Source organism: Paraburkholderia phenoliruptrix (genome assembly GCF_902859825.1).
In the GTDB taxonomy this organism is placed as follows: domain Bacteria; phylum Pseudomonadota; class Gammaproteobacteria; order Burkholderiales; family Burkholderiaceae; genus Paraburkholderia; species Paraburkholderia phenoliruptrix.
In genome coordinates this window covers 112884-168917 of sequence record NZ_CADIKB010000009.1, presented here as the reverse complement: position 1 = coordinate 168917, position 56034 = coordinate 112884, and the positions used below count along the sequence as shown (strand labels likewise).

Genomic DNA, 56034 nt, shown 5'->3' with positions numbered 1-56034 from the left:
CCTCGATGCGCACACTACAAGCAGGAAAAAACACATTGGGCGCAGCAATTTTTTTGGATCGATCATGAAGACGTTTTCCGCAAAAGCCCATGAGGTGGCGCGCGAATGGTACGTGATTGACGCGACGGATAAGGTTCTCGGGCGTGTCGCCAGCGAAGTGGCACACCGTCTTCGCGGCAAGCACAAGCCTGAATTCACTCCCCACGTCGACACCGGTGATTTCATCATCGTTATCAACGCCGGCAAGCTGAAGGTCACGGGCAACAAGACCACGGACAAGAAGTACTACCGTCACTCGGGCTACCCGGGCGGTATCTATGAAACGACGTTCGGCAAGATGCAGGAACGCTTCCCGGGCCGCGCGCTCGAGAAGGCGGTCAAGGGCATGCTGCCGAAGGGCCCGCTCGGCTACGCGATGATCAAGAAGCTGAAGGTCTACGCTGACGCAACGCATCCGCATTCGGCACAACAGCCGAAGGCGCTCGAGATCTAAGGGGAGCCCACATGATCGGTAACTGGAATTACGGCACGGGCCGCCGCAAGAGCGCCGTCGCACGCGTGTTCATCAAGGCAGGCAAGGGCGACATCGTTGTGAACGGCAAGCCTATCGCCGACTACTTCTCGCGCGAAACGTCGCTGATGATCGTGCGTCAGCCGCTGGAACTCACGAACCACGCTGCCACGTTCGACATCAAGGTCAACGTGACGGGCGGCGGTGAAACGGGTCAAGCCGGTGCGGTTCGCCACGGCATCACCCGCGCGCTGATGGACTACGATGCAACGCTGAAGCCGGAACTGTCGAAGGCCGGCTTCGTGACGCGTGACGCTCGTGAAGTGGAACGTAAGAAGGTCGGTTTCCACAAGGCACGTCGCCGCAAGCAATTCTCGAAGCGTTAATCGTTTCGGGCGCGAACCGGTTTTTCGCCGGAACGCTGCAAAAGCCGCCAACGCTGTCGCGAAGGCGGCTTTTTTTATACCTTCGCCGCGACCGGTGGATGTGGGCGCAGCTCATTCAACGCCTGCACGCCGGTGCGCCTCGATGCCTCGACCCCGCGCCACCGCCGCCGTGCCTCGCCGTGGCGGCCGCCCAGCGCCAATTCGTCGCCCGCTGCCGCTGCTGCGGGCGAATCCTGTAAGAACCCATTGATTTTGTGGGCATCAGCACGATATTGAGATCGGCCCTACAATAGCGGTTAGAGATTTCTGGAGAGTTCGAATGAACGCAGTCACCGACACACCCGTGACCGAGATGCCCGCCCCCTTCGTTTTTACCGACGCAGCGGCTGACAAGGTCAAGCAACTGATCGAAGAAGAAGGCAATGCGGACCTGAAGCTGCGCGTTTTCGTGCAGGGCGGCGGCTGCTCGGGCTTTCAATATGGCTTTACGTTCGACGAAGCCGTCAACGAAGACGACACCGTCATGAACAAGAGCGGCGTGCAATTGTTGATCGACTCGATGAGCTACCAGTACCTGGTGGGCGCCGAGATCGACTACAAGGACGACATCAACGGCGCGCAGTTCGTCATCAAAAATCCGAACGCCACCACGACTTGTGGCTGCGGTTCGTCGTTCTCAGTCTGAACGCCAGCCGGGCAACAGCACATCCGCATCAAGGAACGGGGCTTCGGCCCCGTTTTTCGTTGCCGGCAGGGCGCAACGACCGGGTGCGGAAGCCCACCCGGCTTGCCAGGTGGGCCCGGCATTAACGCGGATAAATCGCCCCCAGCACCCGCTCGGCGCTCGCCCCTGTCACGGCCGGCAAACTGCCCGGCAGTCTCGCGATGCAGCGCATCGCCAGCCACGCAAACGCCAGCGGCTCCACCTGGCTTGGCGGCACACCGAGCGCGTCCGTCGTCATGACCGGCACGCCGCTCACGCCGCTGTCTTCCAGCGCCCGTTGCAATGCCTTAAGAATCTCCGGATTGCGCGCGCCCCCGCCGCAGACATAGACCGCTCTCGCGTCGGATGCATGCCGTTCGATTTCTCGCGCGACCGTCACCGAGGTCAGCGCGACGAGCGTCGCCTGCACGTCGGCGGGCGCGAGCGCTGCGAACGGCTGCAGTTTCGCGTCCAGCCACTCGGCGTTGAAGAGATCGCGGCCGGTGCTCTTGGGCGGCTGTTGGACGAAATACGGCTCGTCGAGCAACGCATTCAGCAGAGAGCGGTCCACCTGGCCGCTCGCCGCGAACTGGCCGTTCTCGTCGAATGGCTTGTCGAGATGACGTTGCGCCCACTCGTCGAGCAGCGCGTTCGCCGGACCGCAATCGAAGCCGCGCACGCCGCCGGTCGCGTTCAGAATGGTGATATTGCTGATGCCGCCTAGGTTGCACACCACGCGCGTCTCGTTTTTGGCGCCGAACACCGTCGCGTGAAAAGCCGGTACCAGTGGCGCGCCCTGGCCGCCCGCGGCGACATCGCGGCTGCGGAAATCGGCGACCACGTCGATATGCATCATCTCGGCGAGCAGCGCCGGATTGTTGATCTGCCGCGTATAACCCTTTTCCGGCCGATGCCGCACCGTTTGCCCATGCACGCCGATGGCGCGGACTTCAGCCGCGGACACGTGGCAGCCGCGCAGCAGTTCATGGCAGCACACGGTATAGCGCGTGGCGAGCGCGTTGGCCGCGAGCGCCTCGCGCTCGATTTCGTTGGCGCCCGGCTGTTGCAGCGCGAACAGCGCCTCGCGCAAGCCGGCGGCGAAACCCACGAACGCCTCTGCCAGCACGACGGGCGGCTTGCCTTCGGCGAAGCGGACGGCCACGCCGTCCACGCCGTCCATGCTCGTGCCGGACATGAGACCAAAATAGACGCCGTCTGCGGAGTCTTGGGTCACGTTACTGCTTCTGTCGATGATTCGTTGCGGATTCACGGCTCGTTCCTGATCGCTCGTTTGCGAAGGTTGTAGCAGATTATCGACGCAAGCGCGCTCGAATATGAAGCGGCCGCGTGGCCTCGAACCCGGACGCGGCGTGCCAATCGCCGCGTAGAGGCGCGGCCGCCACGGCTTTGGTGGGCGCGGCGGCGCGCATCTATGGGACAATCTGTTTTTTTCGCGACTTCACGTTTCCAGCATGAGCACCGAGTCCAACAAGCCGAACCCCGCCCCTGCCTTCCCGATCACCGACGAAGTCCGTCACGCGCTCGCCGTTACGAAGCGCGGCGTCGACGAATTGCTGATCGAAGACGAATTCGCGCAAAAACTCGCGAAAAGCCAGGCGACCGGCACGCCGCTGCGCATCAAGCTTGGGCTCGATCCGACCGCGCCCGACATCCACATCGGCCACACGGTCGTGCTGAACAAGATGCGCCAGTTGCAGGACCTCGGTCACACGGTCATTTTTCTGATCGGCGATTTCACCTCGCTAATCGGCGATCCGTCGGGCCGCAACGCCACGCGCCCGCCGCTCACGCGCGAACAGATCGAGTCGAACGCAAAGACTTACTTCGAGCAGGCCGCGCTCGTGCTCGATCGCGAAAAGACCGAGATTCGCTACAACAGCGAATGGTCGATGCCGCTCGGCGCCGACGGCATGATCAAGCTCGCGTCGCGCTACACGGTCGCGCGAATTCTCGAGCGTGAGGATTTCACCAAGCGTTTTCAGAGCGGCGTGCCGATTTCGATTCACGAATTCCTGTATCCGCTCATGCAGGGCTACGACTCGGTGGCCCTGAACGCCGACCTCGAACTCGGCGGCACGGATCAGAAGTTCAACCTGCTGGTCGGTCGCGAATTGCAGAAGCAGTACGGCCAGGAGCAGCAATGCATTCTGACGATGCCGCTGCTCGAAGGGCTCGACGGCGTCGAAAAAATGTCGAAGTCGAAGAACAATTACATCGGCATCAGCGAAAAACCGACAGATATGTTCGGCAAGCTGATGAGTATTTCCGACACGCTGATGTGGCGTTACTTCGAACTGCTGTCGTTCCGTCCGATGGACGAGATTGCCGCGTTCAGGAAAGAAGCCGAGGCCGGCCGCAATCCGCGCGACTTCAAGGTGATGCTCGGGCAGGAAATCGTCGCGCGGTTTCATTCGCAAGCCGACGCGGAGCGTGCGCTCGAAGACTTCAATCACCGCGCGAAGGGCGGCGTGCCGGACGACATTCCGGCGGTCGCGCTCGCCGGGGCGCCGCTTGCCATCGGCCAGTTGCTCAAGCAGGCGAACCTCGTGCCGTCGACAAGCGAAGCGCTGCGTAATATCGAGCAGGGCGGCGTGAAGATCGACGGCGCGACGGTGTCTGACAAGGGCCTGAAAGTCGAGGCCGGCGAATACGTGGTCCAGGTCGGCAAGCGCCGCTTCGCGCGCGTCACGCTGACGGCGTGAGCCTGCAGGCCATGATCACGATCCGAACGTCGAAGCCGGAAGCAGTCCGATGATCGCGTTAATCCAGCGCGTGCGGCGCGCCGAAGTGCGCGTCGCAGACGGTGAAAACGAGCGCGTGACAGGTGCGATCGACGCCGGCCTGCTCGCGCTCGTCTGCGCCGAGCGTGGCGACACCGAGGCGGCGGCCGACCGGCTGCTGGCGAAGGTGCTCGGCTACCGCGTGTTCAGCGACGCGGCGGGCAAGATGAACCTGTCGGTACAGAATCTTGACGGCGCGGGCCGCGCGGGCGGCTTGCTGCTGGTTTCGCAATTCACGCTGGCGGCGGACACCAACAGCGGCCTGCGTCCGAGCTTCACGCCGGCCGCGCCACCGGACGAAGGCAAGCGCCTCTTTGACTATTTTGTTGCGGCGGCGCGCGCGAAGCATCCCATCGTCGAGACGGGGGAGTTCGGCGCGGACATGCAAGTTTCGCTCGTCAACGACGGGCCCGTCACATTCTGGCTGCAGACCAACGCCTGAGTTCCGCGCGGTTCTTGCGACCGTAGCGGCTCGGCACAACCGGCGAAGAGCGCCCACCCACGATCTCATGACCACGCAGATTCTGTTTATCCGGCACGGCGAGACCGACTGGAACCGCATCAAGCGTATTCAAGGGCATATCGACATTCCGCTTGCCGCGGCGGGTCTTGCCCAGGCGCAACACCTCGGGCGCCGCATCGCCGCTGAAGTGCGGAACGGCGCGCGGCTCGATGCGATCTATTCGAGCGACCTGCAGCGCGCGCGGCAAACCGCTCAGCCGATCGCCGACGCGCTCGGCTTGCCGGTGCAGCTGCGCGAAGGCTTGCGCGAGCGCTCCTATGGCGCGTTTCAGGGCCACGACAGCGATGAAATCGCCGAGCGGTTCCCCGACCAATATGCCCATTGGCAAACTCGCGACCCCGGCTTCGCACCGCCGGAGGGCGAGTCGCAGCGCGCGTTCTACCATCGCGTACTGCATGCCGTCGAGCTGCTCGTCGCTGCGCATCCCGGCGGCCGGATCGCCTGCGTTGCGCACGGGGGCGTGCTGGATTGCGTGCGGCGCTTCGCGTGCAGTTTGGCGCTCGATGCCCCGCGTGACTACCCGCTGCTGAACACGAGCGTGAACGTGGTGGACTTCGCCGACGGCCGCGCGACGATCATGTCGTGGGGCGATGTATCGCATCTCGACGCGCCCAGTGCCGACGACAGTTTCAAGAAGGTTCCGGAGCCGGGGCGCTAATCACGCAACGCCAGCGACGGACGCCAGCGCTACGCACGCGCCCCACGGCGCAGCGCAAGTTCAGCTCAACGTGAGCCGCCCTCAGGCTTAACCGCAACGCGGCGGCGCGCCCGCTTCGACACGCCGTTCACCAGCGCCCATCTGATAACAGGCGCGACGGCGCGTACGCCAGGTCGCGCCACCGCGCGGCGCATCAGCGCATGGCGCTCTAATCCCAGCATCGCCTGAGCCCAATCGGGCAGAAGGTCGACGCCCGCATTGAACATCAACACGCCGGCGGGACGCATCGCGGCGCTCGGGGCCGGCGCATGCTTCAGCATCCGGACGACCTCGCGCGTGCGTTCACTTGCGAGCAGTTCGGATCGCATGGCCAGCAGATAAGCGTCGATCGCGGCGCGCGAGCGCGGAACGTCCGACGCGCCGAGCATCTGCGCGATGCGCGCGGTTTCCGCGAAATACTGGTCCTGCGCGGCAACGGGAAGTGCGGCGTTCACATAGCGAAGGTGCGCGGTCATGAAGCTCGACACTTCGGCGACGTGAACCCACGTCAGCAGCGCAGGCTCGCTTGCGCGATAAGGCCGGCCGTCGGGCGCAATACCGCTCACAGCGAGGTGGATGCGCTTCACGCGTTCTATCAGCGCAAGCGCATCGTTCCGGCTTCCGTACGTCGTGCCGGCAATAAACGTCGCCGTGCGGCGCAGACGGCCCAGAATGTCAATGCGAAAGGTGGAGTGGTCCCAGACGCCCGCCAGCGCGAGCGGATGCAGGGCTTGCAACAGCAACGCGCTGATGCCGCCCGTCATCATCGAGGTGAAGTCGGCGTGCACTTTCCAGCACACGGAGTCCGGGCCGAAGAGGCCAGGGTCGCCGGGCGGCGATGAATAGTCGAGCGTTGGGCCGCTGCCGGTAGTCAGATGCGTGACGCCCGCCGCGAGTCTTGCGCGAAGGCGCCCGGTCAGCAACTGCGCGAGCATACCGGGAGATCGGGGTTGTCTCGTCTCGTCGGACATGCTTGTTCCGCCTCCCTGCGCCGTGCCGCTCGTGCTTATGCCGCGGCTAGGTTGCAGCCGAGTCCCACAGACCGGGCAGCGCGCTCGACGCGTCGGGCGCCGCGAGTCCGAAGTGCCGGTAAGTGAGCAGCGTGGCGACGCGGCCGCGCGGCGTGCGCTGCAGGAAGCCTTGCTGGATCAGATACGGCTCGAGCACGTCTTCAATCGTGTCGCGCTCTTCGCCGATGGCGGCCGCCAGATTGTCGACGCCGACCGGGCCGCCGTCGAACTTGTGCAGGATCGCTTCCAGCAGCTTGCGGTCCATCAGGTCGAAGCCGACCGCGTCGACGTCGAGCATACGGAGCGCCGCGTCCGCTACTTGCGCGGTGATGTTGCCGTCAGCCTTGACCTCCGCGTAGTCGCGCACGCGCCGCAGCAGGCGGTTGGCGATACGCGGCGTGCCGCGCGCGCGCCTGGCGATTTCGAACGCGCCGTCCGGATGAATCTGCGCGTTCAGCAGCGAAGCCGAACGCGTGACGATACGCGCGAGTTCCTCGGCGTTGTAAAACTCGAGCCGCGCGACAATGCCGAAGCGGTCGCGCAGCGGATTGGTCAGCATGCCGGCGCGCGTGGTCGCACCGACCAGCGTGAACGGCTGCAAGTCCAGCTTCACACTGCGCGCGGCGGGGCCTTCGCCGATCATGATGTCGATCTGATAATCCTCGAGCGCGGGGTACAGAATTTCCTCGACGACTGGCGAAAGCCGGTGAATCTCGTCGATGAACAACACGTCGTTTGCTTCGAGATTGGTGAGGAGCGCGGCGAGGTCGCCCGCGCGCTCAAGCACCGGCCCGGACGTTTGCCGCAGATTCACACCCATTTCGCGCGCGATGATGTGCGCAAGCGTGGTTTTGCCGAGACCCGGCGGCCCGAACAGCAACACGTGGTCGAGCGATTCCGAGCGGCGCTTGGCGGCCTCGATAAAAATTTCGAGCTGGCCGCGCACCTTTTCCTGCCCGACATATTCTTCCAGCTGGCGCGGGCGCAACGCGCGTTCGAACGCTTCCTCGTTCGGCGAGACGGGCGTGGCCGCGATGATGCGCTCGGCGGCGAGTTTGTCGGTTTCGATCATCCGGTCATTGTACCGCGCGAGGCGCGTTGCGAAACCCGGCCGAACGGCCAGGGTGCGCCGCTCGCCGGGCTGTGCGAAGCTTGTTTTATCGCGCGTGCCGCCGGCGCCCGGCATCAGCCTTCGGCTGCAAGCCTCAGGCCTTGGACAAGGCCTTCAGCGCGAGCTTGATGCCCTCGGACACGCCCGTGCCGGCCGGCACGTTCTTGATCGCCGCCAACGCTTCCTTCTCCGAATAGCCGAGCGCGAGCAGCGCGTTGAGAATGTCGGAAGCGTGGTCGGATGCCGACACCGCGCCGGCCATGGCGCCCAGGTCCGCGCCGAGCTTGCCCTTGAGTTCGAGCAGCAGCCGCTCGGCGGTTTTCTTGCCAATGCCCGGCACCCGCGTGAGGCGTGCGGCGTCCTGCAGCGTGACCGTCTGCGAAAGTTCGTGGACGCTCATGCCCGACAGCACGGCGAGCGCCATGCGCGCGCCGATGCCGGAAATTTTGAGCAGCTCGCGGAAGGTGGAGCGTTCCTCGGCGGTGCCGAAGCCGTACAGCAGATGCGCGTCTTCGCGCACGATCATCTGCGTGAGCAGCACGACCCGCTCGCCGGTGGAAGGCAGGTTGTAGAAAGTGCTCATCGGCACATCGACTTCGTAACCGACGCCGTTGCAGTCGACGAGCAGATGCGGCGGGTTTTTTTCCAGCAGAACGCCGGCAATGCGACCGATCATGGCGAGTTCAGACGTGTGAGAAAGGGCGAGTGTAGCGCAGCGACGATGCGCCGCCGACGGCGGGCGGCGGCGGCGCGCGAAAAAAGCCTGTTGGCTGTGCGGCGCCTAGCCGACGAGACGCCCGCGCCGCACTCGCAAGCCCTTTTTGGCGAGCGAGGGCGCGATGCCGCCGAGCGTGCTGAGCGTCGTGCCGCCATGCGCGTGACAGATCGCCATGCCGAGCGCGTCGGCGGCATCGGTGCTCGGCACGCCGGACAGGCTGAGCAGGCGGACCACCATCTGCTGCATCTGCTCCTTGGTCGCGCGGCCATAGCCGACCACCGCCTGCTTCAACTGCAGCGCAGTGTATTCGGCGACCGGCACGCCGCCCGCGACCAGGCCGCAGATCGCCGCGCCGCGCGCCTGGCCGAGCAGCAAGGTGGACTGCGGATTGACGTTGACGAACACCTTTTCGATCGCCGATTGGTCCGGCGCATGCTGGCGGATCAGCGTGGAAATACCGTCGAAAATGGTGCCGAGGCGCGACGGCAGGTCGGCGTCGGCGGTCTTGATCACGCCGCTCGCCACGTAGCTGAGCGCGTGTCCGCTTTGATCGATCACGCCGAAGCCGGTGACGCGCAAGCCGGGGTCGATGCCAAGAATTCTCATGAAGTGCCGCACATGCGGTTAAGGCCAGGTGCCTGCGATACTACAACAGACACGCGGCGCGGCGGCCCGCAAAGGGTCGCGCGAGAGGAATAAAAGCTGCTGCGTCCGTCGGAAGGAGGCGATCAGCTATGCAGCGCTATGGAAACAGGAGTGGGATATCCGGCGTCGTCGCGTATGAAATCGGCGAGGATTTTGTTCGCGCGCAGTTCGATGGCGGCGAAACGTACCGGTACTCGAAAAAGGGCGTGGGCGCGCGACATCTCGCCGAGTTGAAGCGGCTCGCCAAGCTGGGCGAGGGCCTGAGCACTTATATCAGCCAGCATCCGGAAGTGAGGCACGGCTACGACCGCGACGATCCGCCCGGCTGACGACCGACACAGTGTCAGGTGCCGGGCACCGGGCGCCGGCCAAAGCAAAAAAAACGGCCCGGCAGAAATTTCCACCAGGCCGCTAAATCCTCACCTACAGCGGCGGCGACAACATCTCTCCGCCGCGCGAGCCGAACTCAATGCCGGAAGTGACGCACGCCGGTCAGCACCATCGCGATATTGTGCTCGTCGGCGGCGCTTACCACTTCGTCGTCGCGCATCGAGCCGCCGGGCTGGATGACGCAGGTCGCGCCCGCGGCCACGACCACGTCGAGGCCGTCGCGGAACGGGAAGAACGCGTCCGACGCCACCGCCGAGCCGGCCAGCGTCAAGCCGGCGTTCTGCGCCTTGATGCTCGCGATGCGCGCCGAGTCCACGCGGCTCATCTGGCCCGCGCCGACGCCGAGCGTCATGCCGTTGCCGCAGAACACGATCGCGTTCGACTTCACGTACTTCGCCACGCGCCAGGCGAAGAGCAGGTCGTCCATTTCCTTCGGCGTGGGATGACGCTTTGTGACCACGCGCAATTCGCGCGGCTGGACGTTCTTCGAATCGAGCGATTGGACCAGCAGGCCGCCGCCCACGCGCTTCAGGTCGAATGCGTTATGGCCTTCGCCCAACGCGATTTCCAGAAGACGCACGTTCTGCTTCGCCGCGAACACCTGGCGCGCCGCCTCGCTGAACGACGGGGCGATCAGCACTTCGACGAACTGCTTGGCCACCGCTTGCGCCGCGGCTTCGTCCACTTCGCGGTTGAAGGCGATGATGCCGCCGAACGCCGAGGTCGGATCGGTCTGGAATGCCTTCGAATAGGCTTCGTTCGCGTCCGCGCCCACCGCCACGCCGCACGGATTAGCGTGCTTGACGATCACGCAGGCCGGCACGTCGAAGGTCTTCACGCATTCCCACGCAGCGTCGGAATCGGCGATGTTGTTGTACGACAGTTCCTTACCCTGCAACTGGTTGTAGTTCGCCAGCGCGCCGGCCGGGACCGACAGATCGCGGTAGAACGCGGCGCTCTGATGCGGGTTTTCGCCGTAGCGCAGATCCTGCACCTTGTTGAACGCGAGGTTGAAGGTGGCCGGATAAACGTTGCGCGACGCGTGTTGCAGCTCGTCGGTCAGGCTCGTCAGGTAGTTCGTGATCGCGCCGTCGTACTGCGCGGTATGCGCGAAAACCTTGGTTGCAAGGCGGAAGTTCGTTTTATACGAGACCGCGTTGCTGTTCGCGCGCATTTCCTCGAGCACGACCGCGTAGTCGGCCGGGTCGACCACCACTGTCACGTCGCGATGATTTTTCGCGGCCGAGCGCAGCATGGTCGGCCCGCCAATGTCGATGTTCTCGATCGCGTCTTCCAGCGAGCACTCTTCTTTCGACACCGTCTGCACGAACGGGTAGAGGTTCACGACGAGCAGGTCGATGGTCGGAATGTCGTGCTTTTCGAGCGCAGCCATGTGTTCCGGCAGGTCGCGGCGCGCGAGGATGCCGCCGTGCACCTTCGGATGCAGCGTTTTCACGCGCCCGTCCAGCATTTCCGGGAAGCCCGTGTAGTCGGCGACCTCGGTGACGGAGAGGCCTGCGTCCGCGAGCAGTTTCGCGGTGCCGCCGGTCGACAGGATCTTGACGCCGAGGTCCGACAGCGACTTGGCGAAGTCGACAATGCCGGACTTGTCGGAAACGGAGATGAGCGCTTGCTTGATCATGATGAAGACGAAAAGCCGAAGGGAAACGTGGCAGGGCGCGTGAAGGCTACAACAAGCCGTGCTGTTGCAGTTTCTTGCGCAGCGTATTGCGGTTGATGCCGAGATACTCGGCGGCCAGCGACTGATTGCCGCCGGCCTGCTCGAGCACCACTTCGAGCAGGGGTTTTTCCACGCACGAAATCACCATGTCATAGACGTCGTGCGGATTGGAGCCGTCGAGGTCCTGGAAATACATGCCCAGGCTGTCGCGGACAGATTGTTCGATATTGTTCTTGCTCATGCTGCTAGTTTGTCGGTGTGGTCCTCGCCCTTGTGCCCGGGCGTCTCGTCGACGTTTTCGTCGACGTAGACGAGGCGGTCGGAGAGCGCCTTCTGTGCGTCGAAAAATTCGTTGACGGCGAGGAGTTGTTCGCGCGTGGTGTCGAGCGTATTCATGCGATGCCGGAACACGTTGGCGCCAGAAAGGCCGCGAGTGTACCAGCCGATGTGCTTGCGCGCAGTGCGAACGCCCGTAAATTCCCCGTAGAACGCGTAGTGATCTTCCAGGTGCTCGTTCATGACCTGCTGGATTTCGTCGATGCGCGGCGGCGGCAGTAATTCGCCCGTCTGCAGGAAATGCTCGATCTCGCGAAAGAGCCACGGGCGACCCTGCGCCGCGCGGCCGATCATGACGGCGTCCGCGCCGGTCACGGCGAGCACGTGGCGCGCTTTTTCCGGCGACGTAATGTCGCCGTTGGCGACGACCGGAATGCGCACGACGGCCTTCACGGCGGCGATGGTGTCGTATTCGGCCTCGCCGTGATACAGGTCGGCGCGGGTGCGGCCATGCACCGTCAGCATGGCAATGCCGGCGGCTTCGGCAAGCCGCGCGACGTTCAACGCGTTCTTGTTCTCGCGATTCCAGCCGGTGCGGATTTTCAACGTGACCGGCACGGCGTCCGGACCGACGCCGACCGCGCCCACCACCGCCTCGACGATGCGCTGCACGAGCGGCTCGTTCTGCAGCAACGCCGAGCCCGCGGCCACGTTGCACACCTTCTTGGCCGGGCAACCCATGTTGATGTCGATGATCTGCGCGCCGTTCGCCACGTTGTAGCGGGCGGCTTCGGCCATCATGGCGGGATCGGCGCCGGCGATCTGCACGGCGATCGGCTCGACTTCGCCCGTGTGGTTCGCGCGGCGCATGGTCTTCTCGCTCTTCCACAACTGGGCATTCGACGCGACCATTTCCGACACGGCATAGCCTGCACCCAGCCGTTTGCACAATTGCCGGAACGGACGGTCGGTGACGCCGGCCATGGGCGCGACGAACAGGTTATTGCGCAGATTGTGCGAGCCGATGGTGGGCATGACGTGGACGCGCGCGCGGCCCCGATTGTCGATTGGTCGATTAGTCGATTGCTCGATGCACTCAATCGGAGCGTTCGCGAAATGCGAGGGAAAACCGCTATTTTAGCGTTAACAGATAGCCCGCACTTCAGTTGCGGGCGTCGTAACTCATTAAATCTTCTATGAAAGTGGCCCGCGCCATAGAGTTCGGTCCGCCCGCGCGACGGCTGCCGGTCCGGCTTGGAATGCTGCGCCGACCACGCCGTGCAGCATCGCAGCGGCGCGGGGCACGCTCAGCGGCGCTGCCCGAACATCATCTGCCGCGCGAGCGCGGTCTTCACCGGCGGCGCGAATTCGAGCGCGGTGAGCGCGAGGCCGCGCAGCACCGCGAGCGGCGCGAAGTCGACGGTGAAAAGGCGCGCGAGCGTGTCCGTGGCGCCGATCGTCATGCGCCGGTCGAGGGCGCGGCGTTGCGCGAAGGCGGCCAGCGCGAGCGGCGTAGGGCCTTGCGCGCACAACGCGTCGACGAGCGCGTGCGCGTCGCGCAGGCCGAGGTTCAGGCCCTGTCCTGCGACCGGATGCAGCGTCTGCGCCGCATTGCCGATAGCGACGATGCGGCCCCGCACGAGCGTGTCCACCGCGTTGAGCCCGAGCGGGAAAGACGCGCGCCCCTTGATCTGCGTAAAGCGCCCCATGCGGCCGCCGAATGCCTCGCCGAGTTCGCGCAGGAATGCGTCGTCGGAGAGTTGAGCGCGGCGCGCGGCTTCTTCCGGCGCGCAGCACCAGACGAGCGCGTAGTCGGCGCCGCGCACACCGCCCATCGGCAGCAGGGCGATGGGGCCTTCCGGCGTGAAGCGTTCCCACGCGACGTGCGGCTGCGGCGCCGACACACTGACGGTACCGACCAGCGCGGTCTGGCCGTAGTCGCGCGAGCTGGCCTTGTCGCGGCGCGCGGTGCTCTGCTGGTGCGCGTGGTTGGCGTGGTTGGCATGGTGGGCGGCCCCGCTGGGTGCCTCGCTGCGTCCATCGTTCGCATCGTGCCCGTCGTGCCCATCGCGTGCGGCGAGGTGCGCGTGCGCTGTCTCGTCGTCCGCCGGTTCGACGCGGGCGACGGGTTCCGCAGCGTGCAGCGCGCTTTCGCCGCCAGGCACACGCTCGCCGCCGTGCCTTTCTGCATGCCGCTCGCGGTGCTTTGCCGCCTTCTGATCGCCGAACAGGCCGCCTTCGGCGCTCACCAGAATGCGCGTGCGCAGCCGGCGCGTCACGCCCGCGGTTTCGATCGGCAGCGTGACGCCGTCTTCTTCCTCTACGGGCGCCGCGGCGGACGTCGAGCGGAACCAGTGGACCGGCGTGGCGTGCACGGCTTCGGCGAGGCCATGCACGATGGAGCCGTAGCGCAGCACGTAGCCGAGCGCCGGTAATCCGTGCTCGCCATGGTCGATCAGCGTGCGGCCGAAATGTCCGCGCTGCGAGACGTGGATGCGCTGGATCGCGGTGGCATCGGCGGGCCAGCGCAGCGGTTCGAGGATCATGCGGCTGCCGTGCGAGACCGCAATCGCGCGCGGATCGGCAATCGAATCTTCCGGCTCGCGCGCGTCGATCAACGCGATCTTCAGCTCGCGCGTGACGCTGCGGCGCGCGAGCCAGCCGGCCAGCGCGAGCCCGACCGGCCCGGCGCCGACGATCGTCACGTCGAAGTCGAATGCCTGCTGCGGCGCGCCGGGCTTCAGAATGACCGTCGACGGGGAAACATCGTTCATTGCGGGCTACTTCCTTGTTTCGTGGGCCGCGCGGGCTTCCTGCATCAGCGCCTCGATTTCCTCGGCGGCGACCGGCACGTCGCGCGTGATCAGCTCGCAGCCGTCCGGCGTGACGATTGCGTCGTCCTCGATGCGGATGCCGATGTTCCAGTAGCGTTCGGGCACGCCTTCAGCCGGCCGCACGTAGAGACCCGGCTCGATGGTCAGTGTCATGGAAGCCTGCAGCGTGCGCCACGGCAGCACGCCCGCTTCGTCACGCGGCGCGCCGCGTTCGCGGTAGTCGCCGACGTCGTGCACGTCCATGCCGAGCCAGTGGCCGGTGCGATGCATATAGAAGGGCGCGTAGGCGCGCTCGGCGATCACGTCGTCAACGGACGCGAACTTCGCGCGGTCGACGATGCCCGTGTCGAGCAGGCCTTGCGACAGCACGCGCACGGCGGCCTGATGCGGCTCGTCGAAAGTGACGCCGGCGCGCGTCGCGGCAATCGCGGCTTGCTGCGCGGCCAGCACGATCTCGTAGAGTTCGCGCTGCGGCGCCGTGAAGCGGCCGCTCGCGGGAAACGTGCGCGTGATGTCCGACGCGTAGCCGTCCAGCTCGCACGCCGCGTCGATCAGGATCAGGTCGCCTTCCTGCGCGATCGCATTGCCGGCCGGGTAGTGCAGCACGCACGCGTTTGCGCCCGCCGCGACGATCGACGTGTAAGCGGGCGCCTGCGCGCCAAACTTGCGGAACGTGTAAAGCAATTCCGCTTCGAGCTCGTACTCGCGCACGCCCGGGCGGCAGGCCGCCATTGCCCGGCGGTGCGCCTGCGCGGAAATCTGGCCGGCGCGGCGCATGATGGCGAGTTCGTGGTCGTCCTTGACGAGCCGCATTTCGTCGAGCAAGGGCAGCAGATCGCGCGCGGCCGTGGGCGCAGCCACGCCGCTGCGGCCCTGCATGCGCACGGCCTCGAGCCAGCCGCGTACCTGGCCGTCGAGCTTTTCCGACGTGCCCAGCGCGTAGTGCAGCGACGGCTTGTCGGCGAGAATGTGAGGCAGTTTCGCGTCGACTTCGCCGAATGCGAACGCGGCGTCGAAGCCGAACGCGACGCGCGCGCCGTCGGGCCCGAAACGAAAGCCTTCCCAGATCTCGCGTTCGACGTTTTTCTCGCGGCAGAACAGGATCGACGCGGGCTCGCCAGCCGCGGCGCTGGCGTCGAGCACGAGCAGCGCCTCGGGCTCCGTGAAGCCCGTCAGGTAATAGAAGTAGCTGTCGTGCCGGTACGGATAATCGGCGTCGCGGTTGCGCAGCGCTTCGGGCGCGGTCGGGACGATAGCGACGCCGCCGCCCGCTGCGCGCAGCGCGGCGAGTACGCGCTCGCGGCGCGCGCGGTAGACGTCGATGGCGATGATGGGTTCGGTCGGCTGGTTCATCGTGCGATTGTAGCGCCCAATGCGCAGACGGATTTTGCGCGGTCGCGCGCGCTTAAGGCCGCCGCTGACCGCACGTGCCGGTCGGAGCGCGACGCTCGCACCGGTTTATTTAACCGCCGCCGCGTCCCTTGGCCATTCGGCTGGCTAGACGCGGCGCGCGCGGCAGGGCAATGTTGCAATCCATCCACAGCGATCGCGCGGGCGGCTCGCCAGGCGCGCGCGGGGCGCTCGCGCACGCCGCCAAGCACTTATACTTGCGCCGGATTCAGAAAAAGGCAGATGGCAATGATGAAACTCATCGGTTCGCTCGCCAGCCCGTTCGTGCGCAAGGCGCGCATCGTGCTGGCCGACAAGAAGATCGACTACGAGCTGGTGCCCGAGAACGTCTGGGCGCCCGATACGCGCATTCACACGTTCAATCCGCTCGGCAAGGTGCCGTGTCTCGTGATGGAAGACGGCGAAGCGGTGTTCGACTCACGCGTGATCTGCGAGTACGTGGATACGCTGTCGCCGGTCGGCAAGCTGATCCCGCAATCGGGGCGCGAGCGCATCGAGGTGCGGTGCTGGGAAGCGCTCGCCGACGGTCTGCTCGACGCCGCCGTGCTGATTCGTCTGGAGAGCACGCAGCGCACGCCGGAGCAGCGCGTCGACGCGTGGGTGGCGCGCCAGCAGCGCAAGATCGACGAGGCGCTCGTCGCCATGTCGCAGGGGCTCGGCGGCAAGGCGTGGTGCGCGGGCAATCACTACTCGCTCGCCGATATCGCCGTGGGCTGCGCGCTCGGTTACCTCGACTTCCGCATGCCCGACCTGAACTGGCGCGATTCGTATCCGAACCTCGACAAGCATTTTCAGAAGCTTTCGCTGCGCCAGTCATTTATCGATACGGTGCCGGCAGGCTGAACGGCTAAAAGCGAATCTGCTGACATTTACAGCGAGTTTGCAAAATTGCGTTAATCGTACTTTCAAAGTCATGAATTAACGCTTTCAGATGTGGTAAAAAAGCGCCTCCCGCCAGGCGCTTTTTTTCGTCTGCCATGTGGGGCAATGGTGATGCAGTTCACTTATCCGGCGAGATTTTGTGCTGAATGCGGCCATTGCAAACGGACGGCGAGTTGATCGCGCCGTCAAACGAATAACACCACAAAGAGACTTTCACGATGAAACCGTATCGCCTCGTTATTGCCGCTTCCGTGTGCGCGCTGTTTGCCGCGTGCTCCAATGTCAACAGCCTCGATCCGTCCGCGCTGATCCAGTCCGGCCAGCTCGCCACGCAGGCGGCCACGCTGTCGGACGCCGACGTGCGCGCGCTCACCGACAAGTCCTGCGCGCAGCTCGACAGCGAAAACACCATCGCGCCCGCCAACAGCAAGTATCAGAAGCGCCTCGCCAAGATCGCCGCGCAACTGGGCGACAACATCAACGGCACGCCGGTGAATTACAAAGTGTATGTGACGAAGGACGTCAATGCGTGGGCCATGGCGAACGGCTGCGTGCGCGTCTACAGCGGCCTGATGGACATGATGAACGACAACGAAGTGCGCGGCGTGGTCGGCCATGAAATGGGCCACGTGGCGCTCGGCCATACCAGGAAGGCGATGCAGGTGGCGTATGCGACGTCGGCGGTGCGCTCGGTGGCGTCGTCGGCGGGTGGCATTGCGGGCGCGCTGTCCGGTTCGCAATTGGGCGAATTCTCGGAGAAGCTGATTAACGCGCAGTTCTCCCAAACTCAGGAAACCGCCGCGGACGATTATTCGTTCGATTTGCAGAAAAAGAAGAATCTCGACCCGTCGGGTCTCGTCACGGCTTTCAATAAACTCGCGCAAATGGATGGCGGCAAATCGAGTATGTTGAGTTCGCATCCGGCGTCGCCGGCACGGGCGCAGCATATTCAGCAGCGCATCGCGTCGAATCAATAACTTTGTCGGGCGAATAAAAAACGCGCGCTGCCGGTCATGCCGCAGCGCGCGTTTTCTATTGCCGTCTCAATTGTTTATTGCGCGCCGTTTCCGGCCTGACCGTTTTTGCGTCGCGCCATGCCCGGACCGAATGCAAAGCCGAATGCGAGCAGCAGGAGCGACACGGCGAGCACCGTATTATTGCCGCTCGTCACATACGGCGTGCGGCCGGTCGTGCCTTGCACCGTGACGTCGAGTGAGCCGATGGTGTAGGGCGTGAGCTTGCCGAGCACCTTGCCGTTTGCGTCGATTGCCGCCGTCATGCCGGTGTTGGTCGCGCGCAGCATCGGGCGGCCGGTTTCGAGCGAGCGCATGCGCGCAATCTGCAGATGCTGGTCGAGCGCGATCGTGTCGCCGAACCACGCGAGGTTGGTCGAGTTGACCAGCACGCCGGCCGGCGTCTCGCTCTCGCGGATGGTTCGCGCAATCTCCTCGCCGAAAATGTCTTCGTAGCAGATATCGACCGCGACCGGCTGGTTGTGCACGACGAACGGCTTTTGCACGGGGCCGCCGCGCGCGAAATCGCCGAGCGGAATATTCATCAGATTGACGAACCAGCGGAAGCCCCACGGCACGAACTCGCCAAACGGCACGAGGTGGTGCTTGTCGTACCGGTAGATGTCGCGTGTGCCCGGGGTGACGCCGAAGAGGCTGTTCGTGTAGTCGACCACGCGCCCTTCGGGCGTGACCGAGCCGCCGATCGCGCCGAACAGCACGGCGCTGCCCGTGGAGTCCGCGAAGCTGCGCACCGCCGACGCAAACGGCACCGGCAACTGTTGGGCGAGAACCGGAATGGCGGTTTCGGGCGTGACGATCAGGTCGGCGGGCTTCGACGTGATCATCTGCTGATACTGGTCGATGGCGGCGCGCACGCCTGCTTCCTCGAACTTCATGTCCTGCTTGACGTCGCCTTGCAAGAGACGCACGCTCAGCGGCGCGTTCGCCGGCACGGTCCAGCTCGCGAGGGGCAGCAGCAGACCCGCCGCGATCAATACGAGCGCGATGCCGCCCGGCAGCGCAAAGCTCGCTGCGCGGCCGCGCACGCTTGGGCGATCCGCAGCGGCGTCCGAGGAGGCGTCGCCCGGACCGCGCGAGCGGCGCAGCGCCGGCAGCGCGGCCATGAGCGCCTGCGCGATCAGCGCGGCCGCCAACGCGAGCACCCAGCCGGCGCCATACGCGCCGACGAGCGGCGCGAATCCGCCGAACGGCCCGTCCACTTGCGCATAGCCGCTTGCGAGCCACGGAAAGCCCGTGAACACCGTGCCGCGCAACCATTCGCCGATGGCCCACGCGCTCGCAAAAGCCAATGCGCCGTGCCATGTGGGGGCGAACGGTGCGTCCATGCTCGATGCGCCGTTGCGCGCGTGTCCGGCGCAAAACGACCAGACGCCCGCAGCCAGAGCGGGATACAGCGCGAGATACAGCGAAAACAGCACGAGCGCCGTGCCGGCGAGCGGCGCGGGCATGCCGCCGTAAAAATGCATGCTGACGTAGAGCCACCAGACGCCGGTCACGAAGTTGCCGAAGCCGAAGGCGCCGCCCGTCAGTGCGGCGCTTTTCCAGCCGGTGCTGCGCGTGAGCCACGCGAACAGGAACACGAAGAGCGCGACTTCGAGCCAGCCGCCGTGCGGCGTGGGCGCGAACGACAACGTATTGACGGCGCCTGCCGCCAGCGCGACGAGATAATGCCAGCGGGGAAGCGTGCGCGCGCGCGCGGAGTGCGCGGCGGACGCGCTCCCGCCGCGGCGCGAGGAGGAAGTGATCGGGTCGGCCATTGTTGCGCGGTCGGCGTGGGAAGTGGCGGGTTGAAAGACTCCGGCGAGGGCGGAGGCGAAAAGCGTGCCAGAAGCGTGCCAGAAGCGTGCGAGGAGCGGACGAGAGCGGGGGCGACAGCGAAAGCCGCACGCTCAGGTCTGCACGTGCTGCGCTTCGCGCTCGCGCTGACCGGCCAGCGGATCGCGCCGCACGAGCAGCATGTGAATCTGGCGCGCGTCGCCGCGCAGAATCTCGAAGATCAGATCGTCGAGCCGAACCTTCTCGCCCCGGTGCGGCACGCGCCCGAAATGATGCGTGACGAGTCCGCCGATGGTATCCACTTCTTCGTCTGAATAATGCGTGCCGAAGGTTTCGTTGAACTGCTCGATCTCGGTCAGCGCGCGCACGCGGAAGCGCCCGTCCGGCGAGGCGATGATGTTGCCGCTCTCCTCGTCGAAATCGTACTCGTCTTCGATATCGCCGACGATCTGCTCCAGCACGTCCTCGATCGTGATCAGACCGGCCACGCCGCCGTATTCGTCGACGACCACCGCGAGGTGGTTGCGGTTCACGCGAAAGTCGTGCAGCAGCACATTCAGCCGCTTCGACTCAGGGATGAACACCGCGGGCCGCAGCATGCCGCGCACGTCGAACTCTTCCTCGGCGTAGTAGCGCAGCAGGTCTTTCGCGAGCAGCACGCCGATCACGTTGTCGCGGTTGCCTTCGTAGACCGGATAGCGCGAATGCGCTTTTTCCAGCACATAAGGGATGAATTCGGCGGGATTGTCCGCGATGTTGATCGCGTCCATCTGCGCGCGCGGCACCATGATGTCGCGTGCGCTGAGTTCCGAGACCTGGAACACGCCTTCGATCATCGACAGCGAGTCCGCGTCGATCAGGTTGCGCTCGTGCGCGTCCTGCAGAATTTCCAGAAGTTCGGCGCGCGAGTCGGGCTCGGGCGAGATGAAATCGGTCAGACGCTCGAGCAGCGAGCGCTTTTCGTGAGGTTTGTCGGTGTGGCGTCGACTGGGATACGTGTCGTTCATGTTAGTGCGCCCGGCAAGACTGGGCGCGCTGTTGCAGAGCATTAAGGATACACCAGGCACATGGCAGGACCGTGTCCCGCCGGGCCGGGCGATGAATGAAACCGGCTGACACCGGAGCGCCGCAAGGCGCGGGCCATGGGTCAATCCTAACTGATTCCACCGTGACACGCGCTTTGGAGAAAAAAGCGGCGGCGCTCGGGCGGCGGCACGTTGTTACCTGGCGCAGCGCATACGCCAGGCTCGTTGTCGCGCGGGTTCGCGCGCCGCACCGTTTCCGGCACGCTTTTGCCCATGCACCCGGCGACCGGGTTCGCCGCGCGCGAAACCTTCTATGGCTCGGATCTGGGCGCGGCGCGCAAGTCTTCCCGAGCGGGGCCCGGTTGGCCGTGCCCCTCGCGGCAGCGTTCCAGCAGCGCTTCCAGCGCGCGGTCGGGCATGCCGCTTTCGCGCAGCGCGTGAACCGTGCGGCTAACGTAATCGAGCGTGGTGCCGTAGCGACCGCGCGCGCAGCCGAACACCGTTCTTACGACGTCGTCGTCGAGCTTGCCGGTGTAGCTCGGCACGTCGCGGCGCATCACGAATGCCAGCGCGTCGACGCGCCGGCCGTCGGCGAGCACGCACGGCAGCCACGCGGGCCGGTACGACCCCATCGCCATTTCGCGGCGCCAAAGCGCTTCCAGATGCAGCATGGCGCCTTCTGCCGCGAGACGAAACGCGATGCCCGTGCACGAGCCGCCGCGGTCGAGCGCGAGCACGAGGCCCGGCTGCTCGGGCGTGCCGCGGTTCACGCGCGACCACAAATACAGACCGCGGTGATAGCCGTGCACCTTCGAGCGCGTGGCTTCGACGGTAGGCAGCCCCGGATTCCAGATCAGCGAGCCATAGCCGAAGAGCCACAAGTCGCGCCGGCGGTCCCAGTCGCGCAGCGTGCATTCGAGCGATGCGCGCAGTTCCTCGTCCGTCAGAAGCCGCGACTCGCCGAGCGCGGGCGGATAGTCCGGGCAGGGCGGCCGGGCGGCGGCGTCATCGGAAGGAAAGGAGCTCACGGTCGGTGCGGACGGCGGTTAGCGGTACGGGTCGGGAAAGCCCAGCTTGCTGAGAATTTCGGTTTCGAGCGCTTCCATTTCCTCGGCTTCTTCCTCGACCTCGTGGTCGTAGCCCTGCGCGTGCAGCGTGCCGTGCACGAGCAGATGCGCGTAATGCGCGACGAGCGGCTTGCCCTGCTCGGCGGCTTCTTTCTCCACCACTGGGCAGCACAGAATCAGGTCGCCCGTCACCGGATCGTCTTCCGATTCCGCGTACGCGAAGGTCAGCACGTTGGTCGAATAATCCTTGCCGCGATAGGTGCGGTTCAGCGTCCGCCCTTCTTCGGCGTCGACAAAACGCACGGTCAGTTCGCCGTCGGCGAAAAGCGCGGCCTTGATCCAGCCGGCTACCGTGGCGCGCGGCAGCAGCGCCTTGTGTTCGGGCCACGCCTTGGCGGCCGGGAATTGCAGATTCAGCGTCAGTTTCGGGGCGCGGCTCATGCTGGTTCGAGGTGGGTGACGAGATTGCGCGCCGTGGCGTGTACTCCTGCGCGAAGGGTGGCCGGCCGCATCAACGCGAGTCCGCCGGACTGGCGGTTTTCTGCGAATGCGCGTCGTAGGCCTCGACGATGCGCGCGACGAGCGGATGCCGCACCACGTCGGCGCTGGTAAAGCGCGTGAGCGCAATGCCGCGCACGTCCGAGAGCACCTGCTGCGCTTCGATCAGACCGCTCTTGTGGCCGCGCGGCAGGTCGACCTGAGTCGTGTCGCCGGTCACCACGGCTTTCGAGCCGAAGCCGATGCGCGTGAGGAACATTTTCATCTGCTCGGGCGTGGTGTTCTGCGCCTCGTCCAGAATGATGAACGCGTGATTCAGCGTGCGGCCGCGCATGTACGCGAGCGGCGCGATTTCGATCATCTGCCGCTCGAACATCTTCGCCGTCTTGTCGAAGCCGAGCAGGTCGTACAGCGCGTCGTACAGCGGACGCAGGTACGGGTCGACCTTCTGCGCGAGATCGCCCGGCAGGAAGCCTAAGCGCTCGCCGGCTTCGACGGCCGGCCGCGTCAGCACGATGCGCTTCACCTGGTCGCGCTCCAGCGCGTCCACCGCGCAGGCGACCGCGAGATAGGTCTTGCCCGTGCCGGCCGGGCCGACGCCGAAAGTGACGTCGTGCGAGACGATCTGCTTCAGATACTCGCGCTGCGCCGGCGTCCGGCCGCGCAGATCGGCGCGCCGCGTGTACAGCTTCGGGCCGAGTTCTTCGAGGTCGTCGTCGCCGCTGTCGGCCGGCTGGTCGAACGGATGGTCGGGATTGCCCGGAAAGCGCGGGTCGCCCGCTTCGTCGCCATTGCCGTTGCCGTTCGCGCGATGCCGCGCCGGGTGGCGCACTTCGACGAGCGCGAGCTGGATGTCGTCGACCGACAGCGGATCGCGCGCGTTGTTGTAGAAGTTTTCGAGCGCGGTGAGCGCGAGCTTCGCGCCGCGCCCGCGGATCGTGATGCGGTGGCCGCGGCGTTGCAGCGTCACGTCGAGCGCCTGCTCGATTTGCCGCAGATTTTCGTCAAGCGGTCCGCAGAGGTTGGCAAGCCGCGCGTTGTCGTCGCGCGGAGCGGTGAATTCCAGATGCGGCTGAGTGGTTTTCAAGGCGATGGGTCGATCCTGTCGGTTTCAGTACGCAGGCGGCGCGGGCGCAGTGACGGTGGCGGCGCGCCGCGCGTCGGCGTCAATGGTCGGTCAGTGAGTGGCGGCGCTCGCCTCGTCCGCTGCAGGGTCGTGCAGCAGCACGAGCTCGCCACGCAACGAATGTGGGTACGCCTTGACGATTTTCACGTCGACCATCTGACCGATCAGCCGGGCATGCGACGCCACCGGCGCCGGGAAATTCACCACGCGGTTGTTCTCCGTGCGGCCCGCGAGCTCGTTCGGGTCCTTGCGCGCGGGGCGCTCGACCAGAATGCGCTCGACCTTGCCGACCATGGAATCGCTGATGCGCTGCACGTTTTCTTCGATGGTGGCCTGCAGGTGCTGCAGGCGCTTCAGCTTCACTTCGCGCGGGGTGTCGTCGTGCAGATTCGCAGCCGGCGTGCCCGGGCGCGGGCTGTAGATAAACGAGAAGCTCGTGTCGTATTTCATCTCGTGCACGAGCGCCATCATCTTGTCGAAATCTTCTTCCGTCTCGCCGGGAAATCCGACAATCATGTCAGTGGAAAGCGACAGTTCGGGGCGGATCGCCCGCAGCTTGCGGATGACCGACTTGTATTCGAGCACGGTGTAGCCGCGCTTCATCGCCATCAGAATGCGGTCGGAACCGTGCTGCACCGGCAGATGCAGGTGGCTGACGAGCTTCGGCACCTTGGCATAGGTGTCGATCAGACGCTGCGTGAATTCCTTCGGATGCGACGTGGTGTAGCGAATGCGTTCGATACCGGGAATGTCGGCAACGTATTCGATCAGCGTCGCGAAGTCGGCAATTTCCGACGAGCCGAGCGTCAGCGCGCCGCGATAGGCATTGACGTTCTGGCCCAGCAGCGTCACTTCGCGCACACCCTGATCGGCGAGACCGGCGATTTCCGTCAGCACGTCGTCAAGAGGACGTGAGACTTCTTCGCCGCGCGTGTAGGGCACGACGCAATAGCTGCAGTACTTGCTGCAACCTTCCATGATCGATACGAACGCGCTCGGGCCTTCCACGCGCGCGGGCGGCAGATGGTCGAACTTTTCGATTTCCGGAAACGTGATGTCGACCTGGGCGCGGCCGCTTTCGCGGCGCTTGTCGATCATTTGCGGCAGACGGTGCAGCGTTTGCGGGCCGAACACGAGGTCGACGTACGGCGCGCGTGCGACGATCGACGCGCCTTCCTGGCTTGCCACGCAGCCGCCCACGCCGATGATCAGATCGGGGTTCGCTTCCTTCAGCTCGCGCACGCGGCCGAGGTCGGAGAACACTTTTTCCTGCGCTTTCTCGCGCACCGAGCAGGTGTTGAAGAGAATCACGTCCGCATCTTCGGGCGTGTCGGTCTTGACGAGGCCTTCAGCCGCGCCGAGTACGTCGACCATCTTGTCGGAGTCGTACTCGTTCATCTGGCAGCCAAAGGTCTTTACATAAACTTTCTTGGTCATCGAATTTCGCCGGTCGCAGTGGTTAACCTGGGGGCGCTGTATAAAAGGTCAAGGAGAGCCGAAAACGTGCGGACCGTCCGTGGGAGGGCGCTTGGGGTCGCTTTCGGTTGCGGTTTTCGGCTGCGCTTTCAGCCGCGCTGTCAGCCGCGTTTTCAGGTGCGCTTTCATGGCGCACTGCCGGCCGGTCTGCGCGGTCGGAGGGGGCCATGCATGGCTGCTTGGCGCAACTGCCGCCGCTGTCTGCCACTTAGGCCGCCGAGGCCGCCGAGGCCGCCGCCGTTTGCCGCTTAGCGCACTATTATAGCCCTTCGGCGAATAGGGGCTCGTGGCCCGGTCCCGCGTGGGGGCGCAGCGGTGCAGCGCGCGCAGCCCGCCGCCTTACATGCCGTCCGGTGCAGCGCGCGGCGCCCCGTCCTGTCCCGCCGGCGGCAAGCCCAGCAGGCTTTCCAGTTCGTCCGACACCTGCGCGAAGCGCTCGCTCAGAAAATCCAGCAGCACCCGCACGCGCGGCGCCATGAAGCGGTTGCGGTGGTAAAGCGCGTGCAGCGGCGCATCCGGATAGCGCCATTCGGGCAGCAGGATTTTCAGGCCGTCCGCGCGCAGATCCGCTTCGACGTCCCACATCGACTTGATCGCGATGCCGTAGCCGCGCAGCGCCCATTCGCGGGCGACGGCGCCGTCGTTGGTTTCGCGCGCGCTGTCGAGCGGCACCGTGTAATGCTGCACTTCGTCGCCGCGCGTGAAGCGCCATTCGTTGACCGGTCCGGAGCCGGTGCTGAGCACGATGCAGTCGAAGTTCGCAAGGTCGTGCGGATCTTTCGGCTCGCCTTTACGCGCAATATATTCCGGCGACGCGCACAGCACGCGGCGGTTGCGCGCCAGCTTGCGCGCGACGAGCGAGCTGTCCTGCGGCACGCCGAAGCGAATCGCGAGGTCGATGTCCTCCTGCACGAGGTTCGACAGCGAGTCCGACAGCGTCAGCGCGAACGTCACGTCGGGGTAGAGCGCGTTGAATTCGTCAAGCCAGTGCATCAGCAGATTGCGCCCGAAGTCCGAGGTCGCGGACACGCGCACCTTGCCGCGCACCACGCCTTGCCCGGCCTGCAGCGCGGCTTTCGCGTCGTCGAGCGATTGCAGCGCCTGCCGGCAGCAGTTCAGATAGAGGCGGCCTTCGTCGGTGAGCCGCAGCTGGCGCGTGGTGCGCTCGAAAAGCCGCGCCTTCAGGCCGGCCTCGAGCTTTGCGAGGCGCGCGCTCGCGGCGGCAGGCGTGAGCCCCATCTTGCGGCCGGCCGCGGACAGGCTGCCGTGCTGCGCGGCCTCCACGAAGAGGCGAATGTCGCCGAGGTTATCCATGACTGGTTTCAAATGGCATTTGAAAATGCTTCAAATGCTACGCCAATTATCAAATCGGCGCCGCGCGCCCACAATTCACCTTTCCGACAACCCCTGCGCGCTTGCCGCCGCCGGACATCATGCAGCTCGATCACGCGACCATTGTGACAGCCGATCTCGCCGCCGCACGCCGTTTCTTCGTCGAGGTCGCCGGTCTGACGGAGGGCGCGCGTCCGCCGTTTTCCGTCGACGGCTACTGGCTTTACGCCGACGGCAGCCAGGTCGTGCATCTCGTTCAGGCGAGCGCGCCGGACCCGTCGGTTCGCGCCGCGCCGCGCATCGACCATATCGCCTTTCGTCTGGAAAGCGCTCGCGAATGGCAGGCGCTGCTCGCGCGTCTGCACGCATCGGGCGTCGGTTATCAGATCGCTCAAGTCCCGCCGATGGGTCCGCAGCAAGCCGCCATGCAGATCTTCGTGGCGCTGGCGCCTTGCGTCGTCGTCGAATTCGTGACGGCGCTCGAGCACGCTCAACCGTAAAACCTGGAGAAAAACAATGCCGATTCCCTTACTCGCGCTCGCTATCAGCGCGTTCGCGATCGGAACGACCGAGTTCGTCATCATGGGATTGCTGCCCGAGGTCGCGCGCGATCTCGCGGTGTCGATTCCGTCGGCGGGATTGCTGGTGAGCGGCTACGCGCTCGGCGTCGCCGTGGGCGCGCCGCTGCTCGCAGTCGTGACGAGCAGGATGCCGCGCAAGCTCGCGCTGCAGCTGCTGATGGGCGTGTTTATCGTCGGCAATACGCTGTGTGCAATGGCGTCGAGCTATGCGGTGCTGATGGTCGCGCGCGTGGTGACGTCGTTCGCGCACGGCTCCTTTTTCGGCATCGGTGCGGTGGTGGCGGCGTCGCTCGTGCCCGCCGAAAAGCGCGCGAGCGCGATTGCGCTCATGTTCACCGGCCTCACGCTCGCCAATGTGCTCGGCGTGCCGTTCGGCACGTTTGTCGGCCAGGAGTTCGGCTGGCGCGTCGCGTTCTGGATTGTGAGCGCGTTCGGCGTGCTCTCGCTGGCCGGGGTGACGGCGCTCGTGCCGAACCGCCACGACAGTGGTCCCGCCGGTCTTGGCCATGAAGTGCGGGTGCTGAAGGACCCGCAGGTCTGGACCGCGCTCGCGATGACCGTGCTCGGCTTCGGCGGCGTGTTCGTCGTGTTCACCTATATCGCGCCGATTCTCGAGCAGGTAAGCGGCTTCTCGCCGCGCGCGGTCACGCTGATTCTCGTCTTGTTCGGCGTCGGGCTGACCATCGGCAACACGGTCGGCGGCAAGCTCGCGGACCGCGCGCTGATGCCTTCGCTGATGGGCATTCTCGCGGCGCTCGCCGTCGTCATGGCGCTGTTCGCACGCACCAGCCATTCGCAGGTGGCCGCGGCAATCACCGTGTTCGTGTGGGGCATTGCCGCGTTCGCCACGGTGCCGCCTTTGCAGATGCGCGTCGTCGAGAAGGCCGCCAAGGCCCCGAACCTCGCGTCGACGCTCAACATCGGCGCGTTCAATGTCGGCAATGCGGGCGGCGCGTGGCTCGGCGGTCTCGTGATCGATCACGGCCATTCGCTCGATACCTTGCCGTGGGTCGCCGCGGCGGTGAGCGTGGCCGCTTTGCTGCTGACCTGGTTCGCGTCGCGTCGGGACGCGCCGGCAGCGGCGCATGCCGGGCAGCGCGGCGTGGAGGTCCGCGAGCGGGCCTAGACGCGCGTCCTCCGCAATGCTGATAACAGTGTGAAGATAACTTCGTTGGGCGCGGCGGGGCGCGATGCTATCTTGCTTCCACTCACTGCTTGCCCGCCGCCCGGCGGCGCTCCTGGAGGCAATCATGCATTCCCCGCTAGCTCTGGTCCGCGATCCCGCTGCCGATGCCGCCGCGCCGCGTGCCGCCGAACCCTTCGACGCGCTCGAACACCTCGTCGGCGTGAATCTCGCGCGGTTGCGCGCCGAGCGCCAGTTGTCGCTCGACGCGCTCGCCCGCGCGTCCGGCGTCTCGCGCGCGATGCTCGCGCAGATCGAATCGGCGCGCAGCGTGCCGTCCATCAAGGTGCTGTGCAAGGTGGCGGCGGCGCTCAAGGTGTCCGTCGCCGCGTTCTTGCGACGCCACGCGACCAATGGTTTCGAGCACTTGCCGGCGGAGCGCTCGTCGCGCATCGTCAGTTCGAACGGACGCTACTCGGCTCGCCCGCTGTATCCGGAGAATGAGCCGACGGCCGCCGAATTCCACGAGCTGCGCATCGCGCCCTTGCATACGGAAGCCGGCGTGCGCCGCGCGCCCGGCACGACGGTCAATCTGGTGGTCAGCGAGGGCGCGCTCGAAGTCAGCGTGCACGACCAGCGCCAGTTGCTCGCCACGGGCGACGCGATCGTGTTCGACGCGGACCAGCCGCATAGTCTGCGCAATCCCGGCGACAGGGAGGCCCGCGCGTTCCGTGTGACGCTGAACGCGGAGACGCCGCCGCGCTGGGACGTGCCCGCGCACCACGACACGGCGCACGAAGCCGCGCCGGTGTGATCGAATGTGCCGGACACGTCTGCTCGCGCGAATCCCGTCCGGCCAGTAGGGGTTGCGCTGCGCTTGGCGCGCGGCTGTTGTATGCTTGGCCCGCCGGCTCGTCCGGCAATCAGTGCGTCTTCAGGGCGGGGCGAAATTCCCCACCGGCGGTATGCCGGCAGCGCGAAAGCGCAAGCCGGCGAGCCCGCGAGCGCCCGCAGCAGCGCGGTTTTCTGCGAATCGAAAGCCGCCGCGGGGTCAGCAGATCTGGTGCGAAGCCAGAGCCGACGGTCACAGTCCGGATGGAAGAAGATGTGTAGATAGTCATGTTCGTTTCCGTGGCGCCGCTTGCAGGTCCGAGCGGTGCGCGAACGCCGCCTGAGTCGTCAGCGGCGCCGCACGGCGCGTCTTTGCCTGTTTGCAATGCCCTGAAACGTTTCTCGCCCAACTTTTGCGATGAGCGTTTCAACCATGTCCTTTGCTACTTTTCCTGCTCCCTCGACGCTTGCGGACGACGCATTCGCCGATCTCCCCTTGCTCGCTACCGAACCTGTTCCGCCACGTATCGCCGCCGCCTTGCAAGCCATGCGCGAGGGCCGCGCCGTGGTCCTGCAAGACGATGATGACCGCGAGAACGAGGCCGATCTGGTCGTGTCCGCCGAGCGTCTTTCCGTCGAAACCATGGCGCTCCTGATTCGCGAATGCAGCGGCATTGTGTGTCTGTGTCTGCCCGACGCGAAAATCCGCGCGCTCGAACTCCCGCCGATGGCCGTCAACAACGAAAGCCGCCACGGCACGGCGTTCACCGTGTCGATCGAGGCGCGCGAGGGCGTGACGACCGGCGTCTCCGCGCTCGACCGCGTCACCACGATCCGCGCCGCAATTGCCGATACGGCCAAACCGGCCGACATCGTCCGGCCCGGCCATGTGTTCCCGTTGCGCGCCATGCCAGGCGGCGTGCTCGCGCGCCGCGGACACACGGAAGGCACGGTGGATCTCGCGATTCTGGCGGGGCTCAAGCCCGCCGGCGTGCTGTGCGAATTGATGAACGCCGACGGCACCATGACGCGCGGCGCCGACGTCGCGCGCTTTGCCGGGCAACACGGTCTGCCGATGCTGACCATTGCCGAGCTGGTCGAGTTTCGTCAGGCGTTGGCTCAGGTGCGGGAGTGCGTCGAGGAAGCTTGAGTCTGTGATGTAAGCGGCGCACGCCCCACAAGGCAAAAGGCCGACTGCAGGCAGTCGGCCTTTTTCTCGAACGCCGTTGTGCGGCGGCGGCTAGGACTGCACGTCGCCGAACTCGCCGCGCACGCCCGCGTCGATCAACGCAGGCAGCTCGTCCATATGCTTCATGATGCGCGTGATGCCCATCTTGCGCAGCGCGTCCGCGTAGCCGTCGGGAATATGGCTCGCGCCGACGAACGCGATCGTCTTCATGCCCGCCGCGCGCGCGGCGTTCAATCCGGCGACGCTGTCTTCCACGACGATGCAGCGCGACGGTTCGACGCCGAGCGTCTGTGCGGCGAACAGGTACACATCTGGAAATGGCTTGGGCCGCGCGACCTGTTCGGCGCTGAAAACGCGCTCGCCGAAAACGTGCTGCAAGCCGGCGCGCCGCACCGACGCGCTCACCCGCGACATACGGCTGTTCGACACCACGGCGGCCGGCAGCGTCACGCGCTGCAGCGCGTCGCGCACGCCGTTGATCGGACTGAGCGAAGCGGCAAGCGCCAGCTCGACCTGATGCTCGATCGTGTTCAGAAAATCGGCCGGCAATGCGATGTCGAACGCCTTTTCGATGCCTTCGAGAAAGCGCGACGTTTGCTGGCCGAACGCTGTTTTGACGACGGGCTCGAAGTCGAGGCCGGGAAAGGTGGCCGAGAGCGTCTCGAACATGACGCGGTCGGCGATGACTTCACTGTCGACGAGCACGCCGTCGCAGTCGCAGATAAGGTGGTCGATCATGCCTGAAGGAACGGAAAGCGGGGCGCGTGGTGGAGCTCAGTCGCCGGGAAGAACCGGCTCACGCGCCCGTGTGAAAGCGCCATGATACGTGCTTTGGCGCGGCCCGCGCCGCGCCGCCGCTTTCCTTCGATTCCATCGCATGCAGTTCGGGACCGCACCGCGCGATCAACGTGCGTGCAGATAAAGATAAAGACCCGCCGCCACCGCGCCGCCCAGAAGCGGGCCGCACACTGGAATCCACGCGTAGCGCCAGTCGCTGTCGCGCTTGCCGGGAATCGGCAGTAGCGCGTGCATCAGACGCGGCGACAGGTCGCGTGCGGGGCTCATGGCGTAGCCGGTCGGTCCGCCGAGCGAAATGCCGATGCCGAGCACGAGCAGGCCCACCGGCAGCGCGTCCAGCGCGCCGAGGCCGACTTGCGGCGACGCCAGATACAGCACGCCGAGAATCAGCACGAAGGTGGCGATCATTTCGGTCAACAGATTGTGCGGCACGCTGCGGATGGCGGGCGCGGTGCAGAACACGCCGAGTTTCACGTCGGCGTCGCCTTCCTTCGCGAAGTGCTGCCGGTACGCGACCCACACGAGCAGCGCGCCCGCCATTCCGCCGAGCATCTGCGCCGCGATATAGCCGGGGACTTTCGCCCACGCGAATTTGCCCGCGAGCGCGAGGCTGACCGTCACGACGGGATTGAGGTGCGCGCCGCTGAACGACGCGGTCACGTAGACGGCGATGAACACGGCCATCGCCCAGCCCATCACAATGACGATCAGATCCGCGCCTTTGCCCTTGGTGCGCGCGAGCAGCACGTTGGCGACAGCGCCGTCGCCGAGCAGCACGACGAGCGCCGTGCCGATGAATTCCGCAATGTATGGAGACATGGTTGGTATCCAAAGTATTGTTGTTAGGGAAGCCGCGCCACGCGGCGGCTTCCTGCGGTTTTGTCTCAGGTCTTCGCAAGCCCTCCGCGATGTTCGTGCGTGAACATCGCAGCGCGCGAGCTCAGGGCGTGTCGGCCCATGCCTTGGCGGCGCGAATCGCGCGCTTCCAGCCGTCCAGACATTCCTGCACGTCCACCTGCTCGCGCGCGGGCGTGAAGCGCCGGTCGAGCTTCCACTGGCTTTGCAGTTCGTCGACGTCTTTCCAGTAGCCGACCGCGAGGCCCGCCAGATACGCCGCGCCGAGGGCGGTGGTTTCCGACACCTTCGGGCGGACCGCGTCCACGCCGAGAATGTCCGCCTGGAACTGCATCAGCAGATTGTTCGCGCACGCGCCGCCGTCCACCCGCAATTCGCCGATGCGAATGCCCGAGTCGGCCTCCATGGCCTTCAGCACGTCGAGCGACTGATAGGCGATCGAGTCGAGCGCGGCGCGCGCGATATGCGCGGACGTCGTGCCGCGCGTCACGCCGAACAGCGTGCCGCGAGCGCGTGCATTCCAATGCGGGGCGCCGAGGCCGGCGAATGCGGGCACGAGGTAGACGCCGTCGCAATGCGGCACGCTCGCCGCGAGCGCCTCGACTTCAGCGGCGTTCTTGATGATGCCGAGACCGTCGCGCAGCCATTGCACGACCGCGCCGCCGATGAAGATGCTGCCTTCGAGCGCGTAGTTGATCTGGTCGCCGATTTGCCAGGCAATCGTCGTGACGAGATTGTTCTTCGATTCGATCGGCTTGTCGCCGGTGTTCATCACGAGGAAGCAGCCGGTGCCGTAGGTGTTCTTCACCATGCCGGATTGCGTGCACATCTGGCCGAAAAGCGCGGCATGCTGGTCGCCGGCGATGCCCGCGAGCGGAATCTTCGACGCGAACACCGTCGTTTTGGTCGGCCCATACACGTCCGACGACGCCCGCACTTCCGGCAACACGCTGCGCGGAATGTCGAGCGCCTCGAGCAGTTCGTCGTCCCACTTCAGCGTGTGGATGTTGAAGAGCATCGTGCGCGAGGCATTGGTGACGTCGGTGACGTGCAGGCCGCCCTTGGTGAAATTCCACACGAGCCAGCTGTCCACCGTGCCGAACGCGAGTCGGCCTTGCTTTGCCTTCTCGCGCGCGCCTTCGACGTTATCGAGAATCCAGCGGATCTTGGTCGCCGAGAAATACGAGTCGATCGGCAAGCCGGTTTTTGCGCGCACCTTCGCCTCCAGGCCCTGTTCCTTGAGCTGGTCGCAGAAGTCGGCGGTGCGGCGGTCTTGCCACACGATGGCGTTGTAGATGGGGTGCCCGGTTTCGCGGTCCCACACGATGGTGGTTTCGCGCTGATTCGTAATGCCGATCGCGGCGATCGACGTGCCGTTCATGCCGGCGCGCGTCACGGCCTCGGCGGCGACGCCGGCCTGCGTCGACCAGATTTCCTGCGGATCGTGCTCGACCCAGCCCGGACGCGGATAGATCTGCTCGAATTCCTTTTGCGCCGTCGACACGACATTGCCGAGGCGGTCGAACAGCATCGCACGTGAGCTGGTGGTGCCCTGGTCAAGCGCGAGGATGTACTGATCCTGCATTGTCTCTTCTCCATGCATTTTATGAATCGCCGCGACAGCCTGAAACAGCCTACCGGCGACGGGAACGGCTCGTCATGTCGGGCGGCCGCGCGCTTGTCCGTGCAGGCGGCCGGCCGAACGGGCCGAGGGTGAAGCTCTTTTTTGTTACGCGCTCTGTCGCTCGGGCTCGCGGGCGAACCATGCGTCGATGTCGCGCGTGACCGACTCGAGCGTGCCCGGCTCGACATGAAGCCCGAGCTTCGAGCGGCGCCACAGCACGTCCTCGGCGCTGCGCGCCCATTCGACGTCGCGCAGATACGCCAGTTCGGCTTCGAAAAGGCCCGGCGCGAATGCGCGGCCGAGATCGGCGAGCGAATGCGCGTGGCCGAGCACGTCCTTCACACGCGTGCCGTAGGCGCGCGCGAGGCGATGGGCCAGATCCGCCGGCAGCCACGCATGGCGTTGCTTCAACTCGGCGAGAAAGCGCTCGAAGTTCGCGTGTGCAATGTCGCCGCCGGGCAAGGGCGCACCCGAGGTCCATGACGGCGCGCTCTTGCCGAGCGCTGCCGTGAGCTTGACGACGGCTTCCTCGGCGAGCTTGCGGAACGTCGTGATCTTGCCGCCGAACACCGAGAGCAGCGGCGCTTCGCCAGCCGGCGCGTCGAGTTCGAGCGAATAGTCGCGCGTCACCGCGGAAGGGTCGTCCGCGCCTTCTTCCTCGAGCAGCGGCCGCACGCCGGAATAGGTCCAGCGCACGTCGGCGGGCGTGATCTTTTGCCTGAAGTAGCGGTTGATGGAGTCGCACAGATACTGCGTCTCGTCGCCGGTGATGGCCACCTGCGCGGGGTCGCCGCGATATTCGATGTCGGTCGTGCCGATCAGCGTGTAGTCGTGCTCGTAGGGGATCGCGAAAATGATCCGCTTGTCCGGGTTCTGGAAAATGTACGCGTGGTCGTGTTCAAAGAGGCGCCGCGTGACGATGTGGCTGCCCTTGACGAGCCGCACGCTGTGCGACGCCGCACGGCCCAGCGCGCCTTGCAGCAGTTCGCCGACCCACGGCCCCGCCGCATTTGCAATGGATGCCGCGCGCACGTCGAGGATCGTGCCGTCTGCGCGCCGCAGTTGCGCGCGCCATTCACCGCCGGCCCGCACGGCGCTCAGCAGTTTGGTGCGCGTGAGGATGGTCGCGCCGTGTTCGGCGGCGTCGAGCGCGTTGAGCACGACGAGGCGGGCGTCGTTGACCCAGCCGTCCGAGTACACGAAGCCGCGCTTGATCGATTCGACGAGCGGCGCGCCGGCCGGATGGTCGCGCATGACGATGCCGCGCGAGCCGGGCAGCAGCTCGCGCCGGGCGAGGTGATCGTAAAGGAACAGGCCCGCGCGAATGAGCCACGCCGGGCGCAGATCGGGCATGTGAGGCATCACGAAGCGCAGCGGCCACATGATGTGCGGCGCGGCGCGCAACAAGGTCTCGCGCTCCTGCAAGGCCTTGCGCACGAGCCCGAACTCGCGGTATTCGAGGTAGCGCAAACCGCCATGAATCAGCTTGGTGCTCGCCGACGAGGTATGCGCCGCCAGATCGTCCTGTTCGCACAGCAGCGCGGAGAGCCCGCGGCCGGCCGCGTCGCGCGCGATGCCCGCGCCGTTGATGCCGCCGCCCACGACGAGCAAATCGTATTTCGTGCCTTGGGTCACCTGCTGCGTCTCCTGCGTCGTTAAGGGCTGCGGACAGCTGTCTGAAAATCTATCGAATCGATAGTGTTCGTTTTCGAACTTTAATGAACATATTCGAAAAAGTAAAGTTCGCGGTGGGCCGAGGGAGACTCTGTCGAATGGCTAGGGGAGTGGCGCGGCGTGCGGCCACGGACGATACTCTTGGCACTGGCCATTTCGGGGATGAAATTCATGCGTGGACTTTTGATGCTGGGCGCGGCTGCGCTTCTTGCCGGCTGTGTCGCTTCGCCAAGCCTCACAGGAACGATGGGCGCGCCGTCGTTCGTCGCATTGCAACAGATGTGCAGCGCGCAGACGGTGGACTACGGGAACGACGCGCAAGGCGTCTATGCGACGCTCTTCGACGCGTATGTGGCGAACCGGCGCGGGCGCCTGTCGAAGGACGATTACTGCGCGTTCCAGACGTCGATTGCCGAGCGTTACAGGAGCCAGGGCGCGAGTGCTGACCCGCAGGTCCGCAATCAGTGGGTCGCGTTCCTGACCGAGCAGCGCGCGCGGGCGATCAGCTGGCGCGCGGCAGTGGATCCGACGTTGCGCAGCGGATAAGCGCGCGGCAGAAAAAGCGACGGCATCAGGCTAGTGGCGCGCGTGGGCGCGCTGGGTCGATGGAGGCGCGCACAACGAAAGCGGGCGCCGCAATGGGCGCCCGGGGTGACGCAAGCAGGTCAGGCGGAAGCGGGCGCGGCGGTTGGCCGCGCGCACGGCATCGCGTTGCCGCCAGCCGCCGCGCCTGGGCGGAAGCGGCGGTTCGGCCCCACGACGCGTGGGTCGTTATTCAGGAAAGACGTTTGATGGCTCGGAGTGCGCTATCGCCGGATTCCGTTACACGCCATTGTTCATTGCCCGAGGCGAGCCGCTCCAGTTGGACGAGCTGACGTTCGAGGAGGGCGTCGAGTTCTTCTCGCTCCATGTCGACTTGATTCGGAGCGTCCTTGACGAGCAACAACGTGGCGAATTCGTGCGGACTCAGCATCGTTTCTCTCCATGTCAAGCAAACGCGGACGGCCTCGACGGCGACTGGCATCAGGTGGCAGGGCCATGGCCAGGTGGTCCGCAAAAAGATCGGGCGGGAGGTACGGCTTACGACAGGTTGATTTCGCTCCGGCGGTACGCGAGCGCGCAACGAACGCCGGGGAACTGGAGTGTAGTCAAGCGAACGTTAAACACCAAACCGGCCCCTGTAAATTTTCCCTTTGACAATTGTCGGCCGCAGAGGCGGTTCGAAGCGGCGGGAAAATCCTTGATTTCACTTGAAGTTCCGCTTGCGCTGCAACATGGCCGGGAACGCCTGGTCAGGCGGCCACGTAGACCTGGCAATTGGCGGCACTGAGCGTTTCGGCCATATCGGCGGGCGGCGCGGCGTCGGTGAAAAGCGCGTCGATCTGATCGAGATGGCCCTGGCGAACGAGCGCCGGGCGGCCGAATTTGGAGCTGTCGGCGGCGAGAAAAACGGTGCGCGCATGCTGGATGATGGCTTCGGCCACGCGCACCTCACGGGTATCGAAATCGCGCAGCGTGCCGTCGGTCTCGATGCTGGAGGTGCCGATAATCGCAAAGTCCACCTTGAACTGGCGGATGAAGTCGATCGCGAGTTCGCCGACAATGCCTTTGTCCCACGGCCGCACGATTCCGCCGGTGACGAGCACTTCGCAGTCGGGATAGCCGCTCATCATGCTGGCGACGTTCAGATTGTTGGTGATGACACGCAAGCCGCGGTGCCGGTTGAGTGCGCGCGCGACTTCTTCAGTGGTGGTGCCCAGATTGATGAAGAGCGAAGCCTGATCGGGAATGTGAGTGGCCACTAGCGCTGCGATGCGCCGCTTTTCGTCGTGGAACATGCGCTGGCGCGCGGTGTATGAGACGTTTTCGGAACTGGTCGGCAGGCTCGCCCCGCCGTGGTAGCGGCGCAGCAGGTTCATGTCGGCGAGCCAGTTGACGTCGCGGCGAATCGTCTGCGGCGTCACGTCGAAGTGCGCGGCGAGATCGTCCACGGTCACGAAGCCGTCGCGTTGCACCCACTCCAGCAATTCCTGTTGCCGGGCGTTCAGCGTGAGGCGGGGGTCTCGGGTCATGGTCTCGGGTCGTGGGGTTGTTATCGGCGCCTGCCCGCGAGCGGGCGGCCAGGAGCGGGAACGAGTGCGTGTATTGTAAGACCATCGCGAGAGCCGTCCGGCAACTCATGCGACATCCATAAGACTGCGGGGGCCGGTTCACCTGCATTCAGGCTACGAGCGCATTGATCCATGCGATAAATGAATTTGTTTTTTGGACCGGATCGCGATGCAATCGACGATTTTCGGTTCCGTCCGTGCTTCATCTTTCTATTGTGTCCGGCGGCGTGCGTCGCCCGACCCGTGCTTGCGAGAGTGTTCGACATGACTGGCTTTAACTGGCAGAACCCTTACCCGACGCCGCGCCTGCCTGTATTCGCGCGCAACATCGTCTCAACGTCCCATCCGCTTGCCGCTCAGGCGGGGCTGCGCATGTTGTGGAAAGGCGGTAACGCCGTCGACGCGGCCATCGCCGCGGCGGCCGCAATCTCGGTTGTCGAGCCGGTTTCGTGCGGCCTCGGCGGCGACGCGTTTGCACTGGTGTGGGACGGCCGCAAGCTGCATGGCCTCAACGCGTCGGGCGTGGCGCCGCAGGCGTGGAGCGTCGACTACTTCAGGCGCAAGTACGGCGAGGAGGCGGGCCTCGCGATTCAGCCCAAGCGCGGTTGGGATGCGGTGACGGTGCCCGGCGTCATCGCCGGTTGGGAAGCGCTGCATCAGAAGTTCGGCGCGCTGCCGTTTGCCGATCTGATGGAGCCCGCCATCGAGATCGCGGAGCGCGGCCATGCGGTGGCCAGCATCGTCGCGCACAAATGGGCGGCGGCGGTGCCGGAACTGAAGGACCAGCCGGGCTTCGCGCCGACCTTCATGCCGCGCGGACGGGCGCCGCAAGTGAGCGAACTCGTGCGCTTTCCCGGCCACGCGAAGACGTTGCGCAAGCTCGCCGAGCAAGGCCCGCGCGCCTACTACGAAGGCGAGATCGCCGAGCGAATCGCGGCCTTTTCGCGCGAATGCGGCGGCGCGCTGACGGCGGACGACCTGCGCAACTATCGCGCGGACTGGGTCGAGCCGATCGGCAAGGACTATCGCGGCTACACCGTGCATGAGATTCCGCCGAACGGGCAGGGCATTGCCGCGTTGATTGCGCTCGGCATCCTCGAACAATTCGACGTGAAGGAGCTGACGGTCGACAACGTCGAGTCGCAGCACCTGCAGATCGAGGCGATGAAGCTCGCGTTCGCCGACGTCTACCGCTACGTGGCCGATCCGCGTTCCATGGAAGTCACGCCCGAGCAGATGCTCGACCCCGCCTACCTCGCGTCGCGCGCGAGGCTGATCGACCCCAAGCGCGCCACACAATTCGATTTCGGCATGCCGAAGGCGGGCGGCACGATCTATATGTCGGTCGCGGACGAGCGCGGCATGATGGTCAGTTTTATTCAGTCCAACTATATGGGCTTTGGCTCGGGCATCGTGGTGCCGGACACGGGCATCTCGATGCAGAACCGCGGCTGCGGTTTTTCGATGGATCCGGCATCGCCGAATGTGGTGGAAGGCGGCAAGCGGCCGTTCCATACCATCATCCCCGCGTTCCTCACGCAGCAGGTGGACGGCCAGCAGGAGGCGGTGATGAGCTTCGGCGTGATGGGCGGCGACATGCAGCCGCAGGGGCATCTGCAATCTATCGTGCGCATGCTCGACTACGGGCAGCAGCCGCAGGCCGCGTGCGACGCGCCGCGCTGGAAGGTCAATCGCGACTTTACGATCGACATCGAATCGACGCTCGACGCACGGACGGCAGAAGCGCTGCAGAAGCTCGGCCACACGATCAAGTCCGTCGACGATCCTTACATGGATTTCGGTTCGGGCCAGTACATCTGGAAGCTTGATCGCAACGATCCGGACCGCGGTTATGTGGCCGCGAGCGACAGCCGCCGCGATGGTCTGGCGGCCGGCTTCTGAACGTCTTACGCGGCTAAGCGTGCTTCGCGGCGATTCAGCGCGGTGTGTGCTGGAGCGTCTCCGGTGCTCCGCGCGCCCCTCATGCGTGAAGCGCGCCTCGTCGCATTTCGCGAAGCACAGCCGGCTCGTCGAACTGGCTTTTTGTTGCGCGTCGCACTCGCGCTTGCGTCACCGAAACTTTCGTCTATCGTGGAATTGGAACTGCGGCCAATCGGCATGGTCTGTGCTGGGTTGTCTGCAGAGTTGCGAAACAGAGGCTAAGATGCAGACACAAGGGGTTAACTCTAATTCACGGCGCTGTATCCGACACGGCGAACCGCAACGCAAGGCAGCGCGATAGCAGCGGTTGCGAGCATGCTCCACGAGTCGATACAGCTTTCGGAGCAAGACACGATGCACACAGAGCTGAACCATGTCATGCCCTGGCGAATCGAGGACATCGACCTCACGCGCATTGACCGCCAGAAGGCCGTCGCAAACGAAGACCTGTTGTTGCTGCTGTGCGCCGCTTCGTTTATTGAAAGCGGCACCGACCTTTACACCAGTAATCTCAGTCAGTTCTTCGACGACGATCCGGAAGTTTCCGCGTGGCTCAACCACGAGTGGGAGCCCGAGGAAATGCAGCACGGCCGCGCGCTCAAGACGTATATCGCGTACGTCTGGCCCGAGTACGATTGGGACACGGCGTTTCGCAATTTCATGGACGAGTATTCGCTGACCTGTTCCGTGGAAGATTTCGAAAAGACGCGTGCGCTGGAAATGGTCGCGCGCTGCGTTGTCGAAACCGGCACGGCCACGTTGTATCGTGCGATTGGCGAGTGTTCGGACGAACCCGTGCTCAAAGAGATTACGGACAACATTCGGACCGACGAAGTCCGCCATTACAAGCACTTTTTCAAGTACTTCAAAAAGTACAACAAGATCGAGGGAAATGGCCGGCTTGCGGTGCTTGGCGCGCTCATGCGCCGCGTAATGGAAATCAAGAACGAAGATTCAGAAATCGCGTTGCGGCATGTCTTCGCCATTCGCTATCCGGAGCGCGTGCGCGATCAGGCGTATAACCGCGAGCGCGCCGCGCGCATCAATGCGCTGGTGAGGCGCAACCTGTCGGCGGACATGTGCGTGAAGATGCTGCTCAAGCCGCTCGATCTGCCCGCGAAGATTCAACCGGGCGTGCATTATCCGCTCGCGAAAATCACGCAGCACGTGTTTTTCCGGTGAAGCGGTAGAGCGCCGGCGTGCAGCGATGGCCCGCGCGATGCGGGCCATCTGCTTTTCGAGGCATGATGAAGGCCTTACCCTTTCACCGGACATCTGCGATGAGCGACTCCTCACTGCCGCAACGCCCGCTCGATCAGACGGTATTCGACGAATGGCCCGATGCGGTTCGCGCGCTGTTCGACGGCTCGTCGCTCGCGACCAAGACGGGCTTCACGGCCTCGTTGCTGACCGTCGACGCCAATCAGCACATTCGCACGTCGCTGCTTGGCATCGGCGAGTTATATGCGCCCGATTCGCGCACGCTGTGCATCGCGCTGTGGCCGCAGGCGCGGGCGGCGCGCGCGATCGCACAGAGCGGGCGCGCGGCGCTCACCTTCGTGTTCGAAGAGAAGTTCTATCAGGTGCAGTTGCTCGCCGCGCCGCTGCCGGCCGCCGAGGGCGACGACAGCGGTCTCGTCTATATGAACTGTTCGATCGAATCGGCGGAATCGCAAAGCGTCCGTTATGCGCGCCTGACGAGCGGCATTACGTTCGAGCTTGAGGGCGGGAAAGCGCAGGCGCTCGACCGGTGGGAACGGCAGATCGAGCAGGTGAAGCGCGCGGCGGCGCGTGCGTGAGATGGGGCTCGCAGCGGGAGCCGCGAGCCGCCAGCGTCAACTCACGTCTTAGCGCCCGCGCTGCCCGCTGCGCGCCGGATGAGCGCCGCGCGGCGCGTCCGTACGCGGCTTGGCGGCGCCACCCAGCAGCGCGCCCGGATTGCTGCCTTGCGGCTTGCGCGGTGCATGCGCCACGCCGCCTTCGTGCGCGATGGCGCGCGGACGGTCGTCGTGACGCTGGCCGTCACGGCGCGGTTGTCCGCCGTTGCCGCCGGGCTTCGCGCCTTGCGGTTTTGCGGCTTGCGGCTTGGGCTGTTGCTGGCCGTTCGTGGGACGCTGCCCCGAGCGCTGCGCCGTGCCTTGATTCGCGCCTTGGCTCGACCCTCTGGCCCCTCTTGCCGCACCGCCGTTGCCGCCCTTCGGTGCTGCTTGGCCCTGGCCCTGACGCGGCGAACGTCCGCCGCCGCCCTGACCGCGGCGCAGGATCGGCTCCGGCTTTGCCGTCGGGTCCGGCTCGAAGCCGGCGATCACTTCCTGCGGCACCGGGCGCTTGATGAGCTTCTCGATGTCCTTCAGCAACTGCAATTCGTCGACACACACGAGTGACACCGCTTCGCCCGTCGCGCCGGCGCGACCCGTACGGCCGATGCGGTGCACGTAGTCCTCAGGCACGTTCGGCAGATCGAAGTTGACGACGTGCGGCAACTGGTCGATGTCGATGCCGCGCGCGGCGATGTCGGTGGCGACCAGCACCTGCAGCGTGCCGTCCTTGAACTCGGCCAATGCGCGGGTACGCGCCGACTGGCTCTTGTTGCCGTGAATGGCGAGCGCGCTGATGCCGTCCTTCGTCAGCTGTTCGGCAAGGCGATTCGCGCCGTGCTTGGTGCGCGTGAACACCAGCACCTGAAACCAGTTGTGCTGCTTGATGAGATGCGTGAGCAGCTCGCGCTTCTTGTCGCGATCCACCGGGTGGATTTTTTGCGCGACGGTTTCGGCGGTCGTATTGCGGCGCGCGACTTCGATGAGCGCGGGCGAGTCGAGCAGGTTGTCGGCGAGCGCCTTGATCTCGTCGGAGAAGGTGGCCGAGAACAGCAGGTTCTGCCGCTTCGGCGGCAGCTTGGCCAGCACGCGCTTGATATCGTGGATGAAGCCCATGTCGAGCATGCGGTCCGCCTCGTCGAGCACGAGGATCTCGAGATGCGACAGGTCGATGGTCTTCTGCTGCATGTGGTCGAGCAAACGGCCAGGCGTTGCCACGACGATATCCACACCGCTCTTCAATGCGCCGATTTGCGGATTGATGCCGACGCCGCCGAACATCACCGTCGACTTCAGCTTCAGATATTTGCCGTAGGCGCGCACGCTTTCTTCGACCTGCGCGGCCAGTTCGCGTGTAGGCGTGAGAATCAGCGCGCGCACGGCGCGCTTGCCCGAGGCCGCGGCGAGCGGCGGCATCGAATGAAGACGCTGCAGGATGGGCAGCGTGAAGCCAGCCGTCTTGCCGGTGCCCGTCTGTGCGCCGGCCAGCAGGTCGCCGCCGTTGAGCACGGCCGGAATGGCCTGTGTCTGGATGGGAGTCGGAGTGGTATAGCCGAGTTCGTGTACAGCGCGGACCAACGGTTCGGACAAGCCGAGGGAATCAAAAGACATAAATACTCTTTGCAATGCAGTTTCGCGAACGGCACATGAAGGCCCGCCGGGCACATGCGGCATGCATGCCGCACAAATGCGCCGCTTGGCGTAAGCCAGAGCGAGGCCGAAGCCCAGTTCCGTTCGCAGGGAAATCGGCGGCACGCTCGAGGTGCGTGCCGAATGCTTCAACGCGCTATGCAGACACGTTGACTGGCCTTAAGTTGCATTTCGCCGCCGTGGACGTCACGCGACATAGCGCGCGACGCTGACGAATTGACACAGACTGCCCGCCAGTACGAACAGGTGCCAGATACCATGCCCGTGCCGGATGCGCTCGTCGTTGATGAAGAAGTAGATACCGGCGCTGTAGATGACCCCGCCGGCCACGAGCCAGGCAGTGCCCGCGGCCGGCAATGCCTCCAGCAGCGGACGGACGGCTACGAGCGCGAGCCATCCCATCAGGACATACAGCACCATCGAAACGCTGCGGGTGCGCCGCCCGAGCGTGAGTTCCTGCACGATGCCGAGAGCGGCAAGCCCCCAGCTCACGCCGAAGAGCGACCAGCCCCACGGCCCGCGCAGCGTGACAAGCGTGAACGGAGTATAGCTGCCGGCAATCAGCAGATAGATGGCCGAATGGTCGCATTTCTGCAGCACTGCTTTCACGCGTGGGTCGCGCACGCTGTGGTAGAGCGTTGAAATAGCATACAGCACGAACAGCATCGCACCGTACACGCTGAAGCTGACTACCTTGTACGCGTCGCCCTCGACCGCACCCATCGTCACGAGCGTAGCCAGCCCCGCCACCGACAGCACGGCGCCGACGAGGTGGGTAATGCTGTTCAAACGCTCACCGACATGCACGGTCTTTCCTCCTACACCGCTTTATCAAGCAATTGCTGCGCCACGCGTGGCGCCGTCAGTTGCTGCATGATACCGGGACTTCAGACGCGGTACCGAAAAGCGCGATTGTCAAATGCGGTCCTTAAAAACGAAGGGCGCGGCCGCGAAAGTCGCAGGCCGCGCCCCGGGTGCAACGAACGCTGCTTAGTCGAGCGGCGCCGAGCGCAGATCGGACACTTGCTGCGGCGACACAGCCGTGCCGTGGTTGCCCCACGACATACGGATGTACGTCACGACGGCGGCCACTTCCTGGTTGGACAGCGACTGCGCGAACGGGGGCATGCCGTACGGGTGCGGATTCGCGTCCGTGCTCGGCGGGTAACCGCCGTTCAGCACCATGCGGATCGGGTTGACCGCCGACGGCATCTGGATCGACTGGTTGTTCGCGAGCGGCGGGAAGGCCGGCGGCATGCCGAGGCCGTTGTCCGCGTGGCACTTCGCGCAGTTGTCAGCGTAAATCTTCTGACCTTGCTTCAACAGTTCGCCGCCGAACTTTTCGGACGTTTCGAGCTGCATGGGCTCCGGTGCCTCGCTCTTCTGCGGAATCGTCTTCAGGTACGTGGCCATGGCGTTGATGTCCGCATCGCTCATGTACTGCAGGCTGTTGTGGACCACTTCCGCCATCGGGCCGAACACCGCGCCGCGGTTCGACACGCCGGTCTTCAGCAGATCGGCGATGTCCTTCGTTTCCCAGTCGCCGAGACCCGCTTCCTTATTCGACGTGAGCGACGGCGCGTACCAGTTCTGCAGCGGAATCAGGCCGCCCGCGAAGGCCGCCGAGCTGACCGGACCGCCCATTGCGTTGATCGACGTATGGCACATGCCGCAATGGCCGAGGCCTTCGATCAGATACGCGCCGCGGTTCCACTCGACCGACTTGGTCGGGTCCGGCTTGTATTCGCCTTCACGGAAGAAGAGCGTACGCCAGCCGATCAGCATGTTGCGCTGGTTGAACGGGAACTTGAGTTCGTGCGGACGGCTCGGCACGGCAACCGGCGGGATGGAGCGCAGGTACGCGTAGATCGCGTCCGAGTCGGCGCGCGTGACCTTCGTGTAGCTCGTGAACGGGAAGCCCGGGTAGAGCAGGCTGCCGTCCTTCGAACGGCCGGTGTGCATGGCGCGGTAGAAGTCGTCCTGCGTCCACTTGCCGATACCGTACTGGTCGTCTGGCGTGATGTTCGGCGTGAACATCGTGCCGAACGGCGTGGCCATGGGCAGGCCGCCAGCGAACTGTTTGCCGCCGCGGACCGTGTGGCAGGCGATACAGTCGCCGGCGCGGGCGAGGTACTCGCCCTTCTTCACGAGCGCAGCCTGGTCGGCGGGCGTGGCGGCCACGGCCGTACCGTTGTGCAGATTGTCGCCGCCCGACCACAGGACGGGGACGAGTGCAGCAGCCGCGACGACGACCACTGCCGAGAGGGCGAACAAAGACTTGCGTTTCATTTGAGTGTCTCTCCCGGTGCCTTATTGCGGTTCGCTGCCGCAGGCAAGCGGAGTCTTCATCGAGCGGGCCGGAGCCGGCACGGGGTTTTGTGGAGCCTGTTGCGTGGAAAGCCAGGCAGCAACTGCGTTCACGTCTTCGTCCGTGAGGCGCGTGGCGATGGTGTGCATGCAATCAGGTGCGATGGCGTGGCGCGTGCCCGAACGCCATGCGCCGAGCTGCGCGCTGATGTAGTCGGAGTGCAGGCCCACGAGACCGGGGATGGCCGGTTCCATACCCGTCAGGCTCTTGCCGTGGCAGGCCGCGCAAGCCGGAATCTGCTTCGACGCGTCGCCGTTCAGCACGATCTGCTGGCCGCGCGCGAGCGTGGCAGAGGAAACCGTCGGCTTGGCGGGCGGTGGATAAGGCGGACGCTGCTTGGAGAAATACGTGGCGATCTGATGCAGATAGTCGTCGGAGAGATACGTGACGAGGTAGTTCATGGGCGGATACTTCCGGCGCCCTTCGCGGAAATTCTGCAACTGGTTGTACAGATAGTCGGCCGGCTTGCCCGCGAGGCGCGGAAAGTAGTCGTTGTCGGTACCTTGCCCGTGCGTGCCGTGGCAGGCCGTGCAGCCTTGCACACGCGCTTCCATCGTATCGGGGGCCTTCGGTTGAGTCTGCGCTTTCGCAGCGCTATAGACACCCGCGGAGCCGATCAGCAGAAGGGCAAGCAACGGGCGGAAAATGCGTCTTGAAGACACGCGTAACTCCATCAAAATCGGGGACCTGACCGAACTTCGAGCGGCTCGGTGTGAAGGGCAGCCGGCGCTGCGGCGACGCAGCATTCTATCATCGAAGGGTGATGATGACTATTTGCCGCATCGGGGACGCTTGCGGCTGTCACAGGCGTGCGACAGTTTGCCGCGCGTCGCGGTGCGGAACTCACGGCGCGGTCTCGGGCTCGTGGCCGCTAGTCGGCAAATGCAAGCGCTGCACCCGGCGAACTTATCCGCGCGATGTTGAACCGAACCGCGCCCGAACCATCGAAGCGTACACTTCGGGGCCCGCCGGGCCGCACGTCCGATGTGCCGGGGCGCCAGGTCCGTTCCCTCGGACCGGCCGGCCATCGCCGTTTTCCCGCCGTTTTACTGTTCACCCGCTATCGGCCTTACATGAAGCTAATCAACCTTTCTCGTCCGGCGCGGCTTTCGTCCGCGCTCGGCGCCGCCGCGCTGCTGCTGAGTTCCGCCGCCTTCGCGCATGCTCATCTCGTTTCGAGCGAGCCCGCTGCCAATGCCGAAGTCGCCGCTCCCGCCGACATTACGATCCACTTCAGCGAGCCGCTCGAGCCGGCCTTCAGCAAGATCGCACTCGCCGATGCCGGCGGCAAGCCGGCCGCGCCCGCGGCGTCGCAGGTGGACAAGCATGACGCGCGCGTCATGCATCTGCCGCTGCCGACGCTCGGCGCCGGCCGTTACGCGGTGCATTGGACGGCGGTCGCCACGGATGGGCATCGCACGCAGGGCGATTTTGCGTTCACCGTCAAATGAGCGTCGACGGACTGTGGATCGGGCAGGTCGCCATGGCCGCGCTCATGAATGTCGCGTTTGCGTTTGCCGTCGGATCGGCGTTGCTCGGCGCGTGGCTCGCGAATGACGCGAAGGCCAAGATCGCGCCCGCACAGCCTGCCTGGTTGCGCGCGCAACGTTCGCTGCTGACGGCGAGCGCGGTGCTGGTGCTCGCGGACCTCGGCTGGCTGCTGTATCAGGCGGCGTCGATGAGCGGCGTGGCCTTGGCCGCCGCCTTCGGCATCGTGCCGACGGTGCTCTCGCAAACCCATGTCGGCTACGGCTGGAGCATCGCCTTTGCCGGCGCGCTGGTCCTGCTCGGCACAGCGCTGACGAGCCATGGCGGCGTGCTGCGCAATGCGCTGCTGTGGCTTGCGGTGATCGCGATCGCGGCCGGCAAGGCCTCGCTCGGACACGCGGCGGACGCGGGCCTCGCGTCCGCGGCGATCGCGATGCAAACACTGCACGTGCTCGTGACGAGCGTCTGGGGCGGCCTCGCGATCGCGGCCGGGCTTGTCGTGCTGCCGGCGCTCGGCGCGTCGACCGCGCGTGGCGTGCTGATCCGCACGGCCACGCAGGTGTCGAACGTGTCGCTGGTGGCGGTCGGGTTCGTGCTGCTGTCCGGCATCTTCAATGCCGTGCGGGGCTCGGGCGGTTCGTTCGAGGCGATTGCGTCGAGCACGTGGGGCCATGTCCTGATCCTCAAGCTCACGCTCGTCGGACTCGCGCTGGTGCTCGGCGGCCTGAACCGCTTTCTCGCGCTGCCGCGCCTGCGCCGCACGGCGTCGACAATGGACGCGCATACCTTCGTCAACGTGCTTTATCTCGAGGCGCTTGCGATGATCGGTGTCTTCATTGCGGCGGCCGTGCTGGCGCATAGCGTGCCGGCCTTCGCTGCGCTCGGCTGAGCCTCGCGAGAGAGACGTTCGAAACGCCCGGCGCGCCGGCGCTTCGCGATGCGCGTCGTTGCGTTTGTCAGGTGGGGCGAGTGGCGCGGTCTGCGCGCGTCACACAAGAAGCGCCGCACAGCGTCAATGTGCGGCGCAAGACACGCGGTCTTGCGGGCCGGCCCGGCCTCGAGAGGCGCGTGGACAGTCTGCTGAGCATCCCGCCGCCGGCTGCAATCATTCCAGCCCCAGCCGGTGGCCGACGATCGGCGCGCAAAAGAGCGCGATTGCGCAGCCCGCGGCTTTGCCTTCGAGTTCGGCTGCCGCTGCGTGCGCGTTATAGACGTGTGTGAGCAGATCGAACAGTTGCGGGACGCAATAGACGAAAGCGGCGAGGACAAACCACTTCTCGATGGCCGTAATGCGCCAGCCGCGCTCGTACGCCAGCATCGCGCCGATGATGCGCAGCACGCCGAACAGCGCGAGCGCGCCGACGGCAGCCTGCTCGCGCAGCAAATAGTCCGGAATGAATTCGCCCATGAAGCCCCCTGATGCATTCGTTGTTTGAATGCATTTCAGCAAGGTCCAGGCCATGTCTCCGTCTGATGCCGAACAGAACGAGTGGGGGCCTTTGCCGACGGGGCCTGGCAGGGCTTTGTGGGGTTGAACGCGCGACGCGGGAGGTGTCGCCCGAGCGCCGCTCGGGTTGCATTCGGTCCGGGATGTTACGTTACTGAGACGGGCGCGCGCGTCACGTCACCGTAACGCGCGGCTGCATGGCCCGAGAGAGGTTCCCGCGAGCACGCGCAAAACGAAGCGCAAAACGAAGCGCCGCCCGCGGGCGGCGCCTGTCGGCGACTGCGCCGGCAAACCAGCTCAGCCGATGAGCGAGCCGCTCACCACTCCGCGACGCTGCCGTCCGCGTGACGCCACACCGGGTTGCGCCAGCGGTGCCCGACCTTTGCCATCTCGCGTACCTTCTCCTCGTTCACTTCGATGCCGAGGCCCGGCCCTTGCGGAATCGACACGAAGCCGTCTTCGTATTCGAAGACTTCCGGGTTCCTGATGTAGTCGAGCAGGTCGTTGCCCTGGTTGTAGTGGATGCCGAGGCTCTGTTCCTGGATGAAGGCGTTGTAGCTCACCGCGTCGATCTGCAGGCAGGTGGCGAGCGCGATGGGACCGAGCGGGCAGTGCAGCGCGAGCGCGACGTCGTAGGCTTCCGCCATCGACGCGATCTTGCGGCACTCGGTGATCCCGCCCGCGTGCGACGCGTCCGGCTGAATGATGTCGACATAGCCGCCCGACAGGATGTGCTTGAAGTCCCAGCGCGAATAGAGACGCTCGCCGAGCGCAATCGGCGTGTTGGTCTGGTTGACGATGTCGCGTAGCGCTTCCGCGTTTTCCGACAGCACGGGCTCCTCGATGAAAAGCAGCTTGTAGGGATCGAGTTCTTTCGCGAGCACCTTCGCCATCGGCTTATGCACGCGGCCGTGGAAGTCCACGCCGATGCCGATATCCGGCCCGACCGCCTCGCGCACCGCCGCGACATTGTTGATGACGCCTTGCACCTTGTCGAAGGTGTCGATGATCTGCAACTCCTCGGAGCCGTTCATCTTCACGGCCTTGAAGCCGCGCTCGACCACGGCGCGCGCGTTGTTCGCGACGTCGCTCGGACGGTCGCCGCCGATCCACGAATACACCTTGATCCTGTCGCGCACCTGGCCGCCAAGCAGCGCATGAACCGGCACGCCGTGATGCTTGCCCTTGATGTCCCACAGCGCCTGGTCGACGCCGGCAATCGCGCTCATGGTGATCGGACCGCCGCGGTAGAAGCCCGCGCGGTACATCACCTGCCAATGGTCTTCGATCAGCAGCGGGTCTTTGCCGATCAGGTAGTCGGACAGTTCTTCGACGGCCGCGGCCACCGTGTGTGCGCGGCCCTCGACCACCGGCTCGCCCCATCCGACGATGCCTTCGTCCGTTTCGATCTTCAGGAAGCACCAGCGCGGCGGAACGATGAAGGTTTCAAGCTTGGTGATTTTCATGACGTGCGTCTCCGGTGGTCGCATGCGGATAGTCGAGGGTTTCCATGCTACAACAAACGTGGATTAAAGTACTATTAATAGTACTATTTGCCACATATTGAGCGGCACGGCCGCCGGGAGAAGGCTATTCAGCACGATCTGCACGGGCGTGTCGCCCATTTGCTGGGCACGGCGATTCTGCGCGGCGACTACGCGCCCGAGTCGATCCTGCCGCGCGAAGCCGAACTGATGGACACGTTCGGCGTCAGCCGCACGGTGTTGCGCGAGGCGCTGCGCACGTTGACGTCCAAGGGGCTGATCGAATCGCGGCCGCGCGTGGGCACGCGCGTGCGGCCGCGGCACGCGTGGAATCTGCTCGATGCCGACGTGCTCGACTGGTACTCGCGCGTGGCTGCGCCCATGCAGTTCGCGCTGAAGTTGCAGGAAATGCGCGAGATGATCGAGCCGTATGCCGCGGGTCTTGCCGCCGCTTCGCATTCTGACGAGACCTTCGGCGCGCTCTCTGCCGCTCACGCCGCCATGGCCGCCGCGCGCAACGTCGACGAATGGGTGCGCGCCGATCTGCAATTCCATTTGAGCGTGCTGATTGCCTGCAGCAACGAACTACTGATTCCACTCGGGACGCTGATCGAGCGCACGCTGGAGGCGCAGCTTCGGTTGAACGCGAAGCGCGCCGACGTGTTCAACGCGTCGCTCGCCGAGCATACGGCCGTGTTCGAGGCCATCCGCGCGCGCGACGCCGCCGCCGCGCGCGACGCCATGGCGCGTCTGCTCGGCGTCACGCGCGGGCGCATCGAGGCGTGATCAATCCATGGCGGCGTGGGCCGCGGAGGCGTCGTGGCTCTTGCTGCCCGGGCGGATCAGCACGAGCAGCGGAATGACGAGCAGCGTCGCGACGAACATCAGCTTGAAGTCGTTGAGGTAGGCGATCATCGAGGCCTGCTGTGTGATCGACGCGTTCAGCGCCGCGATGTCGTAATGCGAGCTGCTTGCGAGCATCGGCTGAATGGCGGGGTTGAAGGGCGTGACATGGGCCGCGAGGTCCGCGTGCGAAATCTGCGTATTGCGCGTCATCAGCGTTTGCACGATCGAAATGCCGATACTGCTGCCGATGTTGCGCATCAGGCTGTAGGTGGCCGTGCCGTCGGCGCGCAGTTCCGGCGCAAGCGTCGAGAATGTCAGCGCGCTCAGCGGCACGAACACGAGACCGAGCCCGAAGCCCTGGATCACGCCGGGCCACACGATGTCCGACGCCGATAGCACGATCGTGTAGTGCATCATCTGCCATAGCGCGAAAGCCGAAATCAGGAAGCCGGCGAGCAGCATGAGCCGCGCGTCGATCCGCTTCAGCAAGCGGCCGGCGAACAGCATCGCCACCATGGTGCCCGCGCCGCTCGGCGCGGTGACGAGACCGGTGGTCGCGACCGGATAGTTCAACAGGTTTTGCAACATCGGCGGAAGCAGCGCGCGCGTGGCATACATCACCGCGCCGATCACGAAGATGAAGAACGTACCCGTCGTAAAGTTCGGATCCTTCAGCAATTCGTATTTGAAAAACGACGTCTTGCCGACGGTTGCCGTATGCACCAGAAAGAATGCGAAGCTGATAGCGGCAATCAGCGCCTCCAGCACGATCTCGTGCGAGCCGAACCAGTCGAGTTGCTCGCCGCGATCCAGCATCGCCTGAAGCGCGCCAATCGCGAGGCCGAGCGTCGCGAAGCCGAACGCGTCGAACTTCGCGTCGGGTTTCGGCGCGCGCGAGGGCAGAAAGGTCGCCACGCCGAACAGCGCAAAGGCGCCGATCGGCACATTGATGAAGAACACCCAGCGCCAGTTATAGCTGTCGGTGAGCCAGCCGCCGAGCGTCGGGCCGAGAATCGGGCCGACCATCACGCCCATGCCCCACACGGCCATGGCCTGGCCCTGCTTTTCGCGCGGATTGATGTCGAGCAGGATGGACTGCGACAGCGGCACCAGCGACGCGCCGAACACGCCCTGCAGCAAACGCGACGCGACGATTTGCGTGAGCGTCTCCGAAAGACCGCATAACGCCGACGACACCGTGAAGCCGCCGATCGCGACGATGAGCAGGCGCTTCACGCTCAGGCGGTCGGACAGCCAGCCGGTCAGCGGCGTCGCGATCGCGGCGGCGACGATGTAGGAGGTCAGCACCCACGTGATCTCGTCCTGCGAGGCCGATAGCGTGCCCTGCATATGCGGCAGCGCGACGTTGGCGATCGTGCTGTCGAGTGTCTGGATCAGCGTGGCCAGCATGATCGAGACGGTGATCATCGGCCGGTTGAGCGGCGCGGCGGCGACGCTCGACGGCGAGGAGGCGGCGGGCATGACTGTGGGAGATCGTCGATATAGTAAGCATGCTTAATATATCGGCGCGTGGACCGGCTCACATCGGGAATTATGCGGAGGCTGAATAACCTCGCCACGGGGTGTCGGGAGGAAGCTCTTTCGTATAATCCGCGCATGGAGACCCAACCCGCCCGACCCGCCCAGCTTGCTCAGCTTGAAGAGCGCTTCGGCTTTCTTGTTTCGGACATCGGCCGCTTGAGCGGCAAGCGTTTCGACGACCTCGCGAAATCGTCGGTCGATCTGACGCGCGCCCAATGCCGCGTGCTGGCTTATCTCGCGCATTACGGCGACGTCAACCAGGCGCGGCTGGCCGATCTACTGGAAGTTGCGCCGATTTCGGCCGGCCGCTTGCTCGACCGGATGGAGGAGGGCGGCTGGATCGAGCGCGCGGCCAATCCGCAGGACCGGCGCGAGCGTCAGGTGCGCATGACACCGAAGGCGGAGCGCGCGCTCGGCAAGGCGCGCGAAGTGGGCGACGCGGTCGCGCTGGAAGCGTTGAACGGCTTCAGCAAGGAAGAAGCCGCGCAATTGATCACGCTGTTGCAGCGCGTGCGCGGCAATTTGAGCCGGCTGGTCGACCGGTGATCCGTTTTGCCGCCGTCGACCTCACGGCGGCAGCGGCTACTTGGTTTCCGAGCCGGGGGTGGCGCCCGACGGCGGCGCCAGCTCAAAGCAGGCCGGCACCTTTTTCCCGGGCTCGGGTCCCTGCGGGTCGATGCATTTGAACGCGCTCTGGTCGCGCTGCACGAAGATGGTGTCGGCCGGACCGGCCTCGCCCCGAGGCGTGTTGACGACGGCCACGATCTTGTAGCCGTTCTGCAAAAGCGTGGACAGCGTGCTCTGGCTTGCGCGCCACTGGTTGTCGGTGGTGGTCTGCGCTTGTGCCGCGGTGACGGAAGCGGCGCCGACAAGCGCGATGGATGCGATGGCCACGGTGTGCGCAGCGGTGCGGAACGTCATCAACAATCCTCCTTAAGTTGCGGGTGTCGCTGCCCGGATGAAACGTGGACAGCCAGAAACGAAAAAGCCGCTGAACCTTGCGGATCAGCGGCTTTTTCTTGCAACTGGTGGCGAATCAGGGACTCGAACCCCGGACCTGCGGATTATGATTCCGTCGCTCTAACCAACTGAGCTAATTCGCCGAAAGAAGCGAGATTATGAGGACAGCGCCGGAGGCTGTCAACCCCCGGCACGCAACTTTTTAAATCGCCGCCTCACGAACCCGCGCGGGCCTCAGTCTTTCGCGTAAATATCCGAGTCTTTGGTCTCGCGCACGAACAGCATGCCGATCACGAAGGTGATCACCGCGATCACGATCGGATACCACAACCCGGAGTAAATGTTGCCCTTCGCCGCGACGATCGCAAACGCGGTAGCCGGCAGGAAGCCGCCAAACCAGCCATTGCCGATGTGATAAGGCAGCGACATCGACGTATAACGGATCCGCGTCGGGAACATCTCCACCAGCATCGCCGCAATCGGCCCGTAGACCATGGTCACGTAGATCACGAGGATGGTGAGAATCACCACGCTCATCGGCCAGTTGATCTGCGACGAATCGGCCTTCGGCGGATAGCCGGCGGACTTCAGCGTCGTTGCCAGCGTTTTGTCGAACGTCTTGCCCTGGTCCTTCGCGTCGGGGGCCTTGCCGTCATAAGTGTTGATCACCGTGTCGCCGACCTTGATCTGCGCGAGCGTGCCCGCAGGGGCCGCCACGTTGTCGTAGTTCAAGCCGGACTTCGACAGCGCGCTCTTCGCGATGTCGCACGAACTCGTAAACTTCGACGTGCCGACCGGATTGAACTGGAACGAGCATTCATCCGGATTCGCGATCACGACAATAGGCGCCTTGGCCGTCGCCGCTTCCAGCGCCGGGTTGACGTAGTGCGTAAGCGCCTTGAAGAGCGGGAAGTAGGTGAGCGCTGCGATCAGAAGGCCTGCCATGATGATCGGCTTGCGGCCGATGCGGTCCGACAGCGAGCCGAAGAACAGGAAGAACGGCGTGCCGATCAGAAGCGCGAGCGCGATCATGATGTTGGCGGTGGCGCCGTCGACCTTGAGCGTCTGGGTCAGGAAGAAGAGGCTGTAGAACTGGCCCGTGTACCACACCACGGCCTGGCCGGCCGTCAGGCCGATCAGCGCGAGAATCACGACTTTCAGGTTCTTCCACTGGCCGAACGCCTCGGAAAGCGGCGCCTTCGACGTCTTGCCTTCGGCCTTGATGCGCTCGAATACCGGCGATTCATGCAGTTGCAGGCGAATCCACACCGACACGGCCAGGAGCAGAATCGACGCGATGAACGGAATGCGCCAGCCCCATGCGCCGAACGCGTCTTCGCCCATGGCCGTGCGCACGCCGAGAATCACCAGCAGCGAAAGGAACAGGCCGAGCGTGGCCGTCGTCTGAATCCAGGCGGTGTAGAAGCCGCGGCGCCCCGGCGGCGCGTGTTCGGCCACATAAGTGGCGGCACCGCCGTACTCGCCGCCGAGCGCGAGGCCCTGCAGCATGCGCATTGCGATGAAGATCACCGGCGAAGCAATGCCGATCGCCGCGTAACCCGGCAAAAAGCCGACGAGGAAGGTCGACAGACCCATGATCACGATGGTGACGAGGAAGGTGTACTTCCGGCCGACCAGGTCGCCAAGCCGCCCGAACACCACTGCGCCGAACGGCCGGACCGCAAAACCCGCGGCAAAGCTGAGCAGCGTGAAGATGAAGCCGGCCGTGGGATTCACGCCGGAGAAGAAGCTCTTGCTGATGAAGGCCGCCAGCGAGCCGGCGAGATAGAAGTCGTACCACTCGAAAACCGTACCTAGCGACGATGCGAAGATCACCCGCTTCTCATCGCGCGTCATGGGTACGGGCGCAATGTGTCCGCCAACGGTAGCCATTTGTCGTCTCCAATATTTGATGTGCATGCGGCGCACCGGCCCGCTGTGCACCGTGCAACCGATTATTGGAGTGAAAACTTACGGCGTACTGACGCGGACGGCCACGCGCGCGGCCTCGAAATGAGCCTCGAATTTTTCGGAAAATCTGTCAAGTTGTGTGCAAGCGCGCACAGTCTGGTCTCAACGTCGTTGAATCTGTCATGTGGCGTCGGGGGTGGTCAGGTCGCGTTAGGGTAAGTCCTGCCCCGTTCCAGCACGTGCAAACTGACACGCACGAGTGTTCCCGCAAGCCTCGGCGAGGTCTGATAGACGTTGTCTTCGATAGTCAGCTCGCCGCCGTGCATGGTCGCAATTTCGCGGACGATGGCCAGCCCGAGGCCGCTGCCGTCGCCTTCGCGGCCGAGAATCCGGTAAAAGCGCTCCAGCACGCGCGCGCGCTCGGCCACCGGAATGCCTAGCCCCGTGTCTTCCACTTCCAGATGCACGAGCCGCGCGGCCGCATCGTGCCTCACTCTCACCGTGATGCGGCCGCCCGCCGGCGTGTAGCGGATCGCGTTGTCGATCAGGTTCGACAGCATCTCGCGCAACATGACCGGATTGCCTTCCACTTCGACTGGCTCGTCGGGCGCCTCGTAGCCGAGATCCATCTGCTTGGCGAGCGCGGCCTGCACCCAGTCCCGCACGGCGTTGCGCGCCACCTCCGTCACTTCCACCGGCGTGAAAATCTGCCCCGACATACGGTTTTCCGCGCGTGCGAGCGCGAGCAGCTGGGTGACGAGGCGGGCCGCGTGCTCGGAACTCGTCGCGATCTGTTCGAGCGAGCGGTGCACTTCCTCCGACGCGTCCTGCCGCAGCGCCAGTTCGGCCTGGGTGCGCAGACCTGCGAGCGGCGTCTTCATCTGATGCGCGGCGTCGGCGATAAAGCGCTTTTGCAGCTCCATATTCTGTTCGAGGCGCGTCAGCAGGTCGTTGAACGACGTGACGAGCGGCTCGATTTCCGGCGGCGCGCGGCGCGCCTCGAGCGGCGAGAGGTCGTCCGGACGCCGCGCGCGGATGTGCGCCTGCAGCGCGTGCAGCGGCGCAAGCCCGCGCGACAGGCCGAACCACACGAGCAGGATCGCGAGCGGCAGGATCACGAACTGCGGCAGGATCACGCCCTTGATGATGTCGTTGGCAAGCTGGCTGCGTTTGTCGAGCGTCTCCGCCACCTGCACGAGCACCGGCTCCGCGCCCGGCGTCTGCGGGAACTCGACCGTCGTATAGGCGACGCGGATGTCGTTGCCGCGCAGCATGTCGTCGCGGAACGCCACGAGGCCGGGCTGCGGCCGGTCGTCCTCGTGCGGCAGCGGCATGTCGCGCTCGCCCGCCACCAGCTCGCCGCGCGTGCCGAGCACCTGATAGAACACACTGTCGACGTTATCGGTGCGCAGAAAGTCGCGCGTGGAATCGGGCAGCGTCAGTTCGGCGACGCCGTTGACCGGATGGATCTGGCGCGCGAGCACGTAGGCGTCGGTTTCGAGCGCGCGGTCGAACGGCCCGTTGGCAATCGACTTGGCGACGAGGTAAGTCACCGCGAGGCTCATCGGCCAGAGCAGCAGCAGCGGCGCCAGCATCCAGTCGAGGATTTCGCCGAACAACGAGCGCGGACGCGCCTCGGCGGCGGCTTCGGTTTCGTCGGGCGGGGCGAACGGATTGGCGTAGCGCTCGTCGCGCGCCTCGTCGAGGTCCGCCGCGCGAGCCGCCGCGCGATCTGCGCGTGCGGACATGAAAGTGCTCTACTTATAGTGATGGCTTGCCGGCATTCCGCCGGACGGTGCCGGCGACGAGGGCGACGGCGCCGGCTCAGGGGCGGCGGCCGTGTCAGGGGTGCCTGCATGGCCCGCATTGCCGCCCGGATTGG

The 56034-nt window shown here is 65.2% G+C and carries 55 protein-coding genes, 1 tRNA gene and 1 riboswitch (1 of these 57 cut by a window edge); of the genes, 21 read left to right on the top strand and 35 right to left on the bottom strand.

Features of this window, described 5'->3' with window-relative positions; translation table 11 throughout:
• Positions 1-64 precede the first annotated feature (64 nt).
• From rplM to erpA, 3 genes are all read left to right on the top strand, one after another.
• Complete coding sequence (gene rplM / locus HV711_RS12845) at positions 65-493, top strand: 50S ribosomal protein L13 (RefSeq protein ID WP_013340465.1); 429 nt, start codon at positions 65-67, stop codon at positions 491-493.
• 11 nt (positions 494-504) lie between these two features.
• Positions 505-897, top strand: coding sequence for a 30S ribosomal protein S9 (gene rpsI / locus HV711_RS12840; RefSeq protein ID WP_013340464.1), 393 nt, complete (start codon positions 505-507; stop codon positions 895-897).
• A 319-nt stretch (positions 898-1216) separates the two neighbouring features.
• Positions 1217-1582 carry an iron-sulfur cluster insertion protein ErpA gene (gene erpA, locus HV711_RS12835; RefSeq protein WP_007180424.1) on the top strand — a complete coding sequence of 122 codons (366 nt, stop codon included), beginning with the start codon at positions 1217-1219 and terminating at the stop codon, positions 1580-1582.
• A 121-nt stretch (positions 1583-1703) separates the two neighbouring features.
• Here erpA and HV711_RS12830 read toward each other — a convergent pair whose 3' ends face one another.
• A complete protein-coding gene (locus HV711_RS12830) occupies positions 1704-2834 on the bottom strand; it encodes an anhydro-N-acetylmuramic acid kinase (RefSeq protein ID WP_035482840.1) in 1131 nt (376 codons plus the stop codon).
• A 238-nt stretch (positions 2835-3072) separates the two neighbouring features.
• Between HV711_RS12830 and tyrS the strand changes: the two genes are divergently transcribed.
• The 3 genes from tyrS (at position 3073) to HV711_RS12815 (ending at position 5582) form a co-directional block, all read left to right on the top strand.
• Positions 3073-4323, top strand: a complete 1251-nt coding sequence (tyrS, locus tag HV711_RS12825) for a tyrosine--tRNA ligase (protein WP_035482802.1) — start codon at positions 3073-3075, stop codon at positions 4321-4323.
• A 49-nt stretch (positions 4324-4372) separates the two neighbouring features.
• Entirely contained in the window at positions 4373-4843 is a 471-nt protein-coding gene (gene dtd, locus HV711_RS12820; protein WP_013589583.1) for a D-aminoacyl-tRNA deacylase, read from the top strand.
• Between the two features lie 67 nt (positions 4844-4910).
• Positions 4911-5582: a histidine phosphatase family protein gene (locus HV711_RS12815; protein ID WP_035482803.1), complete on the top strand. Its 672-nt coding sequence runs from the start codon at positions 4911-4913 to the stop codon at positions 5580-5582.
• 65 nt (positions 5583-5647) lie between these two features.
• Here HV711_RS12815 and HV711_RS12810 read toward each other — a convergent pair whose 3' ends face one another.
• From HV711_RS12810 to ruvC, 4 genes are all read right to left on the bottom strand, one after another.
• Positions 5648-6592, bottom strand: coding sequence for an oxygenase MpaB family protein (locus tag HV711_RS12810; protein ID WP_028361491.1), 945 nt, complete (start codon positions 6590-6592; stop codon positions 5648-5650).
• 46 nt (positions 6593-6638) lie between these two features.
• Entirely contained in the window at positions 6639-7703 is a 1065-nt protein-coding gene (ruvB, locus tag HV711_RS12805) for a Holliday junction branch migration DNA helicase RuvB (protein ID WP_028361492.1), read from the bottom strand.
• Positions 7704-7836: 133 nt separating this feature from the next.
• Positions 7837-8418 carry a Holliday junction branch migration protein RuvA gene (gene ruvA, locus HV711_RS12800; protein ID WP_015003719.1) on the bottom strand — a complete coding sequence of 194 codons (582 nt, stop codon included), beginning with the start codon at positions 8416-8418 and terminating at the stop codon, positions 7837-7839.
• Between the two features lie 105 nt (positions 8419-8523).
• Positions 8524-9066: a crossover junction endodeoxyribonuclease RuvC gene (gene ruvC / locus HV711_RS12795; RefSeq protein ID WP_028361493.1), complete on the bottom strand. Its 543-nt coding sequence runs from the start codon at positions 9064-9066 to the stop codon at positions 8524-8526.
• 128 nt (positions 9067-9194) lie between these two features.
• Between ruvC and HV711_RS12790 the strand changes: the two genes are divergently transcribed.
• On the top strand, positions 9195-9434 hold the full coding sequence (locus tag HV711_RS12790; RefSeq protein WP_035482804.1) for a hypothetical protein: 240 nt from the start codon (positions 9195-9197) through the stop codon (positions 9432-9434).
• Between the two features lie 137 nt (positions 9435-9571).
• Here HV711_RS12790 and purH read toward each other — a convergent pair whose 3' ends face one another.
• The 5 genes from purH to HV711_RS12765 form a co-directional block, all read right to left on the bottom strand.
• Entirely contained in the window at positions 9572-11137 is a 1566-nt protein-coding gene (purH, locus tag HV711_RS12785) for a bifunctional phosphoribosylaminoimidazolecarboxamide formyltransferase/IMP cyclohydrolase (RefSeq protein ID WP_015003716.1), read from the bottom strand.
• A gap of 46 nt (positions 11138-11183) precedes the next feature.
• Positions 11184-11417, bottom strand: a complete 234-nt coding sequence (locus tag HV711_RS12780; RefSeq protein WP_007180440.1) for a Fis family transcriptional regulator — start codon at positions 11415-11417, stop codon at positions 11184-11186.
• Positions 11414-12487 (bottom strand): tRNA dihydrouridine synthase DusB, encoded by a 1074-nt coding sequence (gene dusB, locus HV711_RS12775; RefSeq protein WP_035482806.1) that lies wholly within the window; start codon positions 12485-12487, stop codon positions 11414-11416. The genes HV711_RS12780 and dusB overlap by 4 nt, the downstream gene beginning before the upstream one ends.
• A 272-nt stretch (positions 12488-12759) precedes the next feature.
• Positions 12760-14226 (bottom strand): UbiH/UbiF/VisC/COQ6 family ubiquinone biosynthesis hydroxylase, encoded by a 1467-nt coding sequence (locus HV711_RS12770; RefSeq protein WP_035482808.1) that lies wholly within the window; start codon positions 14224-14226, stop codon positions 12760-12762.
• A gap of 6 nt (positions 14227-14232) precedes the next feature.
• Positions 14233-15639: an aminopeptidase P N-terminal domain-containing protein gene (locus HV711_RS12765; protein WP_035482809.1), complete on the bottom strand. Its 1407-nt coding sequence runs from the start codon at positions 15637-15639 to the stop codon at positions 14233-14235.
• Positions 15640-15924: 285 nt separating this feature from the next.
• On the opposite strand from HV711_RS12765, the gene HV711_RS12760 reads away from it, so the two are divergent.
• Together HV711_RS12760 and loiP are read left to right on the top strand one after the other, a co-directional pair.
• Positions 15925-16539: a glutathione S-transferase C-terminal domain-containing protein gene (locus HV711_RS12760; RefSeq protein ID WP_013589572.1), complete on the top strand. Its 615-nt coding sequence runs from the start codon at positions 15925-15927 to the stop codon at positions 16537-16539.
• 257 nt (positions 16540-16796) lie between these two features.
• A complete protein-coding gene (gene loiP / locus HV711_RS12755; protein WP_013589571.1) occupies positions 16797-17555 on the top strand; it encodes a metalloprotease LoiP in 759 nt (252 codons plus the stop codon).
• Positions 17556-17629: 74 nt separating this feature from the next.
• Here loiP and lnt read toward each other — a convergent pair whose 3' ends face one another.
• The 7 genes from lnt to HV711_RS12720 form a co-directional block, all read right to left on the bottom strand.
• On the bottom strand, positions 17630-19369 hold the full coding sequence (gene lnt / locus HV711_RS12750; protein ID WP_035482810.1) for an apolipoprotein N-acyltransferase: 1740 nt from the start codon (positions 19367-19369) through the stop codon (positions 17630-17632).
• Between the two features lie 132 nt (positions 19370-19501).
• Entirely contained in the window at positions 19502-20395 is an 894-nt protein-coding gene (locus HV711_RS12745; protein WP_015003709.1) for a CorC family transporter, read from the bottom strand.
• A gap of 329 nt (positions 20396-20724) precedes the next feature.
• On the bottom strand, positions 20725-21441 hold the full coding sequence (locus HV711_RS12740; protein WP_035482812.1) for a gamma-glutamylcyclotransferase: 717 nt from the start codon (positions 21439-21441) through the stop codon (positions 20725-20727).
• Between the two features lie 18 nt (positions 21442-21459).
• Positions 21460-21921 (bottom strand): rRNA maturation RNase YbeY, encoded by a 462-nt coding sequence (gene ybeY, locus HV711_RS12735; protein ID WP_035482814.1) that lies wholly within the window; start codon positions 21919-21921, stop codon positions 21460-21462.
• A gap of 70 nt (positions 21922-21991) precedes the next feature.
• Positions 21992-23065: a PhoH family protein gene (locus HV711_RS12730; protein ID WP_013589566.1), complete on the bottom strand. Its 1074-nt coding sequence runs from the start codon at positions 23063-23065 to the stop codon at positions 21992-21994.
• A 90-nt stretch (positions 23066-23155) separates the two neighbouring features.
• A complete protein-coding gene (gene miaB, locus HV711_RS12725) occupies positions 23156-24541 on the bottom strand; it encodes a tRNA (N6-isopentenyl adenosine(37)-C2)-methylthiotransferase MiaB (RefSeq protein ID WP_035482816.1) in 1386 nt (461 codons plus the stop codon).
• Positions 24542-24919: 378 nt separating this feature from the next.
• On the bottom strand, positions 24920-25894 hold the full coding sequence (locus HV711_RS12720; protein WP_028361504.1) for a LysR family transcriptional regulator: 975 nt from the start codon (positions 25892-25894) through the stop codon (positions 24920-24922).
• Between the two features lie 119 nt (positions 25895-26013).
• On the opposite strand from HV711_RS12720, the gene HV711_RS12715 reads away from it, so the two are divergent.
• The 4 genes from HV711_RS12715 to ribB all read left to right on the top strand — a co-directional run bounded on the left by HV711_RS12715 (position 26014) and on the right by ribB (position 29597).
• Positions 26014-26412, top strand: a complete 399-nt coding sequence (locus HV711_RS12715) for a VOC family protein (RefSeq protein WP_035482842.1) — start codon at positions 26014-26016, stop codon at positions 26410-26412.
• A 16-nt stretch (positions 26413-26428) separates the two neighbouring features.
• Entirely contained in the window at positions 26429-27619 is a 1191-nt protein-coding gene (locus tag HV711_RS12710) for an MFS transporter (protein WP_035482818.1), read from the top strand.
• Between the two features lie 124 nt (positions 27620-27743).
• Positions 27744-28430 (top strand): helix-turn-helix domain-containing protein, encoded by a 687-nt coding sequence (locus tag HV711_RS12705; RefSeq protein WP_035482820.1) that lies wholly within the window; start codon positions 27744-27746, stop codon positions 28428-28430.
• A gap of 112 nt (positions 28431-28542) precedes the next feature.
• Positions 28543-28727: riboswitch (FMN riboswitch) on the top strand.
• Positions 28728-28880: 153 nt separating this feature from the next.
• Positions 28881-29597, top strand: a complete 717-nt coding sequence (gene ribB / locus HV711_RS12700; protein ID WP_013589560.1) for a 3,4-dihydroxy-2-butanone-4-phosphate synthase — start codon at positions 28881-28883, stop codon at positions 29595-29597.
• 90 nt (positions 29598-29687) lie between these two features.
• On the opposite strand, the gene HV711_RS12695 is transcribed toward ribB, so the two are convergent.
• The 4 genes from HV711_RS12695 to glpD all read right to left on the bottom strand — a co-directional run bounded on the left by HV711_RS12695 (position 29688) and on the right by glpD (position 34548).
• Complete coding sequence (locus HV711_RS12695; RefSeq protein WP_013589559.1) at positions 29688-30374, bottom strand: HAD family hydrolase; 687 nt, start codon at positions 30372-30374, stop codon at positions 29688-29690.
• Between the two features lie 165 nt (positions 30375-30539).
• Positions 30540-31253, bottom strand: coding sequence for an MIP/aquaporin family protein (locus HV711_RS12690; RefSeq protein ID WP_015003699.1), 714 nt, complete (start codon positions 31251-31253; stop codon positions 30540-30542).
• Between the two features lie 121 nt (positions 31254-31374).
• Positions 31375-32874 (bottom strand): glycerol kinase GlpK, encoded by a 1500-nt coding sequence (gene glpK / locus HV711_RS12685; protein ID WP_028361509.1) that lies wholly within the window; start codon positions 32872-32874, stop codon positions 31375-31377.
• Positions 32875-33018: 144 nt separating this feature from the next.
• Positions 33019-34548: a glycerol-3-phosphate dehydrogenase gene (glpD, locus tag HV711_RS12680; protein WP_035482822.1), complete on the bottom strand. Its 1530-nt coding sequence runs from the start codon at positions 34546-34548 to the stop codon at positions 33019-33021.
• A gap of 210 nt (positions 34549-34758) precedes the next feature.
• Here glpD and HV711_RS12675 point away from each other — a divergent pair, with 210 nt between their 5' ends.
• Complete coding sequence (locus HV711_RS12675) at positions 34759-35133, top strand: hypothetical protein (protein ID WP_175145105.1); 375 nt, start codon at positions 34759-34761, stop codon at positions 35131-35133.
• 229 nt (positions 35134-35362) lie between these two features.
• Here HV711_RS12675 and HV711_RS12670 read toward each other — a convergent pair whose 3' ends face one another.
• Both HV711_RS12670 and HV711_RS12665 read right to left on the bottom strand, forming a co-directional pair.
• Positions 35363-35560 carry a hypothetical protein gene (locus HV711_RS12670; RefSeq protein ID WP_006049938.1) on the bottom strand — a complete coding sequence of 66 codons (198 nt, stop codon included), beginning with the start codon at positions 35558-35560 and terminating at the stop codon, positions 35363-35365.
• A 319-nt stretch (positions 35561-35879) separates the two neighbouring features.
• Complete coding sequence (locus tag HV711_RS12665; protein ID WP_013589554.1) at positions 35880-36659, bottom strand: DeoR/GlpR family DNA-binding transcription regulator; 780 nt, start codon at positions 36657-36659, stop codon at positions 35880-35882.
• A 303-nt stretch (positions 36660-36962) separates the two neighbouring features.
• Between HV711_RS12665 and HV711_RS12660 the strand changes: the two genes are divergently transcribed.
• The 3 genes from HV711_RS12660 (at position 36963) to HV711_RS12650 (ending at position 40438) form a co-directional block, all read left to right on the top strand.
• Positions 36963-38600 carry a gamma-glutamyltransferase family protein gene (locus HV711_RS12660; protein ID WP_035482845.1) on the top strand — a complete coding sequence of 546 codons (1638 nt, stop codon included), beginning with the start codon at positions 36963-36965 and terminating at the stop codon, positions 38598-38600.
• 393 nt (positions 38601-38993) lie between these two features.
• A complete protein-coding gene (locus tag HV711_RS12655; RefSeq protein WP_013589552.1) occupies positions 38994-39821 on the top strand; it encodes a ferritin-like domain-containing protein in 828 nt (275 codons plus the stop codon).
• Positions 39822-39919: 98 nt separating this feature from the next.
• Positions 39920-40438, top strand: coding sequence for a hypothetical protein (locus HV711_RS12650; RefSeq protein WP_035482823.1), 519 nt, complete (start codon positions 39920-39922; stop codon positions 40436-40438).
• Positions 40439-40486: 48 nt separating this feature from the next.
• Here HV711_RS12650 and HV711_RS12645 read toward each other — a convergent pair whose 3' ends face one another.
• The 4 genes from HV711_RS12645 to HV711_RS12630 all read right to left on the bottom strand — a co-directional run bounded on the left by HV711_RS12645 (position 40487) and on the right by HV711_RS12630 (position 45148).
• Entirely contained in the window at positions 40487-42067 is a 1581-nt protein-coding gene (locus tag HV711_RS12645) for a DEAD/DEAH box helicase (RefSeq protein ID WP_035482824.1), read from the bottom strand.
• A gap of 225 nt (positions 42068-42292) precedes the next feature.
• Positions 42293-42913 carry a PAQR family membrane homeostasis protein TrhA gene (trhA, locus tag HV711_RS12640; protein ID WP_013589549.1) on the bottom strand — a complete coding sequence of 207 codons (621 nt, stop codon included), beginning with the start codon at positions 42911-42913 and terminating at the stop codon, positions 42293-42295.
• 183 nt (positions 42914-43096) lie between these two features.
• Positions 43097-44395, bottom strand: a complete 1299-nt coding sequence (locus HV711_RS12635) for a c-type cytochrome (protein ID WP_013589548.1) — start codon at positions 44393-44395, stop codon at positions 43097-43099.
• 21 nt (positions 44396-44416) lie between these two features.
• Positions 44417-45148 carry a c-type cytochrome gene (locus tag HV711_RS12630; RefSeq protein WP_035482825.1) on the bottom strand — a complete coding sequence of 244 codons (732 nt, stop codon included), beginning with the start codon at positions 45146-45148 and terminating at the stop codon, positions 44417-44419.
• 399 nt (positions 45149-45547) lie between these two features.
• Here HV711_RS12630 and copC point away from each other — a divergent pair, with 399 nt between their 5' ends.
• Together copC and HV711_RS12620 are read left to right on the top strand one after the other, a co-directional pair.
• Positions 45548-45925, top strand: coding sequence for a copper homeostasis periplasmic binding protein CopC (gene copC, locus HV711_RS12625; protein WP_013589546.1), 378 nt, complete (start codon positions 45548-45550; stop codon positions 45923-45925).
• Entirely contained in the window at positions 45922-46851 is a 930-nt protein-coding gene (locus HV711_RS12620; protein WP_013589545.1) for a CopD family protein, read from the top strand. Before copC ends, HV711_RS12620 begins: the two co-directional genes overlap by 4 nt.
• A gap of 216 nt (positions 46852-47067) precedes the next feature.
• On the opposite strand, the gene HV711_RS12615 is transcribed toward HV711_RS12620, so the two are convergent.
• On the bottom strand, positions 47068-47370 hold the full coding sequence (locus tag HV711_RS12615) for a hypothetical protein (RefSeq protein ID WP_013589544.1): 303 nt from the start codon (positions 47368-47370) through the stop codon (positions 47068-47070).
• Between the two features lie 356 nt (positions 47371-47726).
• Positions 47727-48875 carry a galactonate dehydratase gene (dgoD, locus tag HV711_RS12610; protein WP_028361515.1) on the bottom strand — a complete coding sequence of 383 codons (1149 nt, stop codon included), beginning with the start codon at positions 48873-48875 and terminating at the stop codon, positions 47727-47729.
• An 87-nt stretch (positions 48876-48962) separates the two neighbouring features.
• Between dgoD and HV711_RS12605 the strand changes: the two genes are divergently transcribed.
• Positions 48963-49679, top strand: a complete 717-nt coding sequence (locus HV711_RS12605; protein WP_013589542.1) for a FadR/GntR family transcriptional regulator — start codon at positions 48963-48965, stop codon at positions 49677-49679.
• Here HV711_RS12605 and HV711_RS12600 read toward each other — a convergent pair whose 3' ends face one another.
• Complete coding sequence (locus HV711_RS12600; RefSeq protein ID WP_035482826.1) at positions 49680-51221, bottom strand: DHA2 family efflux MFS transporter permease subunit; 1542 nt, start codon at positions 51219-51221, stop codon at positions 49680-49682.
• Between the two features lie 135 nt (positions 51222-51356).
• Between HV711_RS12600 and HV711_RS12595 the strand changes: the two genes are divergently transcribed.
• Positions 51357-51827 (top strand): MarR family winged helix-turn-helix transcriptional regulator, encoded by a 471-nt coding sequence (locus tag HV711_RS12595; protein WP_035482827.1) that lies wholly within the window; start codon positions 51357-51359, stop codon positions 51825-51827.
• Between the two features lie 36 nt (positions 51828-51863).
• Here the strand turns inward: HV711_RS12595 and HV711_RS12590 are convergent, their stop codons facing one another.
• From HV711_RS12590 to HV711_RS12570, 5 genes are all read right to left on the bottom strand, one after another.
• Positions 51864-52202, bottom strand: coding sequence for a hypothetical protein (locus HV711_RS12590; protein WP_035482828.1), 339 nt, complete (start codon positions 52200-52202; stop codon positions 51864-51866).
• A 105-nt stretch (positions 52203-52307) separates the two neighbouring features.
• Positions 52308-52384, bottom strand: a tRNA-Met gene (locus HV711_RS12585).
• A 91-nt stretch (positions 52385-52475) separates the two neighbouring features.
• The gene (locus HV711_RS12580) at positions 52476-54134 is read right to left on the bottom strand and encodes an MFS transporter (RefSeq protein ID WP_013589538.1); all 1659 of its coding nucleotides are present in this window, start codon (positions 54132-54134) and stop codon (positions 52476-52478) included.
• Between the two features lie 218 nt (positions 54135-54352).
• Complete coding sequence (locus tag HV711_RS12575; protein ID WP_028361552.1) at positions 54353-55900, bottom strand: sensor histidine kinase; 1548 nt, start codon at positions 55898-55900, stop codon at positions 54353-54355.
• A 9-nt stretch (positions 55901-55909) separates the two neighbouring features.
• On the bottom strand, positions 55910-56034 hold the end of the coding sequence (locus HV711_RS12570) for a response regulator transcription factor (protein ID WP_013589536.1). Its footprint extends 679 nt past the window's final position; the window shows 125 of its 804 coding nt (coding positions 680-804); its start codon lies beyond the right edge, outside the window; the stop codon is at positions 55910-55912.

Coding starts and splice junctions, on each gene's coding strand:
- rplM (WP_013340465.1), top strand. CDS start 65: ATGAAGACGTTTTCCGCAAAAGCCCATGAGGTGGCGCGCGAATGGTAC.
- rpsI (WP_013340464.1), top strand. CDS start 505: ATGATCGGTAACTGGAATTACGGCACGGGCCGCCGCAAGAGCGCCGTC.
- erpA (WP_007180424.1), top strand. CDS start 1,217: ATGAACGCAGTCACCGACACACCCGTGACCGAGATGCCCGCCCCCTTC.
- tyrS (WP_035482802.1), top strand. CDS start 3,073: ATGAGCACCGAGTCCAACAAGCCGAACCCCGCCCCTGCCTTCCCGATC.
- dtd (WP_013589583.1), top strand. CDS start 4,373: ATGATCGCGTTAATCCAGCGCGTGCGGCGCGCCGAAGTGCGCGTCGCA.
- HV711_RS12815 (WP_035482803.1), top strand. CDS start 4,911: ATGACCACGCAGATTCTGTTTATCCGGCACGGCGAGACCGACTGGAAC.
- HV711_RS12810 (WP_028361491.1), bottom strand. CDS start 6,592: ATGTCCGACGAGACGAGACAACCCCGATCTCCCGGTATGCTCGCGCAG.
- ruvB (WP_028361492.1), bottom strand. CDS start 7,703: ATGATCGAAACCGACAAACTCGCCGCCGAGCGCATCATCGCGGCCACG.
- ruvA (WP_015003719.1), bottom strand. CDS start 8,418: ATGATCGGTCGCATTGCCGGCGTTCTGCTGGAAAAAAACCCGCCGCAT.
- ruvC (WP_028361493.1), bottom strand. CDS start 9,066: ATGAGAATTCTTGGCATCGACCCCGGCTTGCGCGTCACCGGCTTCGGC.
- HV711_RS12790 (WP_035482804.1), top strand. CDS start 9,195: ATGCAGCGCTATGGAAACAGGAGTGGGATATCCGGCGTCGTCGCGTAT.
- purH (WP_015003716.1), bottom strand. CDS start 11,137: ATGATCAAGCAAGCGCTCATCTCCGTTTCCGACAAGTCCGGCATTGTC.
- HV711_RS12780 (WP_007180440.1), bottom strand. CDS start 11,417: ATGAGCAAGAACAATATCGAACAATCTGTCCGCGACAGCCTGGGCATG.
- dusB (WP_035482806.1), bottom strand. CDS start 12,487: ATGCCCACCATCGGCTCGCACAATCTGCGCAATAACCTGTTCGTCGCG.
- HV711_RS12770 (WP_035482808.1), bottom strand. CDS start 14,226: ATGAACGATGTTTCCCCGTCGACGGTCATTCTGAAGCCCGGCGCGCCG.
- HV711_RS12765 (WP_035482809.1), bottom strand. CDS start 15,639: ATGAACCAGCCGACCGAACCCATCATCGCCATCGACGTCTACCGCGCG.
- HV711_RS12760 (WP_013589572.1), top strand. CDS start 15,925: ATGATGAAACTCATCGGTTCGCTCGCCAGCCCGTTCGTGCGCAAGGCG.
- loiP (WP_013589571.1), top strand. CDS start 16,797: ATGAAACCGTATCGCCTCGTTATTGCCGCTTCCGTGTGCGCGCTGTTT.
- lnt (WP_035482810.1), bottom strand. CDS start 19,369: ATGGCCGACCCGATCACTTCCTCCTCGCGCCGCGGCGGGAGCGCGTCC.
- HV711_RS12745 (WP_015003709.1), bottom strand. CDS start 20,395: ATGAACGACACGTATCCCAGTCGACGCCACACCGACAAACCTCACGAA.
- ybeY (WP_035482814.1), bottom strand. CDS start 21,921: ATGAGCCGCGCCCCGAAACTGACGCTGAATCTGCAATTCCCGGCCGCC.
- miaB (WP_035482816.1), bottom strand. CDS start 24,541: ATGACCAAGAAAGTTTATGTAAAGACCTTTGGCTGCCAGATGAACGAG.
- HV711_RS12720 (WP_028361504.1), bottom strand. CDS start 25,894: ATGGATAACCTCGGCGACATTCGCCTCTTCGTGGAGGCCGCGCAGCAC.
- HV711_RS12715 (WP_035482842.1), top strand. CDS start 26,014: ATGCAGCTCGATCACGCGACCATTGTGACAGCCGATCTCGCCGCCGCA.
- HV711_RS12710 (WP_035482818.1), top strand. CDS start 26,429: ATGCCGATTCCCTTACTCGCGCTCGCTATCAGCGCGTTCGCGATCGGA.
- HV711_RS12705 (WP_035482820.1), top strand. CDS start 27,744: ATGCATTCCCCGCTAGCTCTGGTCCGCGATCCCGCTGCCGATGCCGCC.
- ribB (WP_013589560.1), top strand. CDS start 28,881: ATGTCCTTTGCTACTTTTCCTGCTCCCTCGACGCTTGCGGACGACGCA.
- HV711_RS12695 (WP_013589559.1), bottom strand. CDS start 30,374: ATGATCGACCACCTTATCTGCGACTGCGACGGCGTGCTCGTCGACAGT.
- HV711_RS12690 (WP_015003699.1), bottom strand. CDS start 31,253: ATGTCTCCATACATTGCGGAATTCATCGGCACGGCGCTCGTCGTGCTG.
- glpK (WP_028361509.1), bottom strand. CDS start 32,874: ATGCAGGATCAGTACATCCTCGCGCTTGACCAGGGCACCACCAGCTCA.
- HV711_RS12675 (WP_175145105.1), top strand. CDS start 34,759: ATGCGTGGACTTTTGATGCTGGGCGCGGCTGCGCTTCTTGCCGGCTGT.
- HV711_RS12670 (WP_006049938.1), bottom strand. CDS start 35,560: ATGCTGAGTCCGCACGAATTCGCCACGTTGTTGCTCGTCAAGGACGCT.
- HV711_RS12665 (WP_013589554.1), bottom strand. CDS start 36,659: ATGACCCGAGACCCCCGCCTCACGCTGAACGCCCGGCAACAGGAATTG.
- HV711_RS12660 (WP_035482845.1), top strand. CDS start 36,963: ATGACTGGCTTTAACTGGCAGAACCCTTACCCGACGCCGCGCCTGCCT.
- HV711_RS12655 (WP_013589552.1), top strand. CDS start 38,994: ATGCACACAGAGCTGAACCATGTCATGCCCTGGCGAATCGAGGACATC.
- HV711_RS12650 (WP_035482823.1), top strand. CDS start 39,920: ATGAGCGACTCCTCACTGCCGCAACGCCCGCTCGATCAGACGGTATTC.
- HV711_RS12645 (WP_035482824.1), bottom strand. CDS start 42,067: ATGTCTTTTGATTCCCTCGGCTTGTCCGAACCGTTGGTCCGCGCTGTA.
- HV711_RS12635 (WP_013589548.1), bottom strand. CDS start 44,395: ATGAAACGCAAGTCTTTGTTCGCCCTCTCGGCAGTGGTCGTCGTCGCG.
- HV711_RS12630 (WP_035482825.1), bottom strand. CDS start 45,148: ATGGAGTTACGCGTGTCTTCAAGACGCATTTTCCGCCCGTTGCTTGCC.
- copC (WP_013589546.1), top strand. CDS start 45,548: ATGAAGCTAATCAACCTTTCTCGTCCGGCGCGGCTTTCGTCCGCGCTC.
- HV711_RS12620 (WP_013589545.1), top strand. CDS start 45,922: ATGAGCGTCGACGGACTGTGGATCGGGCAGGTCGCCATGGCCGCGCTC.
- HV711_RS12615 (WP_013589544.1), bottom strand. CDS start 47,370: ATGGGCGAATTCATTCCGGACTATTTGCTGCGCGAGCAGGCTGCCGTC.
- dgoD (WP_028361515.1), bottom strand. CDS start 48,875: ATGAAAATCACCAAGCTTGAAACCTTCATCGTTCCGCCGCGCTGGTGC.
- HV711_RS12600 (WP_035482826.1), bottom strand. CDS start 51,221: ATGCCCGCCGCCTCCTCGCCGTCGAGCGTCGCCGCCGCGCCGCTCAAC.
- HV711_RS12595 (WP_035482827.1), top strand. CDS start 51,357: ATGGAGACCCAACCCGCCCGACCCGCCCAGCTTGCTCAGCTTGAAGAG.
- HV711_RS12590 (WP_035482828.1), bottom strand. CDS start 52,202: ATGACGTTCCGCACCGCTGCGCACACCGTGGCCATCGCATCCATCGCG.
- HV711_RS12580 (WP_013589538.1), bottom strand. CDS start 54,134: ATGGCTACCGTTGGCGGACACATTGCGCCCGTACCCATGACGCGCGAT.
- HV711_RS12575 (WP_028361552.1), bottom strand. CDS start 55,900: ATGTCCGCACGCGCAGATCGCGCGGCGGCTCGCGCGGCGGACCTCGAC.